The organism is Streptomyces sp. NPDC058239 (genome assembly GCF_042882185.1).
GTDB lineage: Bacteria > Actinomycetota > Actinomycetes > Streptomycetales > Streptomycetaceae > Streptomyces.
This window is the reverse complement of the sequence record NZ_JBHVWS010000002.1, coordinates 236600-293399: the sequence shown is the minus strand read 5'-3', so window position 1 is coordinate 293399 and position 56800 is coordinate 236600. Positions and strand designations below refer to the sequence as shown.

53 protein-coding genes and 3 pseudogenes (1 of these 56 only partly in view) are annotated in these 56800 nt (G+C 70.3%); 35 read left to right on the top strand and 21 right to left on the bottom strand.

Features of this window, described 5'->3' with window-relative positions; translation table 11 throughout:
• The 3 genes from ACFVYE_RS03910 to ACFVYE_RS03900 form a co-directional block, all read right to left on the bottom strand.
• Positions 1–256, bottom strand: the beginning of a protein-coding gene (locus ACFVYE_RS03910; protein ID WP_389603923.1) for a dipeptide/oligopeptide/nickel ABC transporter permease/ATP-binding protein. It extends 1712 nt beyond the left edge of the window; the window shows 256 of its 1968 coding nt (coding positions 1–256); the start codon lies at positions 254–256; its stop codon lies beyond the left edge, outside the window.
• A 1-nt stretch (position 257) separates the two neighbouring features.
• Positions 258–1208 (bottom strand): ABC transporter permease, encoded by a 951-nt coding sequence (locus ACFVYE_RS03905; RefSeq protein WP_383962950.1) that lies wholly within the window; start codon positions 1206–1208, stop codon positions 258–260.
• Between the two features lie 153 nt (positions 1209–1361).
• Entirely contained in the window at positions 1362–2957 is a 1596-nt protein-coding gene (locus ACFVYE_RS03900; protein ID WP_389603921.1) for an ABC transporter substrate-binding protein, read from the bottom strand.
• A 172-nt stretch (positions 2958–3129) separates the two neighbouring features.
• Between ACFVYE_RS03900 and ACFVYE_RS03895 the strand changes: the two genes are divergently transcribed.
• The 4 genes from ACFVYE_RS03895 to ACFVYE_RS03880 all read left to right on the top strand — a co-directional run bounded on the left by ACFVYE_RS03895 (position 3130) and on the right by ACFVYE_RS03880 (position 7833).
• Positions 3130–3861 (top strand): FadR/GntR family transcriptional regulator, encoded by a 732-nt coding sequence (locus tag ACFVYE_RS03895; RefSeq protein ID WP_383962956.1) that lies wholly within the window; start codon positions 3130–3132, stop codon positions 3859–3861.
• Between the two features lie 182 nt (positions 3862–4043).
• A complete protein-coding gene (locus ACFVYE_RS03890) occupies positions 4044–5060 on the top strand; it encodes an acetylxylan esterase (RefSeq protein WP_389603919.1) in 1017 nt (338 codons plus the stop codon).
• Positions 5061–5090: 30 nt separating this feature from the next.
• Positions 5091–6542, top strand: a complete 1452-nt coding sequence (locus ACFVYE_RS03885; RefSeq protein ID WP_383963085.1) for an exo-alpha-sialidase — start codon at positions 5091–5093, stop codon at positions 6540–6542.
• A gap of 106 nt (positions 6543–6648) precedes the next feature.
• Positions 6649–7833, top strand: a complete 1185-nt coding sequence (locus ACFVYE_RS03880; protein WP_389603917.1) for an FAD-dependent monooxygenase — start codon at positions 6649–6651, stop codon at positions 7831–7833.
• Between the two features lie 88 nt (positions 7834–7921).
• Here ACFVYE_RS03880 and ACFVYE_RS03875 read toward each other — a convergent pair whose 3' ends face one another.
• A complete protein-coding gene (locus tag ACFVYE_RS03875; protein WP_383962965.1) occupies positions 7922–8620 on the bottom strand; it encodes a FadR/GntR family transcriptional regulator in 699 nt (232 codons plus the stop codon).
• A gap of 153 nt (positions 8621–8773) precedes the next feature.
• Here ACFVYE_RS03875 and ACFVYE_RS03870 point away from each other — a divergent pair, with 153 nt between their 5' ends.
• The 4 genes from ACFVYE_RS03870 to ACFVYE_RS03855 all read left to right on the top strand — a co-directional run bounded on the left by ACFVYE_RS03870 (position 8774) and on the right by ACFVYE_RS03855 (position 12917).
• Positions 8774–9733, top strand: a complete 960-nt coding sequence (locus ACFVYE_RS03870) for a dihydrodipicolinate synthase family protein (protein WP_383962966.1) — start codon at positions 8774–8776, stop codon at positions 9731–9733.
• The gene (locus ACFVYE_RS03865) at positions 9730–10707 is read left to right on the top strand and encodes an ROK family protein (protein ID WP_389603915.1); all 978 of its coding nucleotides are present in this window, start codon (positions 9730–9732) and stop codon (positions 10705–10707) included. The genes ACFVYE_RS03870 and ACFVYE_RS03865 overlap by 4 nt, the downstream gene beginning before the upstream one ends.
• A complete protein-coding gene (locus ACFVYE_RS03860; RefSeq protein WP_383962972.1) occupies positions 10704–11384 on the top strand; it encodes an N-acetylmannosamine-6-phosphate 2-epimerase in 681 nt (226 codons plus the stop codon). The genes ACFVYE_RS03865 and ACFVYE_RS03860 overlap by 4 nt, the downstream gene beginning before the upstream one ends.
• Positions 11385–11447: 63 nt before the next feature.
• Positions 11448–12917, top strand: a complete 1470-nt coding sequence (locus tag ACFVYE_RS03855) for a sialate:H+ symport family MFS transporter (protein WP_389603913.1) — start codon at positions 11448–11450, stop codon at positions 12915–12917.
• A gap of 157 nt (positions 12918–13074) precedes the next feature.
• Here the strand turns inward: ACFVYE_RS03855 and ACFVYE_RS03850 are convergent, their stop codons facing one another.
• Positions 13075–14304 (bottom strand): acetyl-CoA C-acetyltransferase, encoded by a 1230-nt coding sequence (locus ACFVYE_RS03850; protein WP_389603912.1) that lies wholly within the window; start codon positions 14302–14304, stop codon positions 13075–13077.
• 129 nt (positions 14305–14433) lie between these two features.
• The gene (locus ACFVYE_RS03845) at positions 14434–15363 is read right to left on the bottom strand and encodes a LysR family transcriptional regulator (protein WP_383962978.1); all 930 of its coding nucleotides are present in this window, start codon (positions 15361–15363) and stop codon (positions 14434–14436) included.
• Between the two features lie 218 nt (positions 15364–15581).
• On the opposite strand from ACFVYE_RS03845, the pseudogene ACFVYE_RS03840 reads away from it, so the two are divergent.
• The 3 genes and pseudogenes from ACFVYE_RS03840 to ACFVYE_RS03830 all read left to right on the top strand — a co-directional run.
• Positions 15582–16217 (top strand): annotated as a pseudogene (locus ACFVYE_RS03840) (CoA-transferase subunit beta); the annotation flags it as partial.
• A 40-nt stretch (positions 16218–16257) separates the two neighbouring features.
• Positions 16258–17826 (top strand): 3-hydroxyacyl-CoA dehydrogenase, encoded by a 1569-nt coding sequence (locus ACFVYE_RS03835; RefSeq protein ID WP_383962980.1) that lies wholly within the window; start codon positions 16258–16260, stop codon positions 17824–17826.
• A 141-nt stretch (positions 17827–17967) separates the two neighbouring features.
• Positions 17968–18360, top strand: a complete 393-nt coding sequence (locus ACFVYE_RS03830) for a VOC family protein (RefSeq protein ID WP_383962982.1) — start codon at positions 17968–17970, stop codon at positions 18358–18360.
• On the opposite strand, the pseudogene ACFVYE_RS03825 reads toward ACFVYE_RS03830, so the two are convergent.
• Positions 18300–19082: pseudogene (locus ACFVYE_RS03825) on the bottom strand (DUF6597 domain-containing transcriptional factor). The gene ACFVYE_RS03830 and the pseudogene ACFVYE_RS03825 overlap by 61 nt on opposite strands.
• A gap of 83 nt (positions 19083–19165) precedes the next feature.
• Positions 19166–20332, bottom strand: a complete 1167-nt coding sequence (locus ACFVYE_RS03820) for a YihY/virulence factor BrkB family protein (protein ID WP_389603909.1) — start codon at positions 20330–20332, stop codon at positions 19166–19168.
• 17 nt (positions 20333–20349) lie between these two features.
• Between ACFVYE_RS03820 and ACFVYE_RS03815 the strand changes: the two genes are divergently transcribed.
• The 14 genes from ACFVYE_RS03815 to ACFVYE_RS03750 all read left to right on the top strand — a co-directional run bounded on the left by ACFVYE_RS03815 (position 20350) and on the right by ACFVYE_RS03750 (position 33816).
• Complete coding sequence (locus ACFVYE_RS03815) at positions 20350–21987, top strand: acyl-CoA dehydrogenase family protein (protein WP_383962988.1); 1638 nt, start codon at positions 20350–20352, stop codon at positions 21985–21987.
• A gap of 243 nt (positions 21988–22230) precedes the next feature.
• Entirely contained in the window at positions 22231–23517 is a 1287-nt protein-coding gene (locus tag ACFVYE_RS03810; protein WP_383962991.1) for a GAF domain-containing protein, read from the top strand.
• 90 nt (positions 23518–23607) lie between these two features.
• On the top strand, positions 23608–24201 hold the full coding sequence (locus ACFVYE_RS03805) for a GNAT family N-acetyltransferase (RefSeq protein ID WP_383962995.1): 594 nt from the start codon (positions 23608–23610) through the stop codon (positions 24199–24201).
• Positions 24202–24371: 170 nt separating this feature from the next.
• A complete protein-coding gene (locus ACFVYE_RS03800) occupies positions 24372–24455 on the top strand; it encodes a putative leader peptide (protein ID WP_309500612.1) in 84 nt (27 codons plus the stop codon).
• Between the two features lie 114 nt (positions 24456–24569).
• Positions 24570–26267 carry a nitrite/sulfite reductase gene (locus ACFVYE_RS03795; protein ID WP_389603907.1) on the top strand — a complete coding sequence of 566 codons (1698 nt, stop codon included), beginning with the start codon at positions 24570–24572 and terminating at the stop codon, positions 26265–26267.
• Positions 26264–26443: a hypothetical protein gene (locus ACFVYE_RS03790; RefSeq protein WP_383963001.1), complete on the top strand. Its 180-nt coding sequence runs from the start codon at positions 26264–26266 to the stop codon at positions 26441–26443. The genes ACFVYE_RS03795 and ACFVYE_RS03790 overlap by 4 nt, the downstream gene beginning before the upstream one ends.
• Positions 26440–27141: a phosphoadenylyl-sulfate reductase gene (locus ACFVYE_RS03785; protein WP_383963004.1), complete on the top strand. Its 702-nt coding sequence runs from the start codon at positions 26440–26442 to the stop codon at positions 27139–27141. Before ACFVYE_RS03790 ends, ACFVYE_RS03785 begins: the two co-directional genes overlap by 4 nt.
• Positions 27142–27164: 23 nt before the next feature.
• Entirely contained in the window at positions 27165–27710 is a 546-nt protein-coding gene (cysC, locus tag ACFVYE_RS03780) for an adenylyl-sulfate kinase (protein WP_389603905.1), read from the top strand.
• Entirely contained in the window at positions 27707–28642 is a 936-nt protein-coding gene (gene cysD / locus ACFVYE_RS03775; protein WP_383963007.1) for a sulfate adenylyltransferase subunit CysD, read from the top strand. Before cysC ends, cysD begins: the two co-directional genes overlap by 4 nt.
• Position 28643: 1 nt before the next feature.
• Positions 28644–29987 (top strand): sulfate adenylyltransferase subunit 1, encoded by a 1344-nt coding sequence (locus ACFVYE_RS03770; RefSeq protein ID WP_383963010.1) that lies wholly within the window; start codon positions 28644–28646, stop codon positions 29985–29987.
• A gap of 244 nt (positions 29988–30231) precedes the next feature.
• Positions 30232–31347 carry an aliphatic sulfonate ABC transporter substrate-binding protein gene (locus ACFVYE_RS03765; RefSeq protein ID WP_383963013.1) on the top strand — a complete coding sequence of 372 codons (1116 nt, stop codon included), beginning with the start codon at positions 30232–30234 and terminating at the stop codon, positions 31345–31347.
• 42 nt (positions 31348–31389) lie between these two features.
• Complete coding sequence (locus tag ACFVYE_RS03760; RefSeq protein ID WP_383963017.1) at positions 31390–32178, top strand: ABC transporter ATP-binding protein; 789 nt, start codon at positions 31390–31392, stop codon at positions 32176–32178.
• Positions 32165–33043 (top strand): ABC transporter permease, encoded by an 879-nt coding sequence (locus tag ACFVYE_RS03755; protein ID WP_383963020.1) that lies wholly within the window; start codon positions 32165–32167, stop codon positions 33041–33043. Before ACFVYE_RS03760 ends, ACFVYE_RS03755 begins: the two co-directional genes overlap by 14 nt.
• Positions 33044–33051: 8 nt before the next feature.
• Complete coding sequence (locus ACFVYE_RS03750; RefSeq protein ID WP_389603902.1) at positions 33052–33816, top strand: sirohydrochlorin chelatase; 765 nt, start codon at positions 33052–33054, stop codon at positions 33814–33816.
• A 143-nt stretch (positions 33817–33959) separates the two neighbouring features.
• Here ACFVYE_RS03750 and ACFVYE_RS03745 read toward each other — a convergent pair whose 3' ends face one another.
• The gene (locus tag ACFVYE_RS03745; protein ID WP_383963026.1) at positions 33960–34544 is read right to left on the bottom strand and encodes a TIGR03086 family metal-binding protein; all 585 of its coding nucleotides are present in this window, start codon (positions 34542–34544) and stop codon (positions 33960–33962) included.
• A 68-nt stretch (positions 34545–34612) separates the two neighbouring features.
• Positions 34613–35074, bottom strand: a pseudogene (locus ACFVYE_RS03740) (ketopantoate reductase family protein); the annotation flags it as partial.
• A gap of 38 nt (positions 35075–35112) precedes the next feature.
• On the opposite strand from ACFVYE_RS03740, the gene ACFVYE_RS03735 reads away from it, so the two are divergent.
• Positions 35113–35982 carry an aldo/keto reductase gene (locus tag ACFVYE_RS03735; RefSeq protein WP_389603900.1) on the top strand — a complete coding sequence of 290 codons (870 nt, stop codon included), beginning with the start codon at positions 35113–35115 and terminating at the stop codon, positions 35980–35982.
• An 83-nt stretch (positions 35983–36065) separates the two neighbouring features.
• Complete coding sequence (locus ACFVYE_RS03730) at positions 36066–36851, top strand: ABC transporter ATP-binding protein (RefSeq protein WP_389604137.1); 786 nt, start codon at positions 36066–36068, stop codon at positions 36849–36851.
• 6 nt (positions 36852–36857) lie between these two features.
• Here the strand turns inward: ACFVYE_RS03730 and ACFVYE_RS03725 are convergent, their stop codons facing one another.
• From ACFVYE_RS03725 to ACFVYE_RS03695, 7 genes are all read right to left on the bottom strand, one after another.
• Complete coding sequence (locus ACFVYE_RS03725; protein WP_389603898.1) at positions 36858–37253, bottom strand: DUF4440 domain-containing protein; 396 nt, start codon at positions 37251–37253, stop codon at positions 36858–36860.
• Positions 37250–37825, bottom strand: a complete 576-nt coding sequence (locus tag ACFVYE_RS03720) for a DUF1697 domain-containing protein (protein ID WP_383963034.1) — start codon at positions 37823–37825, stop codon at positions 37250–37252. The genes ACFVYE_RS03725 and ACFVYE_RS03720 overlap by 4 nt, the downstream gene beginning before the upstream one ends.
• A 122-nt stretch (positions 37826–37947) precedes the next feature.
• Positions 37948–39150 (bottom strand): S8 family peptidase, encoded by a 1203-nt coding sequence (locus tag ACFVYE_RS03715; RefSeq protein WP_383963037.1) that lies wholly within the window; start codon positions 39148–39150, stop codon positions 37948–37950.
• A gap of 314 nt (positions 39151–39464) precedes the next feature.
• Positions 39465–40661: a macrolide-inactivating glycosyltransferase gene (gene mgt / locus ACFVYE_RS03710; RefSeq protein ID WP_383963040.1), complete on the bottom strand. Its 1197-nt coding sequence runs from the start codon at positions 40659–40661 to the stop codon at positions 39465–39467.
• Positions 40662–40714: 53 nt separating this feature from the next.
• A complete protein-coding gene (locus ACFVYE_RS03705) occupies positions 40715–42010 on the bottom strand; it encodes an ABC transporter substrate-binding protein (protein WP_383963043.1) in 1296 nt (431 codons plus the stop codon).
• A complete protein-coding gene (locus ACFVYE_RS03700; RefSeq protein WP_389603895.1) occupies positions 42010–42849 on the bottom strand; it encodes a carbohydrate ABC transporter permease in 840 nt (279 codons plus the stop codon). Before ACFVYE_RS03700 ends, ACFVYE_RS03705 begins: the two co-directional genes overlap by 1 nt.
• Positions 42846–43796, bottom strand: a complete 951-nt coding sequence (locus tag ACFVYE_RS03695; RefSeq protein WP_383963048.1) for a carbohydrate ABC transporter permease — start codon at positions 43794–43796, stop codon at positions 42846–42848. The genes ACFVYE_RS03700 and ACFVYE_RS03695 overlap by 4 nt, the downstream gene beginning before the upstream one ends.
• 125 nt (positions 43797–43921) lie before the next feature.
• Here ACFVYE_RS03695 and ACFVYE_RS03690 point away from each other — a divergent pair, with 125 nt between their 5' ends.
• The 5 genes from ACFVYE_RS03690 to ACFVYE_RS03670 all read left to right on the top strand — a co-directional run bounded on the left by ACFVYE_RS03690 (position 43922) and on the right by ACFVYE_RS03670 (position 46530).
• A complete protein-coding gene (locus ACFVYE_RS03690) occupies positions 43922–44788 on the top strand; it encodes a phosphotransferase enzyme family protein (RefSeq protein WP_389603893.1) in 867 nt (288 codons plus the stop codon).
• Between the two features lie 80 nt (positions 44789–44868).
• Complete coding sequence (locus ACFVYE_RS03685; RefSeq protein WP_389603891.1) at positions 44869–45180, top strand: hypothetical protein; 312 nt, start codon at positions 44869–44871, stop codon at positions 45178–45180.
• 58 nt (positions 45181–45238) lie between these two features.
• Positions 45239–45364, top strand: a complete 126-nt coding sequence (locus ACFVYE_RS03680; protein WP_383963057.1) for a hypothetical protein — start codon at positions 45239–45241, stop codon at positions 45362–45364.
• Between the two features lie 164 nt (positions 45365–45528).
• Positions 45529–46041: a hypothetical protein gene (locus ACFVYE_RS03675; RefSeq protein WP_383963060.1), complete on the top strand. Its 513-nt coding sequence runs from the start codon at positions 45529–45531 to the stop codon at positions 46039–46041.
• 135 nt (positions 46042–46176) lie between these two features.
• A complete protein-coding gene (locus tag ACFVYE_RS03670; protein ID WP_383963062.1) occupies positions 46177–46530 on the top strand; it encodes a DUF4333 domain-containing protein in 354 nt (117 codons plus the stop codon).
• Between the two features lie 24 nt (positions 46531–46554).
• Here the strand turns inward: ACFVYE_RS03670 and ACFVYE_RS03665 are convergent, their stop codons facing one another.
• Positions 46555–47283 (bottom strand): 3'-5' exonuclease, encoded by a 729-nt coding sequence (locus ACFVYE_RS03665; protein WP_383963065.1) that lies wholly within the window; start codon positions 47281–47283, stop codon positions 46555–46557.
• Between the two features lie 188 nt (positions 47284–47471).
• Positions 47472–48704, bottom strand: coding sequence for an SAV2148 family HEPN domain-containing protein (locus ACFVYE_RS03660; RefSeq protein ID WP_383963068.1), 1233 nt, complete (start codon positions 48702–48704; stop codon positions 47472–47474).
• A gap of 356 nt (positions 48705–49060) precedes the next feature.
• Between ACFVYE_RS03660 and glgX the strand changes: the two genes are divergently transcribed.
• Positions 49061–51226: a glycogen debranching protein GlgX gene (gene glgX, locus ACFVYE_RS03655; protein ID WP_383963071.1), complete on the top strand. Its 2166-nt coding sequence runs from the start codon at positions 49061–49063 to the stop codon at positions 51224–51226.
• A gap of 102 nt (positions 51227–51328) precedes the next feature.
• Positions 51329–53725, top strand: a complete 2397-nt coding sequence (gene treY / locus ACFVYE_RS03650; RefSeq protein ID WP_389603888.1) for a malto-oligosyltrehalose synthase — start codon at positions 51329–51331, stop codon at positions 53723–53725.
• On the opposite strand, the gene ACFVYE_RS03645 is transcribed toward treY, so the two are convergent.
• Both ACFVYE_RS03645 and ACFVYE_RS03640 read right to left on the bottom strand, forming a co-directional pair.
• Positions 53685–54713, bottom strand: coding sequence for a cytochrome P450 (locus ACFVYE_RS03645; protein WP_389603886.1), 1029 nt, complete (start codon positions 54711–54713; stop codon positions 53685–53687). The two genes, treY and ACFVYE_RS03645, sit on opposite strands and share 41 nt — an antisense overlap.
• Before the next feature lie 357 nt (positions 54714–55070).
• A complete protein-coding gene (locus ACFVYE_RS03640; protein ID WP_383963079.1) occupies positions 55071–55637 on the bottom strand; it encodes an FHA domain-containing protein in 567 nt (188 codons plus the stop codon).
• Between the two features lie 182 nt (positions 55638–55819).
• On the opposite strand from ACFVYE_RS03640, the gene ACFVYE_RS03635 reads away from it, so the two are divergent.
• A complete protein-coding gene (locus ACFVYE_RS03635; protein ID WP_389603884.1) occupies positions 55820–56773 on the top strand; it encodes a GNAT family N-acetyltransferase in 954 nt (317 codons plus the stop codon).
• Positions 56774–56800: the final 27 nt, after the last annotated feature.

The following is a 56800-nucleotide window of genomic DNA, read 5'->3' as shown; positions in this document are numbered from 1 at the left end:
GCGAGTAGCGCGAGCCGTGCACGACCCGGGCGAAGACGTCGCGGCCGGCCCGGTCGGTGCCGAACCAGTGGGTGCCGCCGGGAGCCTGGACCGGGGTGCCGGTGGTCAGCGGGTCCTGGGTGAACAGCGGGGCGAGGACGGCGCCGAGTACGACGACGATCAGTACGCCGAGGGCGATGCGGGAAGTGACCGGGAGGGCGCGGAACGCGATGCCCGGTCGGGACAGTCTGTTGGCCAGACGGCCGGTGGAGAACATGTCACACCGTCCTGATGCGCGGGTTGACCAGCAGGTGGAGCAGGTCGACGATGACGTTGACCACCAGGAACGCGATGGCGATGGTCAGTACGGTGCCCTGGACCAGGGCGACATCGCCGCCGGTGACACCTTCGAGGATGAGCTTGCCCATGCCGGGCAGGTCGAAGATCGCTTCGATGACGACCGCGCCGCTGAGCATGTAGCCGACCTTGATGCCGAGCACGGTCAGCGGTGTGACGAGCGCGTTGCGCAGCACCGAGCCGATCACCAGCAGTGGCGGGAGGCCGTTGCCACGAGCCGTACGTACGTAGTCGCGGTCGAGTTCGGCGACCATCGAGGTGCGTACGAGACGGGCGAGGGAGGCGGAGACCGGGAGCGCGAGCGAGACCGCGGGCAGCACCATGGTGGTGAGCCAGCCGCTGAAGGAGTCGGCCGGGTTGGTGTAACCGCCGGTCGGGAAGATCCGTGTGTTCAGTGCGAACTGCTGGATGAGCAGCACGCCCAGCCAGAAGGACGGGATGGCGACACCGGCCATGGAGACCATCCGGAACAGCTGGTCGGGCCAGCGGTCCCGGTACATCGCACCGACCACACCGAACAGGACGGCCAGGACGACCGCGAGGAGCAGTCCGAGCAGGGCCAGCTGGAGGGTGAGCGGGAAGGCGGCCGTGATCCGGTCGACCACGGGCCGGCTCGGCGGGGCGGTCATCCCGAGGTCGAAGTGGAGCAACTGGCCGAGGAATTGGAAGTACCTGACCGGGAGCGGGTCGTTGAGGCCGTTGGCCTCCGCGAACGCCGCTCGGGCCTCGGGGGTGGCGCTCTCCCCGAGCGCGTTGAAGGCCGGGTCGGCCGGCGAGAACTGGAGCACCACGAAGACGAGCAGCGCGATGCCGAGGATCATCACCGGCATCATCGCGACGCGGCGCAGCGCGAGCCGGAGAAAAGCAACCATCGTCGGGTTCCTTGCGGTTGGGCGGTCTGGTGGCCCGGACACCGGGGGGGCGGGGTGCCGGACCGGACTGTCGGCCACCTGTGACACGTCATCGGCGCACCGTTCGCGGCACGGCGGTCCGGTGACATGTCACAGGTGGCCTGTGCGCTTCGGTCAGGCGCGGCTGACGTCCAGGAAGGAAAGGCCCGTGGTGGGCAGCGGCTTGAAGCCGGGCAGCGCCTTCTCGTTCCAGGCAGTGGGCAGCTTGCGGTGGAGGATCGGGTAGAGCGCGGCCTCGTCGGCGACCAGGTCGGTGACCTCGCCCCACAGCTCCTTGCGCTTCGCCTCGTCGGCGGCCCGGGCCGCCTTGTCCAGGGTCTGCCTGACCTTCTTGTACGCGGCGGACTCGCCCCAGCCGTAGCGGTTCTCGGGCCAGAAGCCGTAATAGAACCAGCGCAGCAGGAGGTCGGCGTCGTTGCCGAAGACGGACGGGTCGCCGGGGGCGACCAGCACGTCGAAGGTGCCCTTGTCGATCTTGGCGTACTGGGCCGGGGACTGGGCGATGTCGAGGGTGACCTCGACGCCGGCCGCCTCCCAGCTCTCCTTCAGCAGCGGGGCGATGTCCTTGACCCAGCCGGTATCGGTGGTGAGGACGGTGAACGAGAGGTTCTCGGCGCCCGCGTCGGCAAGCAGTTGCTTCGCCCTGTCCACGTCGTGCGTGTAGACCGTGGCGGCCTTGCGGTAGTCGGGGTGGGTGGCGGGGACGTACCCGGTGGCGGCTGCGGCGTTGCCCACCATCGCGGTCGAGATGATCTTCTCGGTGTCCAGGGCGTAGTGCAGTGCCTGGCGCACGCGCTTGTCAGCGAACCGCTCGTCGGCGATGTTGAACATCAGGAAGAGCAGGCCGAAGGACTGCACGGACTCGGTCTTCGAGGCGCCCGCGAGCCGCTTGACGTCGATGTAGGGGACGTCCTCGATGGCCTGGACCCGGCCGGACTCCATGGCGCTGACGCGCGCCGACTGATCGGACATCAGGCGCCAGATCATCTTCTTGGCCTTGGCCGGGTGCGCGCCGTTGTACTTGTCGTACGCCTCGAAGACGATCTTGTCCTCGCGGGTCGCCTCGACGAACTTGTACGGTCCGGAGCCGACCGGCTTGGCGTCGAAGGCCTTGGGGTCCGGCTCGACGATCTTCTTCGGGACGATCCGGGCCACGGCGATACGGGACGGAAAGAGCGCGAAGGGGTACTTGAGCTTGAACTCGACCGTGCCGGCGTCGACGGCCTTCACTGTGTCGATGAAGGGCACGAACTGCGCCATGAGCGAGGCGTTCTTCGGGTCCAGGATGCGTTCGAAGCTGAACACCACGTCGTCGGCGGTGACCGGCGACCCGTCGTGGAATGTGGCGCCCTCGCGGAGCGTGGCCCGGTACGTGGTGGCGTTGATCTTGTTCGGCATCTCGGTGGCCAGCGCGGGGCGGGCCACGAGTGTCGCCGGATCGAGATCCACGAGGCCCTCGAAGATGTGCATGTTGGCGGCGTACGGAGTCGCGCCCGAGGTGATCATCGGGTCGAAGCCGGTCGACAGGGGGTACGAGAGACCGGCTTCGATGAGGCCGTTGCCGCTGCTCCCGCCCCCCGTGCCGTCGGCGGTCGAGGAAGGGCCGCCGCAGGCGGACAGGCTCACCGCGATGGCGGCTGCCGCACCGACAGCGCTGGTGCAACGCAGGAAGGTGCGGCGCTCGACACCGGCTGGTCTCAGCTCGGGCACGGGTCCTCCAGGGACGTCGGAAGTGGAACGGTCGGGGCGGGGAAACGGGCGACGGAACGCAGGATCGCGAGGATCAAGGAACCTAAGCATCAGACGTCAGATGTCTGATGCCTTGATAGCGTGGGAACGTAGCTTGACAATTGAGAGGGGTCAAGAGGTGGGGAGTTCACATATGTCCGGTGCGAGGCCCGGCCGGCAGCTGCTCCGACAGGAAGTCGTCGAGGGCATCAAGCGCTACATCCTCGAAAAGCGGCTCCGCCCCGGGGACCCGCTGCCCACCGAGCCCGCCCTGTGCGAGGCGCTCGGCGCCAGCCGGTCCAGCGTCCGCGAGGCGGTCAAGATCCTCAACGCGCTGGACATCGTGGAGGTGCGCCACGGCCACGGCACCTACGTGGGCAGGCTGAGCCTGTCGGCCCTGGTGGAGAGCCTGACCTTCCGCGGACTGCTCTCCCCCGACGACGACTTCCAGGTAATGGCCGACCTCGTCGACGTACGTGAGCTCTTCGAGCGCGGGATGGCCGACCGGATCGTCTCGCTGCTCAGCGAGGACCAGCTCGACGCGCTGGACGGCCTGATCGCCACCATGCGCGAGACCGGCGCCCAGGACGGGCACGGTTTCGTGGAGGCGGACCGGGCGTTCCACGCGCTACTGGTGGCGCCGCTCGGCAACGAACTGATCGGCCAGCTCTCGATGGCCTTCTGGGACGTGTACACGATCGTCGCGCCGCATCTCGACGGATTCACGCACGCCGACGAGATGGAGACGATCGCGGCGCACCAGAACATCGTGGACGCCGCGCGGGCCGGGGACATCGCCGGTTTCACCAAGTCGCTGAGCGAGCACTACGCCCCGGTCAGGCGTCGGATCTCCGAGGCCCGCGCCCGCGACAACGCCCGGAGCTGACCCTCCCGCCCGCCCTTCCAGGAGGACGGAGCCGGGCCCCGCCGGGACAGATCCTGGTCCGGCGGGGCCCTTGACGGCCACCGCGAGCGGTGCCTAGGGTCCGTGTGCCGATAAGACATCTGACGTCTTCTGTCTCGATGCCCGGCGGTCATCGCCCCGGTTCAACCCAGGAGGGCACCTCCATGCCGTTGACGGACCTCTCGCTCGCGGACTGCCGCGATCTCCGGCCCGCACTGCCGGTTCCAGCCGACTTCGACGCCTTCTGGTCGAGCACGCTGAGCGGAGCTCACGCCGCCGACAACCGGGGCTCGGCACAGAGGCCGGTTTTCGCGCCCGTGGACACCGGACTCACCCGGATCCGTACGTACGATGTGACATTGCCAGGCTTTGCCGGACGGCCGGTCCACGCCTGGCTGCACCTTCCGGTCGGGGCCGCCGAACCGCTCGGCTGCGTCGTCGAGTTCCTCGGATACGGACGCGGGCGCGGCCTCGCCCACGAGAATCCGCTCTGGGCGTCAGCCGGTTACGCACACCTGATCATGGACACCCGCGGTCAGGGCTGGTCGGCCGCGGGCGGTTCCACCGCCGATACGGACGCCGGTGCGGCCGGCACCGTACCCGGCTTCGTCACCCGCGGCATCGAGAGTCCCGAAACGTACTACTACCGGCGGGCGTTCACCGACGCGGTGCGCTGCGTCGAGGCGATGCGCGGCCACCCCGAAGTCGATCCGGACCGGATCGTCGTCACCGGGGTCAGTCAGGGCGGCGGCATCGCCCTTGCGGTGTCGGGACTCGTACCGGGGCTGGCCGGAGTGATGCCGGACGTGCCGTTCCTCTGCAACTTCCGGCGGGCCGCGGAGATTTCGGGCCACCCGCCGTACACCGAGATCGCCGATTATCTGAAGCTCCACCGTGACCGCACCGAGACGGTGTTCACCACCCTGTCGTACTTCGATGCCGCGCTGCTCGCCACCCGCGCCACCGCTCCCGCGCTGTTCTCGATCGCGATGATGGACGAGATCTGCCCGCCCTCCACCTGCTTCACGGCCTACAACCACTACGCGGGACCCAAGGACGTACGGGTCTACGAGTTCAACGGGCACGAGGGCGGCGCGGCGTATCAGCAGCGGGAGCAACTGGCCTGGGTGCGTTCCCTGTTCGAGGGCGGTCCGCCGCCGGGGCGGGCCGGCCACTCCTGACCGGAGGCACCTTCCGTGCGCAGACGATCCATGCTTCTTGCCGCCGGCGCGCCGGCCCTGAGCGCCCCGCTCAGCGCCGCCATGCTGGTGGTCACCGCGACCGGAACCGCCCACGGTGCCTCCCCCACCGCCGGTCGACTGACCTCCCAGGACCTGACCGTCGACAATGTGGGCTCGCCCCACTACCGCATCCCGGCGCTCACCACCTCGGTCAAGGGCACGGTGCTCGCGGCCTACGACGCCCGTCCCACCCTGGGGGACCTGCCGAGCAACATCTCCATCGTGCTGCGCCGCAGCACCGACAAGGGTGTGACATGGCAACCGCAGCAGGTGGTCCGCAAGGACGCAGCCCCCAAGGGCTACGGCGACCCGAGCCTGCTCGTCGACCGCACCACCGGCCGGATCTTCCTGTTCTACGCGGCGTCGGTGAACCAGGGCTTCTTCGGCTCGGGCACCGGCAATGACGAGACCGACCCGGACATCATCCAGGCCGACTACAGCTACTCCGACGACGACGGTCTGACCTGGACCCATAGCCGTATCACCGAGCAGATCAAGAACCCCGCCTGGGCAGGCATGTTCGCGGCCTCCGGGGAGGGCATCCAATTGCGCCGGGGCCCGTACAAGGGCCGGCTGATCCAGCAGTACGCCGTCCGCGTCAACGGCGCCAACTACGCCGCCAGTGCCTACAGCGACGACCACGGCGAGACCTGGAAGATGGGCAATCCGGTCGGTCCAGGCGGCGACGAGAACAAGACCGTCGAGCTGTCCGATGGCAGAGTCATGCTCAACAACCGTTCGAAGCCGTACCGGACGGTCGCCTACTCCACCGACGGCGGGGTCAACTACACCCCGTTCACCCAGGACACCCGGCTCACCGACCCGGCGAACAACGCATCGGTGATCCGTTACGACGCCGACGCCCCGCCGGCGGATCCGCAGTCGTCGTGGCTGCTGTTCAGCAATACCGAGGACACCTCGGCACGGCGCAATCTCACGGTGAAGATGTCCTGCGACAACGGAAGGACCTGGCCGATCAGGAAGGTCGTCGACCCGGGCGCCGCGGCCTACTCGACGCTGACCCGGCTGCCCGACGGTCGCCTCGGACTGCTCTACGAGCGGGCCGACTACCAGCACATCACCTACTCGTCCTTCGACCTCCAGTGGCTCGGCGGCACCTGCGCGGACATCACGATCACCCCGCCCGCGACCCTGAAGGCGGGTACGACCGCGGAGGTGACCGTCAGGGTGGTCAACCGGATGGATGTGCGCCGCGATCGGGGGACCGTCGATCTCATGGTGCCCGGCGGGTGGACGATGGGTCAGGTCGCCGTCCCGGCTCTCACCCCGGGCCAGGGCGCCGATGTGAAAGTTCCGGTGACCGTGCCGGCGGGCGCCTCGGGCAGCTTCGGGCTCACCGCCACGTACCGGGCGAGCGGCAAGGAGGCGTCCGGCCGCGCGACGGTGACCGTGACTCCGTAGCGGCCCGGAATCCGGGAGGTGCCGCGCTTCCCCGTCCCGCCCTTGTACGGGTGCGACGATGACGGCGTTCAGCACCTCCCGGAGCGTCAGAACAGGTGGTAGCACGGTGGCAGTGACGGGTTTACGCATCGGGGTGGTCGGCGGCAGCATCGCGGGCTGCGCCATGGCGATCGCAGGAGCACGGGCCGGGGCGGACGTCACCGTCCACGAGCGCAGCAACGGCGCGCTGCAGGACCGGGGGTTCGGCATCGTCATCCCGCCGCCGCTGCATCAGGAGCTGGTCACGGGCGGGTACCTGAGCGCAGACATGCCAACGACACCGGTTGTCACCCGCATCTGGCTCGCGCGGGCGCCGGGGCGGCGCTCGGCGCGTGAGCTGGCGCGGCGGGCGAGCCCGGTGACGCCGTGCAACTGGGGCCTGTTGTGGCGGGCGTTGCGCTCGAACATCGGTGAGGGCGCGTATCACCGCGGGCTGCCCGTCGGCTCCGTCGGCCGTACGCACTCCGGCCGCGCCCTGATCCGCACCGCGGACGGGGAGCAGGAATACGACATCGTCGTCGGGGCCGACGGGCACCGGTCCGTCACCCGCGAGCTGATCGCACCCGAGGTACGTCCTGCTCCCGCCGGATATCTGGTGTGGCGGGGAACGATTGCGCTGAGCGCGCTCCGCGACCATCCCAAGCAACTGGAGCTGCTGAAGACTGCCTGGATCACGCTGGGATTCCGGGGCGGGCACGGTGTGTTCTATCTGATTCCGGGTGCGGATCCGGGATCGCGTCTGCTGGCCTACGCCATCTACGCATCTCCCCCGGTTTCGGCTTCGGAAGTCCCGGTCTCCGCCGCGTATGTGCGGAACATCGCCGATGAGCACTTCCCGGCGGAGTGGGCCGATGTCGTCGCCCGGGGAGAGCACACCTCCCAGGCGCTCCATCCGGTTGCCGACTTCGTCGTGCCCCGGGCGGCCGAAGCGCCGTTCCTGCTGGCGGGCGACGCGGCGAGCGTCACCAGACCGCACACCGCCAGCGGCGCGGTCAAGGCGCTCCAGGACGCGCTGTGTCTGGAGCGGGCACTGCGTGAATCCTCCTCGGCGGCCGGGGCATTGAGCCGGTACGCGGACGAGCGCACTGCCGAGGGGGCCCGCCTGGTCGAGCTGGGACGCAGGCTGGGGCGTGCACTGGTCGAGAACACGCCCGACTGGCCGGCGATGGGGCCCGCCGATGTCGACGCATGGAACCGCGCCGCGCTGAACGGCGTCAGAAGCTATCTGTACGGCAGCGTCCAGCGTCGGTGACCGGCCCCGTCACCCGGCAGGTTCAGCGAGCGGCCGGTGCGGCCGAAGCCGCGGCGGCAGTCATCCCGGCCACGCCCGAGGCGCCCGGCTACGGGGCCGGTACCGGTTCGAGGCGGCCACGGATGCCGTCGAAGTGGGTACGCATGGCACGCACCGCGCGTTCGCCGTCGGCCGCCTCGATCGCCTCGACGATCTCGCGATGCTGGGCACAGGTGGCCGCGGGGTCCTGATGGCCGTCGTCGAGGTCCTCGCGCACCCGGTCCATGGCCGCCCAGAACGCATCGAGGACCTCGCTGAGCAGGTGGTTGTCGAGCGAGGCGTAGAGCGCGAGGTGGAACGCCCGGTCGGTGCCGCGCGCCACCCGGCCGTCGTCGCGGGCCTCGGCCTCCATCTTCGCGACGAGGCCGCGCAGCACTTCGAGGTCCTCGTCGGGGATACCGGCCGTGACGGCGCCGACCAGACCCGCCTCCAGCGCCTCTCGCACCTTCATCAGCTCGAAGAGGCCCGGCTCGCCCTGCCGGTGACGGACGGCGGCACGGAAGGCGAGCCCCTCGGCGAAGGGCGACAGGGAGAGCGACCCGACGAAGGTGCCGAAGCCGCGGCGGATCTCCACGACGTTGACGGCCTGGAGCGCCTTGAGGGCTTCGCGCACCGACACCCGGCCGACCCCGAAGAGCTCCATCAGTTCCGTCTCGGTGGGCAGTGCGTCGCCCGGGGCAAGTCTGCGTTCCAGGATCAGTTCCTTGAGCCGACGCTCTATGTCCTGAGCCATGGTGGGGCGCGCCACAACGTCCTCCTGAGGTGCCATTGCCCCTTGACCGGTCGCAGGAGCATCTGATTAAGGTAAGGCCGGACATAGGACATCTTACGTCTCACGTCTCGATCTGTGCGGCCACCTCCGGCTACGGATCGGCGCATCAACCGAACTGGAGCACTCACCATGTCTCTGACCGCACCGCTGCACGGCGTAGTCCCGCCGGTCTGCACCCCGCTCGACTCCCAGGGGGAGGTCGACACCGCGTCCCTCACCCGCCTCGTCGAGCACCTCATCGGCGGCGGTGTGCACGGACTGTTCGCGCTCGGATCCACCAGCGAGGTCGCCTACCTCACCGATGAACAGCGCGCCACGACGCTGGAGACCGTGGTCGATGTGACCGATGGGAGGGTTCCGGTGCTCGCCGGTGTCATCGACACCACCACCGCCCGAGTCGTCGAGCACGCCAGGTCCGCCGCCGAACTGGGCGCGGACGCCCTGGTCGCGACCGCGCCGTTCTACACCCGCACCCACGACAAGGAGATCGCCCAGCACTTCCGGCGGCTGCGCGCGGCGGTCGACCTGCCGCTGTTCGCGTACGACATTCCGGTCGCCGTGCACAGCAAGCTCTCCGCCGCGCTGGTGCGCGAGCTCGCCGAGGACGGGACGCTGGCCGGCCTCAAGGACAGCAGCGGCGACGAGGGCGGACTGCGTCGGCTGATCGTCGACCTGGGTGGCCGCGACGGCCGAAAGGACGGCCCGGCGCCGCGGTTCAGCGTGCTCACCGGCTCCGAACTCACCGTGGACGCAGCCCTGTTGGCCGGAGCCGACGGTGTCGTGCCGGGCATCGGCAATGTCGACCCGGCCGGTTACGTACGGCTCTACGACGCCGCACGGGCCGGGAATTGGAAGCTGGCCGCGAAGGAGCAGGAGCGACTCGTCGAGCTGTTCGCCATGGTCGACGTCGGTCCGGAGGCGGACATGGGCCGCAGCTCCTCGGCGCTCGGCTCGTTCAAGGCGGCGCTCCGGTTGCTCGGCATCATCCGGTGCGGTGACACTGCCTTCCCCCAGATCCAGCTGAGCGCCGAGTCCGTCGCCCTGGTCGCGAAGCGGCTGCGCGCCGCAGGTCTGCCGCCCGTCCGATGAACGGCCTCTCCCGGTCGGCGGCCGGCGAAGCAGGTACCGGAGCCACAGTGATCGGTCTCGATCTCGGTGGCACGAAGATCGCCGCTGCGCTCTTCGGCGCCGACGGCACGGTCCTGGCACGGCACACCCGGCCCACCCCGGCCCGGGACGGCGCGACCGCCGTACTGGACGCACTCGCCGAAGCGGCCGCCGCCGTCGATCCGGAGCGGCTGGCCACAGCGCTCGGCATCGCGGCAGCCGGGGTCGTCGACCCCCGTACCGGCATGGTCACCAGCGCCACCGACTCCATACGCGGCTGGGCCGGCACCGCGCTGGGCGCCGGCCTCGCGGACCGCACCGGATACCCGGTCGCCTGCGACAACGACGTACGCGCCACGGCAGGACCGGAACTCGCGGCGCAGACGGCGGACGGCTCGGGTCACGGGTCGCTGCTGTTCGTGGCGGTCGGTACGGGCGTGGGCGGTGCGATCGCCGTAGACGGACGGATGCTGCACGGCGCCGCCGGCATCGCCGGGCATGTCGGCCATCTGCCCAGTCCCGAGGCGGCCGGAGTGCCCTGTACCTGCGGTGCCACCGGGCATCTGGAGGTCATCGCCTCCGGGCCCGGCATCGCCGCCCATTACGAGCGGCTGACCGGTGTCCCCGTGGACCGGCTCGAAACCGTCGCCGCGCGGGCCGCGCGGGGCGAAGCGGCCGCCGTCCGTGCCATCACCACCGGCGCGGCCGCCACCGGCCATGTACTCGGCGGACTCGCCAACGCACTGGGGCCCGACCGGGTCGTCGTAGGCGGCGGAGTGCCGCGGATCGGCCCGTTGTACGGGGAGGCCCTGACCGCCGCCTTCACCGCGGAACTGATGCCGCCGCTGCGCGGACTGGTACCCGAGGCGCCGCGGTTCGGCGCCGACGCGGCCGTGCTCGGCGCCGCCGCCCTGACCACCACTCTTCCCCTCCACCACCCGGGAGCCCTTCGATGACCGCGCAGGAACTGGCCACCTCCCTCCGGGGCAAGCTGATCGTCTCCTGTCAGGTACCCCCCGGCGACCCGATGCGGGAGACCGGCACCCTCGTCCGGCTCGCCCGTTCGGCCGCCGCCGGCGGCGGCGCCGCGATCCGTGCCAACGAGCCGGAGGTCGTCGCCGCGATCGTCGAGGCCGTGGATCTTCCGGTCATCGGTCTGTGGAAGGACGGCGACACCGGCGTCTACATCACCCCGACGGTCCGGCACGCCCTGGCGATCGTCGAGGCCGGTGCCGATGTCGTCGCGGCGGACGCCACCGACCGGCCGCGCCCCGACGGCTCCACCTTCGCCGAGCTGGTCCAGGCGGTCCACACGGCCGGCGCCCTGGTGATGGCCGACGTCTCCACGCTCGCCGAAGGCATCGCGGCAGCCGGGCAGGGCGCGGACCTCGTCTCCACCACCCTCTCCGGCTATGTTCCCGGCACGCCGAAGCAAACCGGCCCCGATCTCGGCCTGGTCGCCTCGCTGTCCGCCGCGATCGACGTCCCGGTGGTCGCGGAGGGCCGTATCAACACCCCCGACGATGCCGCCGAAGCCCTGGCGCGCGGCGCACACAGCGTTGTCGTCGGCACCGCCATCACCGCACCCACCGCCCTGACCGCCCGCTTCGTCGCAGGCATCGCCCGGCCCTGACCTGCCCCCACTACGCGGACCGGCAGCTTGAGGGCGAGTGCCGTCCCGCATCCTGGAGTCACCGTGCAGACCACATCACCCCCTGCGCTTCCCTGGTACCGCGAGGTGAGCGGTACGCAGTGGAAGTCGTTCCTCGCCGCCTGGATCGGCTACGTCCTCGACGGCTTCGACTTCGTGCTGATCACACTCGTGCTCACCGAGATCAGCGACGACTTCGGTCTGAGCACGGTGCAGGCCGCCAGCCTGATCTCCGGTGCGTTCATCACCCGCTGGCTGGGCGGCGCGGTGCTCGGTGCCGTCGGCGACCGGTACGGCCGCAAGCTCTCCATGGTCCTGAGCATCCTGCTGTACTCGCTCGGCACCTTCGCCTGCGGTTTCGCCTGGAACTACCAGAGTCTGTTCGCCGCCCGGCTGGCCATCGGCATGGGCATGGCCGGTGAGTACAGCGCCAGCGCCACGTATGTCATGGAGAGCTGGCCCGCGAGGCTCCGCAGCCGGGCCAGCGGCTTCCTGATCTCCGGCTTCTCGGTCGGCTCGGTGCTCGCCGCGCAGGTCTACAACTGGGTGGTGCCGTCGCTCGACTGGCGATGGATGTTCTACCTCGGCCTGATACCGATCGCCGTCGCTCTGTGGATGCGTCGTGCCCTGCCGGAGGCGGAGGAGTGGACGGAGAGCGTCGGGGACAAGGGCACCAGGCCCAACCCGTTCCGGCCCCTGTTCATGACCGGGGGCCGGGCCGCCGTCAATACGGTCCTGGTCGCCGTCGCCACCGTCTCGCTGTTCCTGGTCTTCACCCCGGGCGGCGCCGGAATGGTGCCGGTGCTCTCGGTGGCCGCCGGACTGGCACTCGTCGCGTTCGCGGTACAGCTCGGCGGGAAGCGCGGCTGGGTGCTGTATCTGTCGATGATCGTGACGCTGTTCTTCGCGTTCCTGTACTCGTGGCCGATCCAGGCGCTGCTGCCCACGTATCTGAAGACGGAACTCGGCTACACCACCGACCAGGTCACCGACGTCCTGTACTTCGCGGGCTTCGGCACCATGGTCGGCTGCTGGACCGCGGGCTTCCTCGGTGACCGGATCGGCGCGAAGAAGGCGTACGCGCTGACGCTGCTCGCCTCGCTCGCCTTCGTCTACCCGGTCTTCGCCGTGCACGACAACCTGCTGCTGCTCGGCGGTCTGCTCTTCCTGCTGCAGGCGACCAGTTTCGGCATCTCCGGGCTGCTCCCCCGCTACATCGGCGGGCACTTCCCGACCGGGAGCCGGGGCGCGGCGCTCGGCTTCACGTACAACGTGGGGGCGCTCGGCGGTGCCGTGGCTCCGGTGCTGGGTGCGCATCTGGCGTCCGGGATGGATCTGGGGCAGGCGCTGGCCGTGCTGACCTTCGCGGGCACGGTGATCGTGGTGCTGCTGGTCGGGTTCGATGTACCGGCCAGGCTGAACCGGCTGACCGATCCGGATGCGGAGCGGGACCATCTCGCGGTGCCGCTGGAGACGGAGCGGGACACGGCCTCGCGCATGACGGCATCCGGCTGACACAACGGGAATTTCGGGGACGTGGGGCGGGGTAACGGACCCGGTCGACCCAGAAGGTCGCGAAGGCGACCAAGGTGCCTATGGGCCCGTCCGGTTCAGGGAAGAACACCTTGTCGAAGCAGTGAGACGCTGTGCGTCTCACTGCACGTGGTGTTCCTCAGGACGCGATGCGCTCGAAGATCGCGGCGAGGCCCTGTCCGCCGCCGATGCACATGGTCTCCAGGCCGTATCGGGCCTCGCGGCGGTGCAGCTCGCGGGTCAGTGTGGCGAGGATCCGGGCGCCGGTGGCACCGACCGGGTGGCCGAGGGAGACGCCGGATCCGTTGACGTTGATGCGCTGCTCGTGGTCGGTTTCACCGAGGCCCAACTCGCGGGTACAGGCGAGCACTTGGGCGGCGAAGGCCTCGTTGAGCTCGATCAGGTCGAGGTCGGTGAGGCCGAGTCCGGCGCGGTCGAGGGCGGCCCGGGTTGCCGGGACGGGGCCGATGCCCATGGTCGCTGCGGGCACCCCGGCGCGGGCGAAGGAGACCAGCCGGGCCAGCGGGGTGAGGCCGAGCCGTGCGGCGGTGGCCGCACTGGTCACCAGGCAGGCTGCGGCCGCGTCGTTCTGACCGCTGGCGTTGCCCGCGGTGACGGTCGCCCCGGGGTCGGACTTCGCCATGATCGGGCGCAGCGCGGCGAGCTGTTCGGCAGTCGTGTCGGGGCGGGGGTGTTCGTCGGCGGTGACAAGCGTCTCGCCCTTGCGGGTCCGTACGGTGACGGGGACGGTCTCCGCGTCGTACCGCCCCTCGGCCGCGGCCCGGCCGGCGCGCTGCTGCGAGCGCAGGGCGAGGGCGTCCTGGTCGGCACGGCTGATGCCGTACGCACGGCGCAGGTTCTCGGCGGTCTCGATCATGCCGCCCGGTACGGGGTGGTTGACGCCGCCGGCGGTGACCCTGCCGCGGACCAGCGCGTCGTGGAGCTGCAGGCCCGGGCCCTTGATGCCCCAACGGCCGTCGTGCGTGTAGTACGGGGCGGTGCTCATCACGTCGACGCCGCCCGCGATGACGACCTCGCTGAAGCCGGCCCGGATCTGCATCGCCGCGTCGAGGACGGCCTGGAGGCCGGAGCCGCAGCGTCGGTCGATCTGGGATCCGGTGACGGTCTCGGGCAGTCCGGCGTCGAGGGCTGCGACCCGACCGATGGCGGGTGCCTCTGCGGACGGGTAGGCGTGTCCGAGGATCACCTCGTCGACCGCGGCGGGGTCGATTCCGGTGCGGGCCACGACCTCGGCGATTACACGTGCGGCGAGTGCGGCCGGCGTCTGCTGTGCGAACACTCCGCCGAAACGGCCGATGGGGGTGCGCAGCGGTTCACAGATGACGACATCGAGCTGCTGGTCGGGCACGGCGTGACCTTTCGGTGGCGAGGGGCGTATGCCGCCCTTTCGGTGACGAGGGGTATGCCGCCGACCCTTGCACCCGGCGACTGAGTCGGTCCAATATCCAGTTCGCCCTGGTTCAAGACGTGGCGCGTCTCAATGGCGGCTTGCGGTCGTTCGGTCCCCGGCCGGACCCGTCGGCGTGGGCAGGGCTTCCTCCGCCACCGCGAGCACCGCCCGCAGAGCGGCGGAGGGGTTGTCGGCCCGCCAGGCCAGCGCCGCCCGGAGACGGATGGGCGGTCCGGACAGGGGCCGGTAGACGAGGCCGTTCTGCTGGATGTGCTGTACGGAGGTGACGGTGAGCGTCACACCGACGCCGGCGGCGACCAGCGCCAGGATCGTGTACGAGTCGGGCGCCTCCTGCACCACACGCGGGTTGAACCCGGCGGCCTCGCAGGCCCCGACCATCGCGTCGCGCACCGTGGAGCCGGTGTTGGCGGGGAAGGAGACGAAGGGCTCCTCGGCGAGGACGTCGATGGGGACGCTCTCCAGCCGGGCGAGCCGGTGGTCCGAGGGCAGCGCGCACACCAGCTCCTCCTCGTCGATCACCCGGTACGCCACCCCCGGCCGGGTCACCGGCAGCCGGACGAACCCCAGGTCGAGCGAGCCGTCTGCGACCCGGTCGAGGGCGACATTGGCGTACGTCTGCCCCTTCATGACCAGTTCGAGGGCCGGGTGGGCGGCGCGCACTGCCCTGGTGAGGAGCGGCAGTGTCTCGTGGCTGGAGGCGCCCGCGAAGCCGATGGTGACCCGCCCGTACTCGCCGCGGCCGGCCGCCTTCGCGGCCTGCACCGCTGTGTCGAGGTCGTCGAGCACGGTCCGTACCGGCTGGAGGAAGGACTCCCCCGCGCTGGTGAGCCGTACCGACCGGGTGTTGCGTTCGAAGAGCTGGACGCCCAGCTCCTTCTCCAGTTGCCGGACCTGCTGGCTCAGCGGCGGCTGGGCCATCTGCAGCCGCTTCGCGGCCCGCCCGAAGTGCAGTTCCTCGGCCACGGCGACGAACGCGGACAGATGACGCAGCTCCATGCCCGCTCCTCCGGTCACCGGCCGGTCCCCACCGCCCGGATCCATCGATCCGATTCATTAGTCAGACGTCTTGATGCGACCTTAATTTGGTATTGGACAGCAATCAATAGCCGCTGACACGGTGGGGGTCACGCGCATAGACAGGGGCGCACGCAGAGCCGGAGGAGCACCGTGGCCACGACGGACCGGAAAGACAAGACGATGTCGATGAAGGCTGCGCCCCGGAGATCGAGGTCGTGTACGAGTCGGGGGTCTGCGGCGCCCATCCCTCACATCTGCCGGAGACCATCGCCGACGCCGTCCTGATCACCGGTGCCGAGGCGGTGCTCTCGATGCCCGCGCTCTTCGGCTGCGTCCTCCAGGGCGGCCATATCGACGTGGGGTTCCTCGGCGCCGCGCAGATCGACCGGTGGGGCAACCTCAACACGTCCGTGATCGGCGACTGGGACAGCCCCTCGGTCCGGCTGCCCGGTTCCGGCGGCGGCATCGAGGTGATGGCCAACTCCCGAGAGGTCTTCGTCGTGATGCGCCGCCACAATCCGCGTTCCTTCACCGGGATCCTCGACTTCTGCACCACCCCCGGCCCCGACCGGGCACTGGCCGAAGGCATCCGGCCGCTGGGCTCCGGTGTCACCCGGGTCATCACCGAACTGGGCATCCTGGCCCGCGCGGGCATCGGCGAGGAGCTGCGGCTGGTCGCCGTCCACCCGGGCGTCACCGTCGAACAGGTACGGGCGGCCACCGGCTGGGACCTGCTGGTCACCGACAAGGTGGGGACCGTACCGCCGCCGACCGCGGCCGAACTGCGGCTGCTGCGTGAGGACGTGGACCCGGACCGCGTCTATCTTCGCTGAGACGAATCACATGTCACACCCCGAGAGGACCGCAACCGCCATGCGTATCAGGATCGTCGGCGCCGGGGCCATGGGCCGCGGCATCGCCCAGTGGGCGGCGACCGCCGGACACACCGTCGAGCTGTGCGACGTACGTACGGAGGCGGTGACGACCGCCGTGGACTTCGTACGGTCCATGCTCGAACGGGCCGTGCAGAAGGGCCGGATGTCCGCCGAGGACTCCGCCGCCGCCCTGGAGCGGCTGATCCCGCTGGACGACCCCTGGGTTCAGGGCCCGGATGTCGAGCTGGTCATCGAGGCCGTGCGGGAGGACCTCGACACCAAGACGGAGGTCTTCGGCCGGCTGGAGCAGGCGCTGCCCGCGACGGCCGTCTTCGCGACCAACACCTCGTCCCTGTCGGTCACCCGGATCGCCGCGGCGCTGAAGGACCCGACGCGCCTGGCAGGGCTGCACTTCTTCAACCCCGTGCCGCTGATGAGGATCGTCGAGATCGTGCCGGGTGCGGCCACCCGTGCGGAGATCGTGCCGTCCCTCACCGCGCTCGTCGAGAGCTGCGGGCACCGTGCGGTCACGGTCGCCGACACCCCCGGATTCCTGGTCAATCACGCCGGCCGCGGTCTGGTGACCGAGGCTCTCGCGCTGCTGGAGGAGACGGTCGGCGACCCGGCGGACATCGACCGGATCGCCCGTGATGTGCTCGGCCTGCGGATGGGCCCGTTCGAGCTGATGGACCTCACGGGTCTGGATGTGACGGCCGCGGTGATCGACTCGATCTGGCAGGGATTCCGGTACGCGGACCGGCTCCGCCCCTCCTATCTCACCCCGAACCGGGTGGCCGCCGGGCTGCACGGCCGCAAGACCGGGCGCGGCTGGTTCGACCACGGCTCCGAGGCGCCCGCCCCGGCCCCGGAACCACCGGTCACGGGCGACGCGGACCGTCCGGTGTTCGTCCACGGCGCCGCACCGCAGGACCGGGACGCGGCCGCGCTGCGAGCGGCGCTGGCCGCCGCGGGCGCCGTCGTCGAGACAGGCACGGAGCCGTCCGCCGACGCCCTCGTACTGGTCCCGGTCTGGGGCACCACGGCGGCCTCCGCGATCGCCGCACACCGGCTGCCTGTGGGGCGCACCTTCGGCGTGGACCCGTTGCCTCCGGCCGGCCGGCGCCGGGTGCTGGCCGTGACCCCGGCGGCGGACCCGGCCGCCGCGCGCGACGCCCGCGCGGTGCTGGCCCGAGCGGCGGACGACGACGAGCCCTACGCGGTCTCGGTGGTACGGGACACGGCGGGCTCGGTCGCTCAGCGGCTGCTCGCCTCGATCGTCTCGGTCGCGGCATCGATCGCGGAGCGCTCCATCGCCACCCCCGCCGATATCGACCTGGCCGTCACGGCCGGACTCGGCTACCCCGTCGGCCCGCTGGCCTGGGGCGACCGGATCGGCGCCGAACGGATGCTGGAGCTGCACCGGGCGCTGCACCGCACGACGGGCGACCCGCGTCACCGCCCGAGCCGCTGGGTCACCGAACGCGCCCAGCTCGGCCTGGCGCTGACGGACCCGGGGACGTCACCCGCCGACTGCACCGACTGCACGGCCGGCACCGCGTCGTCGTGACGGAGCGGCGGGACCTGCCGGGGGCTTGCAGTCCCGGCGGGTTCCGCCGTACGCGCCCCGCGGCCCCGGAGATGTCCGAGGATCACAGCCCGCGTCCGTTTCGTACAAGACCCGTGGTGGGGCCCGACCTACGGTCGGAACATGACTCCACGAATGGACGCGATCGGCATCATCACCGCGGATCTGGCCGCATCGCTCGCCTTCTACCGCCGGCTCGGTCTCGACATCCCCGCCGATGCGGAATCCGCACCTCATGTCGAAGTGACGCTCCCGGGCGGGCAGCGAATGCTGTGGGACACCGAGGACGTCATCGGCTCGTTCGACCCCGACTGGACCGCGCCGCGCGGCGGGGAACGCCTCGGACTCGCCTTCCTCTGCGACAGCCCGGCGGAGGTGGACGCGGTGTACAACGACCTGACCGGCGCCGGATACCGGGGACATCTGAAGCCGTGGGACGCGATGTGGGGGCAGCGTTACGCGACGGTTCTCGACCCGGACGGCTGCGCGGTGTCGTTGTTCGCCGCCAGCGGCTGAGGCCGAGTGCCTGCCCGGCCCCGTTACGTGGGCGTGAGGTAGGCGGTCAGGGTGGTCCCGGCCAGGTCGCGCATCTCCCGCGCCAGATGGGCCTGGTCGGTGCAGCCCGCCTCGACCGCCGCCTCGGCGTACGGCGTTCCGGACCGGGCGAGGGTGAGCGCACGCTGCAGCCGCAGGACCCGGGCGAGCATCTTGGGCCCGTAGCCGAAGGCCGCGAGTGAGCGGCGGTGCAGCTGGCGGGCGCCGAGGCCGGCCGTCCGTGCGGTGTCCGCGACGGACCGCCCGGCGCCGAGCTGCGCGGCGACGGACCGCATCACGGGGTCCGGCGGTGCCGTGTCGGCCGCCCGCCGCAGGGCGATGGTCTCCAGTGCGGCGGCGGGGTCGGGTGCTTCGGCGAGGCGCTCGTTGAGTACGCGCACCAGCGCGCCCGGCCACAGGTCCGCGAGGTCGACCCGGCAATCGCGCAGTTCGTGCGCCGGTACGCCGAGGAGCGCGGGGGCCGTGCCGGGCGCGAAGCGGATGCCGGTGTACTGCCCGCCGGTCCCGACGGCCGACGTCCCGGCATGGGTGTCGGGGCCCGCGACGAGCAGCCGTCCGCCGATCCAGAGCAGGTCCATGCAGCCGTCGGGCAGCACCGGATGGACCGATCCTCCCGGCACACTCAGTGTCCACACGGTCGCACCGTCGAACCGCGACGCCCACTCCTCGTACCTGTCGCCCATACCCCCCACGCTATTTCCTTCGGCGAACGGAATCGGTCTGCCGGGGCGCCGCACCGGCCGTACCCGCCGGACAGCGGGCGTCCTCAGTCGTCGGACGGGTTCTTCGGCTTGTCCGACTCCTTGTCGCGGCTCGGCTGCAGCCTGGACTTCACATCGTCCGGCGGCAGGAACCTCGACCAGCGCTCCGGGAACTCGGACGGCATATGGGGACTGTCACCGTCGTCGTCATCGTCGTCGTCCCAGTCCCCGTCCTGGCTCTCCGCCTGCGTCCGCGCGACGAACTCCGCGGCCTGGGCCGCCCGTACCCGGTCATTGGCCGCACGTGCCGCGGCCGTCGCCAGCGAGGGCCACACCCGGTCGATCGCGGCATTGACCGCCGCTCCGACCAGCACCGCGAACGCGGAGATACCGATCCACAGCAGGACGGCGATCGGGGCCGCCAACGAGCCGTAGATCGTGGGCCCCTCGACCGTACTGGTGAGGTAGATCCGCAGCAGGAAGCTGCCGAGCACCCACATCGCGAGCGCCACCAGCGCACCCGGCACGTCCTCGATCCACGGTGAACGGACCGGTACGGACACGTGATAGAGCGTCGTCAGGAACGCGATCGACAGCAGGATCACCAGCGGCCAGTACAGAACGCTTATGACCTCGGTGCCCCACGGGATGAACTCCACGACCCGGTCGGGGCCGACCACGAGCAGCGGCAGCACGACGGCACCGAGCAGCAGCGCGACGACGTACAGCAGGAAGGAGAGCAGCCGCGTCTTGACGATGCCGCGCTGGCCGTCGAGGCCGTACATCACCGTGATCGTGTCGATGAAGACATTGACCGCTCGGGAGCCGGACCAGAGCGCGATGGCGAAACCGATGGAGATGACATCGGGCCGGGCGCCGGTGGTGACGTCCGCCAGCAGCGGTTTGGCGAAGTCGTTCACACCCCGCTGGCTGAGCACCGTCTGCGCGGCGTTGAGGATGTTGCGCTCGATGGAGGCGACCGTGGTGGTGTTGGTCCACTCGTCGACGTAACCGAGCAGACCGATCAGACCGAGGAGCAGCGGAGGCAGCGACAGCAGGGTGAAGAACGCCGCCTCGGCGGCGAGTCCCAGAATGCGGTACTCCATGCACGAGTTGACGGTGTCCTTGAGCAACTGCCAGACCATCTGCCGCTTGGAAACGTTGCGGTAGAGGACTCGGGCCCGGTGGAGCCGACCCGGTGGCCGCTCGGGTGTTTCATTTGCTGCCTGCACGTCCTTACCGTATCGGCATGGCAGCCACCACCCACACAGTGTCCAACCAGGTACCGCCGCTGGTCGGCTATGACGTCTTCGCCGCCGACCGCGCGCTCACGGAGGCGGTGCAACGTCACATGCCGCCCGAGCTCCTCGCCGAGGCCCGGGGCGAGCTCGGCGAGCTGGGCAGATCCGCGGGCTCCGCGCAGGCGCAGGCATGGGGAGTGCAGGCGAACGAGAATCCGCCGGTGCTGCGCTCCCACGACCGGTACGGGAATCGGATCGACGAGGTGGAGTTCCATCCGGCCTGGCACCGGCTGCTGGGTCATGCGGTCGCCGCGGGTCTGACCGACGCCTGGGGCCGGCCGGGCGGCCATGTGCGGCGGGCGGCCGGGTTCCTGGTGTGGACGCAGGCCGAGGCGGGGCACGGCTGCCCGCTGTCGATGACGCATGCGGCGGTGCCCGCGCTGCGGACCGATCCGGCGCTGGCCGCCGACTGGGAGCCGCTGCTGACCTCGAAGGTGTACGAGCAGGGGCTGCGGCCCGCGGCGCAGAAGGCCGGTGTGCTCTTCGGGATGGGCATGACGGAGAAGCAGGGCGGCACGGACGTACGGTCCAATACGACGCGGGCCGAGCCGCTGGCAGCGGAGGGCGAATATCTGCTCACCGGGCACAAGTGGTTCTGTTCGGCGCCGATGTCCGACGGCTTCCTGGTGCTGGCGCAGGCGCCCGCCGGCCTGACGTGTTTTCTGCTGCCCCGGGTGCTGCCCGACGGCACGCGGAACACGTTCGCGATCCAGCGGCTGAAGGACAAACTGGGCAACCGGTCCAATGCGTCGAGCGAGGTCGAGTTCGACGGGACGTGGGCGCGCCGGGTCGGCGACGAGGGGCGCGGGGTGCGCACCATCATCGAGATGGTGGCGGCGACCCGGCTGGACTGTGTGGTCGGTTCGGCGGCACTGATGCGGCAGGCGGTGGCACAGGCGATCCACCACTGCACATACCGCAGCGCGTTCGGCGGGGTGCTGATCGAGAAGCCGCTGATGCGCAATGTGCTGGCCGATCTGGCGCTGGAGTCGGAGGCCGCGACGGTGCTGGCGCTTCGGCTGGCGGCGGCGTACGACGCCGATACGGAGAGCGAACGGGCCTTCCTGCGGATCGCGGTGCCGACGGCGAAGTACTGGGTGACAAAGCGGTGCACGCCGATGGTGGGTGAGGCGCTGGAGTGTCTCGGCGGCAACGGCTATGTCGAGGAGTCCGGGATGCCGCGGCTGCTGCGCGAGGCGCCGCTCAACTCGATCTGGGAGGGCTCCGGGAATGTGCAGGCGCTGGATGTGCTGCGGGCGCTGCAGCGCGAGCCGCTGGCACTGAACGCGTTCCTCCAGGAGGTCGGCAGGGCGCGCGGCGCCGATCACCGGCTGGACGGGGCCATCAAGGACATGCTGACGGAGCTCGCCGATCTGAACGGGATCGAGGCGCGGGCCCGCAGGCTGGTCGAGCGGATGGCTCTGGTGCTGCAGGGTTCGCTGCTGGTGCGCTGGGCGCCGCCGGAAGTCGCCGACGCGTTCTGTGCGTCACGGCTGGGCAGGGACTGGGGCACGGCATTGGGGACGCTGCCGCACAGCCTCGATCTGGCATCCGTCGTGGAACGGGCGCGGCCCGTCGAGCATTAGCCGCAGAGGTACAGCAACGGAGGGTGGTGCTGCGCCGACACGGCACCACCCTCCATGCTGTGCACACCGAACAGCAAGGCACAGGCGCCGCCGTGCGGTGTTCCGTCACTCTCGTACGGACCGGCACTCCCTCGCCAGAGTTGCAAAGGGTTGCAACCATTGTGTGGAGTGCGCACTGCCGGGACCCTCGCGGCGGGCAGGATGGGCCGGGGGCCGTTTGTCCGGTCCTGGCATCTGGGGGGAATGAGAGTGGAGACAAGCGCCGGCGAGGTGACGCGATCGGCTGTGCCGCAGTCCGGCCAGGCCCTACGCATGATCCACCGGGCCAGGGAGGCGAGGCTCGTGGGCGAGCGTTCACCGGTTGCCCCGCGCGCGGAGATCGGCGCCTCGTGGGACCGGGTGCTGCGCAGCGGTGTCGACCCGGATCAGTCCACCGAGAGTGTGCTGCTGGAGATGGACGAGATCGAGCACCGGCGCCGGAGTTCGACGCTGGGCGAGGTGATGCCGCTGCTGAGCGAAGGCCTGGTCTCCCTGGCGGATGCCGCCCAGCAGATCGTGGTGGTCACCGATGTGGAGGGCCGGGTGCTGTGGCGCCAGGGCAATACGGGGGTGCTGCGCCGGGCTGACGACATCTGTCTGGCGGAGGGCGCGGCCTGGGCGGAGGCGAGCACGGGGACGAACGCGATCGGTACGGCGCTCGTCTCGCGCACACCGGTCCAGGTTCATTCGTCGGAGCATTTCGTGCGCAGTCTGCACAGCTGGACCTGCGCGGCGGCCCCGGTGCGTGATCCGCGGGACAGCCGGCTGATCGGCATCGTCGACATCAGCGGTCCGGCGTCCACGTTCCATCCGAGCTCGCTCGCCCTGGTCGGTTCGGTCGCCAGGCTGGCCGGGAGCGAGATCAGGAACCGCCATCTCCAGGCGATCGACCGGCTGCGTTCGGTGGCGGCGCCGCTGCTGTGCCGGCTGGGCGGACGGGCCCTGGCGGTGGACACCCACGGCTGGCTCGCCGCGGTGACCGGGATGCCGCCGGTCGACCGGCTGCCGCTGCCGAAGTCGTTGCAGCCGGGCAGGGTGTGGCTCCCGTCGCTCGGTATGTGCCAGGTCGAGCCGCTGCCCGGCGGCTGGCTGGTGCAGGTCACGGACGGGCCTTCGGACGGGCCGCCGCGACGGGTGGTCCTGGACCTGAGCCTGCCGCGCGGGCTCACGGTCAATGTGGTGAGTGCGGTGGGCACCTGGACGCAGCGGCTCTCGCCGCGCCATGCGGAGCTGCTGTACGCCCTGGCGCTGCACCGCGAGGGGCGTACGGCATCCGAGCTGGCGCAGGACATCTTCGGCGACGCGACCCGGACGGTGACGGTGCGGGCGGAGATCTCGCGGATGCGCCGCCATCTCGCGGAGGTGCTCGCGCACCGCCCGTACCGCTTCGGCGAGGGGGTCGAGGTGGAGGTGATCCAACCGGATCATCCGGCCGATCTGCTGCCGCGCTCAACCGCTCCGGTGGTGGTCAGGGCACGTAAGGGCTCCTAGTACCTCTCTCCCGCCGCTTGCCGGCGGCCCCGCGGTCCGAGCCGCGGACCGGCTTGGGCCCTGGCAGCGCGGCGTGGTTCCCTGGCAGCCATGAGCAACCCCGCGCACACCGCTGCGACCACCGCCGAGGTGACCATCTGGTCCCTGGAACAGACCTCCCCCGACGATCTGCGCCCCGCCGCGGTCCCGGAGGGCGACGTGCGGATCGTACGGTCCGAGATCCCGCTGCCCGAGTTCAGCCGGTTCCTTTACACGGCGGTCGGCGGCGACATCCAGTGGACGGACCGGCTCACGATGACGTACGCGCAGTGGCAGGAGGCCCTGGACCGGCCCGGGGCGGAGACCTGGGTGGCGTACGAGAACGGCACCCCGGCGGGATACATCGAACTGGACCCGCAGGACGACGGCGTGGTCGAGATCATGTACTTCGGGCTGATACCGGCCTTCCGGGGGCGCCGGATAGGCGGCCATCTGCTCTCGCACGGCGTCGCCCGCGCCTGGGACCTGGCGGAACGCTGGCCCGAGCGGACACCGACGAAGCGGGTGTGGCTGCACACCTGCTCCAAGGACGGCCCGCACGCCATGGACAACTATCTGCGGCGCGGCTTCAAGCTGTTCGACACGAAGGTGGAGCTGGAGCCCGAGGCGGCGACGCCGGGGCCGTGGCCGGGGGCGGCGCGGTAGCACGCGGACAGCGACTCCCGGCGACAGGTAGGGAGATTGCGGCCATTGAGGACGGCCAGGCCCGGGCGGGTCGAGTGATGGGCACCACACCGTCTCGTATCACGGGACACTCCCGTCCACATCATGGATAGTGGTGGACTGGCCCGAGATTCGCGTGACAGGCTTCCGTCATGTCTGGAACTGGAATTGCCTTGGTGAGTCGACGCCACGTCGACCTCGGCCGCATGTCCAGCGCCATCTGTCCGGCGGGCTGAGAGTCCCAGCACCGCCGCGATCCCCTTTTCTCTGCAAACCCTGCGCACCGCCGCGCCTCAGCGCGAGTGTGCAGTTCAGAGCCGCCCTCCTGCAGTCCCGAAGGACGTACCGTCATGGCCGCTACCCCGGAACAGCCTGCGACCACCACGCCCCGCCGCAAGGCCGGACGCCACCGTGGCGAAGGCCAGTGGGCCGTGGGGCACCACACTCCGCTCAACGGCAATGAGCAGTTCAAGAAGGACGACGACGGTCTCAATGTGCGGACACGCATTGAGACGATCTACTCCAAGCGCGGTTTCGACTCGATCGACCCCAATGACCTCCGTGGACGCATGCGTTGGTGGGGCCTCTACACCCAGCGCAAGCCCGGGATCGACGGCGGCAAGACCGCGATCCTGGAGCCGGAGGAGCTGGACGACAAGTACTTCATGCTGCGGGTGCGGATCGACGGCGGCCGGCTGACCACCGCGCAGCTGCGGGTCATCGGCGAGATCTCGCAGGAGTACGCGCGCGGCACCGCGGACATCACCGACCGGCAGAACATCCAGCTGCACTGGATCCGCATCGAGGACGTCCCGGCGATCTGGGAGAAGCTGGAGGCCGTCGGGCTCTCCACCACCGAGGCATGCGGCGACTGCCCCCGCGTGATCATCGGCTCCCCGGTGGCCGGGATCGCCGCCGACGAGATCATCGACGGGACGCCGGCGGTCGACGAGATCCACGAGCGCTACATCGGCAACAAGGAATTCTCGAACCTGCCGCGCAAGTTCAAGACCGCGATCTCCGGCTCTCCGGTGCAGGACGTGGTGCACGAGATCAACGACATCGCGTTCGTCGGCGTCGTCCACCCCGAGCACGGCCCGGGCTTCGACGTCTGGGTCGGTGGCGGGCTCTCCACCAACCCGCGTCTCGCCGAGCGGCTGGGCGCCTGGGTGCCTCTCGACGAGGTGCCGGACGTCTGGGCCGGGGTCATCGGCATCTTCCGTGACTACGGGTACCGCCGGCTGCGCACCCGCGCCCGCCTGAAGTTCCTGATGGCCGACTGGGGCCCGGCGAAGTTCCGCCAGGTACTGGAGGACGAGTACCTGAAGCGTCCGCTCGTCGACGGGCCCGCGCCCGCGGAGCCCAGCAGCCGCTGGCGCGACCACATCGGCGTCCACCAGCAGAAGGACGGCCGGTTCTACCTCGGATTCGCACCCCGGGTCGGCCGTGTGGACGGCTCCACCCTGGCCAAGATCGCCGACCTGGCTGCCGCCCACGGCTCGGACCGGCTGCGCACCACCGTCGAGCAGAAGATGCTCATCCTCGATGTGGAACGGGACCAGGTGGACTCCCTGGTCGCCGGCCTCGAAGCGCTCGACTTCCAGGTGAAGCCCTCTCCGTTCCGGCGGGGCACGATGGCCTGCACCGGCATCGAGTTCTGCAAGCTGGCGATCGTCGAGACGAAGGCGCGCGGCGCCTCGCTGATCGACGAACTGGAGCGCCGCCTGCCGGAGTTCGACGAGCCGCTCACCATCAACATCAACGGCTGCCCCAACGCCTGCGCCCGCATCCAGACCGCGGACATCGGCCTCAAGGGCCAGCTCGTCCTGGACGCCGACGGCAACCAGGTCGAGGGCTACCAGGTGCACCTGGGCGGCGCCCTGGGCCTGGAGGCCGGGTTCGGCCGGAAGGTCCGCGGTCTGAAGGTCACTTCGGCCGAACTGCCCGACTATGTCGAGCGGGTCCTGGGCCGCTTCCAGGAGGAGCGCGAGGACGGCGAGCGGTTCGCGGCCTGGGCGGCGCGCGCCAGTGCGGAGTCGCTGTCATGAGCGAACGCGCCGCCCCGTTCTACTGCCCCTACTGCGGCGACGAGGACCTGCGCCCGCACGAGACCGGCCACGGCGCCTGGGAATGTGCCTCCTGCAACCGCGCGTTCCAGCTGAAGTTCCTGGGTCTGCTGACCCGGGGGCTCACGCGCAATGACGCTGAAGGGGACGGGATATGACGGACACTCTGCAGACCGGTGATCTCAGGAGCCTGGCCGAGCACGCGGGCCGGGAGCTGGAGGACGCCTCCCCGCTGGAGATCCTGAAGTGGGCCGCAGACACCTTCGGCAAGCGGTTCTGCGTCACGTCCTCCATGGAGGACGCCGTCGTCGCCCACCTCGCATCGCGCGCCTTTCCGGGTGTGGACGTCGTCTTCCTCGACACCGGCTACCACTTCCCCGAGACGATCGGCACCCGCGACGCGGTCGAGGCCGTGATGGACGTCGACGTCATCACGCTGACTCCGCGTCAGTCCGTGGCCGAGCAGGACGCCGAGTACGGACCGAAGCTGCACGACCGCGACCCGGACCTGTGCTGCAAGCTGCGGAAGGTCAAGCCCCTTGAAGAGGGCCTGACTTCGTACGCGGCCTGGGCGACCGGGCTGCGCCGCGACGAGTCCCCCACCCGGGCGAACACCCCGGTCGTCGGCTGGGACGAGAAGCGGCAGAAGGTGAAGATCTCGCCGATCGCCCGCTGGACGCAGGACGACGTCGACGCGTACGTGGCGGAGCACGGCGTTCTCACCAACCCGCTGCTGATGGACGGTTACGCCTCCGTGGGCTGCGCGCCCTGCACCCGCCGGGTGCTGGAGGGCGAGGACGCACGCGCCGGACGCTGGGCCGGCCGGGGCAAGACCGAGTGCGGGCTGCACGACTGATGACGACTGATCAGGAGACTTCGATGAGCGTGACGGAGACGGGAGCCACCATCTGGCTGACCGGTCTGCCGAGCGCGGGCAAGACCACCATCGCGTACGAACTCGCCGGGCGGCTGCGCGGCGAGGGCCACCGCGTGGAAGTGCTCGACGGCGACGAGATCCGGGAGTTCCTCTCCGCGGGTCTCGGCTTCTCCCGCGAGGACCGCCACACCAACGTCCAGCGGATCGGCTTCGTCGCCGAGCTGCTGGCGGCCAACGGCGTGAAGGTGCTGGTCCCGGTCATCGCCCCGTACGCGGACAGCCGGGACGCGGTACGCAAGCGGCACCAGGCCGAGGGCACCGCGTACCTGGAGGTGCATGTCGCGACTCCGGTCGAGGTGTGCTCCGTACGCGATGTGAAGGGCCTCTACGCCAAGCAGGCGGCCGGCGAGATCAGCGGGCTCACCGGGGTCGACGACCCGTACGAGGCGCCCGAGTCGCCGGATCTGCGGATCGAGTCGCACCGGCAGACCGTGCAGGAGTCCGCGGCGGAGCTGTATACGCTGCTGAGCGAGAGGGGTGCAGCGTGACGACCGTCGCGACTGTGTCGGAAGGCACCGACAATCCGTACGCACTCAGCCACCTCGACTCCCTGGAGTCCGAGGCCGTACACATCTTCCGCGAGGTGGCGGGCGAGTTCGAGCGGCCGGTGATCCTGTTCTCCGGCGGCAAGGACTCCATCGTGATGCTGCATCTGGCGCTCAAGGCGTTCGCGCCCGCGCCGGTGCCGTTCACGCTGCTGCACGTCGACACCGGGCACAACTTCCCCGAGGTGCTGGAGTACCGCGACCGGACGGTGGCCCGGCACGGGCTGCGGCTCCATGTCGCCTCCGTGCAGGAGTACATCGACGCCGGGAAGCTCCGCGAACGCCCGGACGGCACCCGTAACCCGCTGCAGACCGTGCCGCTGACCGAGGCGATCCAGCAGCACCGCTTCGACGCCGTGTTCGGCGGCGGGCGCCGTGACGAGGAGAAGGCGCGCGCCAAGGAGCGGGTCTTCTCGCTGCGCGACGAGTTCTCCCAGTGGGATCCGCGCCGCCAGCGCCCCGAGCTGTGGCAGCTGTACAACGGCCGGCACGCCCCCGGTGAGCACGTCCGGGTCTTCCCGATCTCCAACTGGACCGAGCTGGACGTCTGGCAGTACATCGCCCGTGAGGGCATCGAGCTTCCGCAGATCTACTTCGCCCATGAGCGCGAGGTCTTCAACCGCTCCGGCATGTGGCTGACCGCGGGCGGCTGGGGCGGCCCCAAGGAGGGCGAGCAGGTCGAGACCCGGCAGGTGCGCTACCGCACGGTCGGTGACATGTCGTGCACCGGCGCCGTCGACTCGGATGCGACGACGCTGGACGCCGTGATCACCGAGATCGCCGCCTCCCGGCTCACCGAGCGGGGCGCGACGCGTGCCGACGACAAGATGTCCGAGGCCGCGATGGAAGACCGTAAGCGCGAGGGGTACTTCTAGGATGACCGCACTCACCCAGCACACAGAGCAGTTGTCGACCACGACCCTGCTGCGGTTCGCCACCGCGGGGTCCGTCGACGACGGCAAGTCCACCCTCGTGGGACGTCTTCTGCACGACTCCAAGTCGGTCCTCACCGACCAGCTGGAGGCCGTCGAGCACGCCTCGCGCAGCCGGGGCCAGGAGGCGCCCGACCTGGCGCTGCTGACCGACGGGCTGCGGGCCGAGCGCGAACAGGGCATCACCATCGATGTCGCCTACCGCTACTTCGCGACGCCCCGCCGCCGGTTCATCCTGGCCGACACCCCGGGGCATGTGCAGTACACCCGGAACATGGTGACGGGCGCCTCGACGGCCGAGCTCGCCGTCGTCCTGGTCGACGCCCGCAACGGTGTCGTCGAGCAGACCCGCCGCCACGCCGCGGTCGCCGCGCTGCTGCGGGTGCCGCATGTGGTCCTCGCCGTCAACAAGATGGACCTGGTCGACTACGCGGAGCCCGTATTCGCCGCCATCGCCGAGGAGTTCACCGCGTACGCCGCATCCCTCGGCGTCCCGGAGATCACAGCGATCCCGATCTCCGCGCTGGCCGGTGACAACGTCGTGGAACCGTCCTCGCACATGGACTGGTACGGCGGCCCGACGGTCCTTGAACACCTGGAGACGGTGCCGGTCAGCCATGACCTCACCGCCTGCCACGCCCGCTTCCCCGTCCAGTACGTCATCCGGCCGCAGACGGCCGAGCACCCGGACTACCGGGGCTACGCGGGCCAGATAGCGGCCGGTGCCTTCCGCGTCGGCGAGGCCGTCACCGTCCTGCCCTCGGGCCGTACGTCGACGGTCACCGCCATCGACGCGCTCGGCGAGAGCGTGGACATCGCCTGGGCGCCCCAGTCGGTGACGATCCGGCTGGCCGACGACATCGACATCTCGCGCGGTGATCTGATCGCCCCGGCCGGCGACGCGCCGGCGGTCACGAGGGACGTCGAGGCGACCGTCTGCCATGTCGCGGACCAGCCGCTCACCGTGGGCCAGCGGGTGCTGCTCAAGCACACCACCCGCACGGTCAAGGCGATCGTGAAGGACATCCCCTCGCGCCTCACGCTGGACGACCTCTCCCAGCACCCGGCGCCCGGCCGGCTCGTCGCCAACGACATCGGCCGGGTCGTCGTCCGCACCGCGGAGCCGCTGGCGCTCGACGCGTACGCGGACTCCCGGCGCACCGGCTCCTTCCTTCTGATCGACCCGGCGGACGGCACCACGCTGACGGCCGGCATGGCCGGTGCCTCGTTCGCCGCCGTGGCCGGGCCCGAGGACGCGGCCACCGACGACGCCGAATGGAACTTCTGATGAGTATCGACATCTACTCCACTTTCGCGAAGGAGGGCGGCCGCGTCGGCAGCGGCGCCCTCGGCAGCGGCCAGGGCGGCGTCGCGCGATGTGCGCGATGACGTACGCGCACTGCCTGCGCGCCCGCCTGCACCAACCGCACCGCCTGCACAGCCAGTTCAGACGAAGACCTGCCGACTTCCCGGCCGCGTCCCCGTAGTTTCCCAGGGGCGCGATCACCGGGCCAACGAGAGGAAAACCTCCCGTGCCTGCCCCCCGTACCACGCTCCGCCGCAGCCTCGCCGCTGCCGCCGCCCTGCCGCTGCTCGCCGTGGCGCTCACCGCCTGCGGCTACGGCTCCGAGGCGAAGGACGACGACTCCACGAAGCCGGACGTCGCCGCCGACGCGAAGAAGCTCTCCACCGACACCGTGCGGATCGGCTACTTCCCCAACCTCACGCACGCCACCGCGCTGGTCGGCGACCAGGAGGGGCTCTTCCAGAAGGAACTCGGCGGCACCCGGCTCAAGACCTCGCAGTTCAATGCGGGCCCTTCCGAGATCGAGGCGCTCAACGCCGACTCGATCGACATCGGCTTCATCGGCCCGTCGCCCTCCATCAACGGTTTCACCAAGTCCAAGGGCAAGAACCTGCGGATCATCGGCGGCTCCGCCTCCGGCGGGGTGAAGCTGGTCGTGAACCCGAAGAAGATCAAGTCCCTGGACGACCTCAAGGGCAAGAAGATCGCCACCCCGCAGCTCGGCAACACGCAGGACGTGGCCTTCCTCAACTGGATCTCCGAGAAGGGCTGGAAGGTCGACGCCCAGAGCGGCAAGGGCGACGTCTCCGTGGTCCGTACGGACAACAAGGTGACCCCGGACGCCTACAAGTCCGGTTCCATCGACGGCGCCTGGGTCCCCGAGCCCACCGCGTCCAAGCTGGTCGCCGAGGGGGCCGAGGAACTGCTCGACGAGTCGACGCTGTGGCCGGAGAACAAGTTCGTGATCACGAACATCATCGTGTCGCAGAAGTTCCTCGGCGAGCACCCCGACGTCGTCGAGGCGGTGCTGCGCGGCTCGGTGAAGACCAACGCGTGGATCAACGCCAACCCGGACAAGGCGAAGGCCTCCGCCAACGCGGCGCTCGCCAAGCTGACCGGCAAGGCGCTGCCCGCCGAGGTCCTCGACCCGGCGTGGAAGTCGATCCAGATCACCGATGACCCGCTGGCCGCCACGCTCGACGCGCAGGCCGAGCACGCGGTGAAGGCCGGCCTGCTGGAGAAGCCGGACCTGACCGGCATCTACGACCTGAAGCCGCTGAACAAGGTCCTGAAGGCCGCGGGCAGGCCCGAGGTCGCCGACGCCGGTCTCGGCGTCAAGTAAGCCACCCGAACCCGAACCCAGGTTTCCCAGGAGGTGACGACCATGGCGACCACCCTCACCAAGGCCGAGGACCGTACAGCGGTCGGGCACGCCGCCCGTATCGCACATGTCTCCAAGTCCTTCGGCGGACCGGAGGGGCAGCAGCTCGTCCTGGACGACATCACGCTCGATGTCGCACCGGGCGAGTTCGTCACCCTCCTGGGAGCCTCCGGGTGCGGAAAGTCGACGCTGCTCAATCTGGTGGCCGGACTCGACCGCCCGACCGCGGGGTCCATCGAGACCCCCGGCGGGCGGCCGGCCCTGATGTTCCAGGAGCACGCCCTGTTCCCGTGGCTGACCGCGGGCAAGAACATCGAACTCGCGCTGCGGCTGCGCGGCGTACCCAAGTCGCAGCGCCGCACGGAGGCGGAGCGGCTGCTGGAACTCGTACGGCTGGGCGGGGCGTACGGGAAGCGTGTGCATGAACTCTCGGGCGGTATGCGGCAGCGGGTGGCAATGGCCCGGGCCCTCGCCCAGGACAGTCAACTGCTGCTGATGGACGAGCCGTTCGCCGCACTCGACGCCATCACCCGGGATGTGCTGCACGACGAGCTGACCCGGATCTGGCGCGAGACGAACGTCTCGGTCCTCTTCGTCACACACAATGTGCGCGAGGCGGTGCGGCTCGCCGAGCGGGTCGTCCTGCTGTCGTCCCGCCCCGGCAGGATCGCCCGCGAGTGGACGGTCGACATCGAGCAGCCGCGCCGTATCGAGGACAACGCGGTCGCGGAGCTGTCCGTCGAGATCACCGAACAACTGCGTGGGGAGATCCGCCGTCATGGCCAGCACTGACACGAAGCCCGACGATCTGGCCGGTCTGGAGGCCGGGCTCGACGCGCTGGACGCCGTGCAGGTGCGCCGCACCCCGGTGCGCGAGGTGCTGCTGCGCAAGGTGCTGCCGCCCGTGCTCGCGGTGGCGCTGGTGATCATCGTCTGGCAGCTGCTCGTCGAGGCCCAGGTCACCGACGACTACAAGCTGCCGTCACCGGCCGCGGTGTGGAACAGCGCGTCCGACATGTGGCTGCAGGGGACGCTGCTGGAGGTCGTCTGGACCAGCATCTCGCGCGGTCTGCTCGGCTTCCTGATGGCCGTGGCCATCGGTACGCCGCTGGGTCTGCTGGTCGCCCGGGTGAAGTTCGTACGGGCCGCGATCGGCCCGATCCTGTCCGGGCTGCAGTCCCTGCCGTCGGTCGCCTGGGTGGCACCGGCCGTGATCTGGCTCGGGCTGAACGACAAGATGATGTACGCCGTGATCCTGCTGGGCGCCGTCCCCTCGGTCGCCAACGGGCTGGTCTCCGGCGTCGACCAGGTGCCGCCGCTGTTCCTGAGGGCGGGCCGTACGCTCGGCGCGACCGGGCTGCGCGGGACCTGGCACATCGTGCTGCCGGCCGCGTTGCCCGGCTATCTGGCCGGTCTCAAGCAGGGCTGGGCGTTCTCCTGGCGCTCGCTGATGGCCGCCGAGATCATCGCATCCTCCCCCGATCTCGGCCTGGGGCTCGGCCAGTTGCTGGAGAACGGCCGCAACAACGCGGACATGCCCGGCATCTTCCTCGCCATCATCCTGATTCTGTTCGTCGGCATCGCGATCGACCTGCTGATCTTCAGTCCGCTGGAGCGGTGGGTGCTGCGCAGCCGCGGTCTCCTCGTCAAGAACTGAGTCACGCCATGTCCGCCCCGGTCCTCCTCGTCATCGCCCACGGCAGCCGCGACCCGCGGCACGCGGCGACGGTGCACGCGCTCACCGCGCGGGTACGGTCGCTGCGGCCGGGGCTGCGCGTGGAGACCGGTTTCCTGGATTTCAACGCGCCGTCGATACCAAGGGTGCTGGAGCGGCTGGCCGCAGAAGGCGCGGGGGACGTCATCGCGCTCCCCCTGCTGCTCACCCGGGCCTTCCACGCCAAGTCCGACATCCCCACGGTGCTGCACGAGGCCCGGACCGGACTGCCTCGGCTGCGCATCCGGCAGGCCGAGGTGCTCGGCCCGTCACCCCTGCTGAATTCGGCACTGGAACGGCGGCTGTACGAAGCCGGGATCCGTCCCGGTGACCGAAGCTCGACCGGGCTCGTCCTGGCCTCGGCGGGCTCCACAGACCCGGAGGCGATCGCAGTGATCGCTGAAATCGCGCGGGAGCTGCGGCACACCGGTTGGTGCGCCGTGCGGCCTGCGTTCGCCTCCGCTGCATCTCCCGCGGGGTTCCCCCGCACCGAGGACGCGGTACGGGCCCTGCGGACCGAAGGTGTGCGGCGGGTGGCGGTGGCCCCTTACGTCATCGCACCCGGCCGGCTCCCGGACCGTATCGCCGCGGGCGCGGCCGGGGCGGATGTACTGGCCGATGTCCTGGGTCCGTCAGCGGAGTTGGCGCGACTGCTGCTGACCCGGTACGACGAGGCCCGTGTCCCGCTCGCACGGCCGGCGCCGCTCAGCGCGTAGAGCTCGGCACGTGGAGGCCGGCATTCATCAGCCCACATCCAGGCTGCCCGCGTCCGGCGTGCGGTGAGTGGTCATGCGTCGGGCTCAGCCAGGTATTGGCCCACTGATCCGGGTCATTCATCGTCCGGTCGGCTGGGCCACTTTCAGGCCCCGGTCCAGTGCGGGTCGCGGCCGCTGTGGGCCAGTGCCCGTTCGAACACCGACGCCGATGCGGGCACCGTCACCTCGTCGGCGAAGCCGTCGTACTGCCGGTAGAGCGCGGCGGTACCGTCGACGACATCGAGGACATGGGCGGCCGCCGCGTCGGAGAGCCGGACCTCCTCTCCGACGGCGCGGGCCACGTCCCAGGTGTGCAGGGCCGTCTCCTCGATGAGCATCGCGGCGATCTCTGAGGCCGGGGAGGTCGAACCCCCGAGGTCGATCTCGCCCTCCCAGGCCGCCGGATCCGACCAGGCGGCGACGGCGCGGTCCAGTTGCGCCGCGTACTTCTGCGCCCAGTCGGCATCGGCGGTGAAGTCACGGGTGGTGAGCTCGTCCGGGAGGTCCTTGCGCAGGGCGCGGTGCTCCAGGCCGTAGGAGGTGTACAGCACCCAGTGGTTGATGAGCCGGCGCAGGTCCCAGTCGCCGCAGGGTGTGGTGGGTACGTCGAGCTGTTCGGCGCTGATGGAGCGGGCGATACGGGCCGCCTCGGCAGCGCATTCGGTCATATGAGCGTGCTCGTTCTTCATACGCCCCACCCTAGGACGGGTCCCTGCCTCCGTATTGAAGAAAGGCGACAGCGGCCCGGACCTGCGCTTCAGGAGGCGGCGTCGACGTGTGCGACAAGTTCGGCCACGGACATCGAGCCGGGATCCCGGCGCTCGAGCGCGAACGTGTTCGCGGTGCGCCGCAGGACGTCATTGACCGGAGTGGGTACGCCATGGAGCCGGCCGAGCAGCACGATCTCGCCGTTGAGGTGGTCGGCCTCGATCGTGCCCGTGCCCCGGCTGAGACTCTGCCAGGACGAACCGGCGCCGCGCGGGGACCCGTCGAACGGCTCGAAGCGGATTCTGCCGGACCGGGCCTCGGCCTGTTCCTCCTGGCCGACCGCATCGATCCCGGCGGCCGCGAGCACGGCCCGGCCCTCGGCGAGTGCCCGCTCGAACAGGGCGAACGCGTCCTGTTCGGCGAGCGGGCCGGTGACGGCCTCGATCGCGTTGGCGAGGTTGGAGAGCAGCTTGCCGTACTTCCAGCGCATCACGTCCGGCACGACCGGCGCGAGCGGTTGTGGCGCCGATTGCCACTAGTGTTCCCGTTATGTCTTTCACGTCACCCCCTCTCGATGATGTGTTCCTGCTCGGCGGCGAGCTGCCCGTACGCCGTCTCGGATACGGCACCGCCCAGCTGACCGGCCCTGGATACTGGGGGCCGCGCGGGGAGCGGCAGGACGCCGTGGCCGTCCTGCGGGCAGCCGTCGAGCGGGGTGTCACGCTCATCGACACCGCCGACAACTACGGCCCCGGGCTGGCCGAGGAGCTGGTGGCCGAGGCCCTTCACCCGTATCGCGAGCATCTGGTGATCGCGACCAAGGGCGGTGTGGTGCGCACAAGCGACAGTGCCTGGCACATCGCGGGCCGTCCCGAGCAGTTGCGGGCGATGTGCGAAGCCAGTCTGCGGCGGCTGCGGACCGACCGGATCGACCTCTACCAGTTGCACCGGCTGGACCCGGACGTACCCATGGCCGACCAGCTGGGCACCCTGGATGCGCTGAGGCAGGAGGGTAAGATCCGGTACATCGGTCTGGACACCCTCACCGCCGACCAGCTGGAGCAGGCTCTCTCCCTGACCGGGATCGCCTCGGTGCAGAACCGCTTCAATCTCCTCGACCGTTCGTCGGACGCGGTACTGAAGCTGTGCGAGACCCACCACCTGGCTTTTCTGCCCTGGTTCCCACTGGCCAACGGTGCTCTGACCGGCGAGGCAGCTGCGGCGCTCGCCGGTGTCGCCGATCGGCACGGTGCCACCCGCGGGCAGATCGCCCTCGCCTGGCTGCTGCACCGCTCCCCTGTGCTGTGCCCTACTCCGGGCACCGGTTCGCCCGTCCATCTGGCGGAGAACCTGGGGGCGCGGGAGATCCGGCTGTCCGCCGAGGACATGAGCTTCCTGGAGGCGCTCGCACCCGCATGAAGGAGTACCCGCACGTGACCACACGTACCACCGCCGCTGTTCCCGCCCCGGCCGGCGCTTCCGGTTCCCCCGCCGCCGTCCCGGTGATCCGGGCCGAGGATGTCTCGCTCGTCCGGGAGGGCAATGTCCTGCTCGATTCGGTCTCCCTGACCGTACGCAGCGGTGAGCACTGGGCCCTGCTCGGTGCGAACGGGGCCGGAAAGAGCACGCTGCTGGGGCTGCTCGGCGCGGTCAACCACCCCACCAGGGGCTCGGTCGAGGTGCTGGGGCGGACCCTCGGGAGGGTCGATCTGCGGGAGCTGCGGTCGCTGCTCGGTCATGTCGATCCGCGCCATCCGCTGCGTTCGCCGCTGTCGGTTCACGAGGTGGTGCTGACCGGTCTGAGCAACTCGGTCGAGCCGGTGCCGCGCCGGTCCGCGAGCCAGGAACAGCGGGCGCAGGCGGATCAGCTCCTGAAGATGCTCGGCATGGGCGGCAGGACCCGGTCTCGCTGGCCCGCGCTCTCGCAGGGTGAGCGCGGCCGTACGCTCATCGCGCGCGCTCTGATGCCGCAACCGAGGCTGCTGCTGCTCGACGAGCCGGCCACTGGTCTTGATCTTGCCGCCCGTGAGCAGTTGCTCGACAGTCTGGACACGCTGCGCGAGGAACATCCGGAGCTGGCGACGGTCCTGGTCACACACCATCTGGAGGAGCTGCCCGCCTCGACGACGCATGCAATGCTGCTGCGGGGCGGCCGGTGCGTTGCATCGGGCCCGGCCGACGAGGTACTGACCACCGATCAGGTCAGCGACTGCTTCGGACATCCGGTGCGGATCTCCCGTACGGACGGCCGGTGGACGGCGCGGGCGCAGCGCGTCACCCGTCGCTGAACGGGTTCATCCGTCGGCGTCGGGACCGGTGTTCGCGGCGTCACCGAACGGCGTGGCCTGGTGGAAGTAGAGCACCCAGCCCGCGCCGGTCAGTCGCCACAGCGAACTGCGGTGGGCGAGGTGCCCCTTCGTCTCGGTGTCGTAGGTGAGGTGGACGCATTCGTCGTCCAGCTGGACTCCGCCCATCCAGGACGCGGTGAGCGGGCCGGGGCGCGGGGCGTTCTCGGCGGTGAGCGAGGCGATCATCGTGTCACGGTCCCAGACCCGGCCTGCGGAGTCGATCTCGCGGTACTCGGGGTGCAGCACCTGGGAGAGGAGTTCGACGGAGGCGCGTACCACCGGGTCGAGGAGGCGGAGTTCGCCCTCCACCGCTGCGGCCACGCCGGGGGACGGTTCGCTCACGTGCGGGCTCCGTCGTTCGCGGTACCCGTCGGCGCGGTCATCTCCACCAGCTTGACCACGGTGTTCCAGTTGCGCGAGGTGGCGATGACGCCTTTGGTGAGGGACGGCCGGGACAGGGCGCCGGCGAGTCTGGAACGGCCCAGTCCGTCGGGGGCGTAGAGGTAGAGCGCGCGGTCGCCGAGCCGGAACTCCTCGGGGAGGAAGGCCGCCGGGTCGATCCCGGCGAAGCGGTCGGCGTCGACCGGCTGCCCGTAGTAGGTGATGTGCAGTTGCTTGCCTTCGAGTTCGGCGGCCGGGAACGGGCAGGCCGCGGCAACTGCCGCAAGGTAGGCACCGTCCCGGACCAGGCAGGGGACGGGGAAGCCGAACCGCTTCTCGATGGCCCGCTCCAACTCGGCGGCGAGTGCGTTCTCGTCGTCCGACACGCTGCTGAAGAATGCGTTGCCGCTCTGCAGGTGGGTACGGACCTCCCCGTGGCCGAGTTCGGTGAGCAGCGTGCGGAGTTCGGCCATCGGAACCTTCTTGTGGCCGCTCACATTGATCCCGCGCAACAGCGCCGCGTACATCGTCATGGGCACACCATAGGACGATCCGTCCACGCAGTGCGGCCGCCGCGCCCCGTGGGGGAGGGCGCGGCGGCCGCCGATTGCGTTGCGCCGGGCGTCTGCTGCCCGGTCACGGCTGCGGGGGTCGGTTACTCAACGACCTTCAGCAGCTTGTTCGGCGTGCCCTCGGTCGCGTTCGAGATCGCGTCGGGGGTGGCCCCTTCGGTCAGCGCCGTGGCGACCTCGGCCGGGGTGGCGTCCGGGTGTCCGGCGAGGTAGACGGCGGCGGCACCGACGACGTGCGGGGTCGCCATGGACGTGCCGGAGATGGTGTTGGAGCCGTCGTCGCTGTCGTTCCAGGACGAGGTGATGTCGGATCCGGGGGCGTAGATGTCCACGATCGAGCCGTAGTTGGAGAACGACGACTGCTCGTCGTCCACCGTGGACGAGGCGACCGTGATGGCCTCCGGGACGCGGGCCGGGGAGCTCTCGCTCGCGTCGGCCGAGTCGTTTCCGGCGGCCACGGCGAAGGTGACTCCGGAGGCGATGGCCTTCTGGACCGCGGTGTCGAGTGCCTCGTCCGCGCCGCCGCCGAGGCTCATGTTGGCGACCGAGGGCCCCTCGTGGTTGGCGGTGACCCAGTCGATGCCCGCGACGACCTGCTCGGTGGTGCCCGAGCCGGAGTCGTCGAGAACCCGGACGGCGACGATCTTCGCCTTCTTGGCGACCCCGTAGGTCGCACCGGCGATGGTGCCCGCGACGTGGGTGCCGTGGCCGTTGCCGTCGTCGGCGCTGTCGTCGTTGTCGACGGCGTCGAAGCCCGAGCTGGCCCGGCCCTCGAACTCGTTGTGGGTGGTACGGACACCGGTGTCGATGACGTACGCGGTGACGCCCTCGCCGGCGCTGTCCGGGTAGGTGTACGCGTTGTCGCCGGCCGTCTCGGTCTGGTCGATCCGGTCCAGCCCCCAGGACGGCGGGTTGTCCTGGGTGGCGTCGATGTGGAACTTCTTGTTCTGGACGACCTTGGAGACGGCCGGGTCGGCCGCCAGACGCTTGGCCTCGGTCAGTGAAAGGCCGCTGGCGGAGAAGCCGTTGATGGCGGAGTTGTAGTTCCGCTTGAGCTTGCCGCCGTACTCCTTGGCGAGCTTCGCCTTGTCGGCCTTCTGGTCCAGCATCACGATGTAGCTGCCCGAGACGGCGGTCGCCGCGTCAGCACCGTAGACAGTGCCCGTCGCGGGAGCCGGCGCGGCTCCGGCGAGGGAGGTGCCAAGCAGGGTGACTCCGGCCGCTGCGGCCACTGCGGTTATCGCCGCGGTCAGCTTGATCCGACGTGCGCGCTTGTGAATTGCCATGAAGAGGGGTCTCCTCGTCATTCTTTGTGGGGGGATTGACCCCCGGCCGGAAGATCTCCGGGGGTTGGCTCGAAACCCTCGCTGATTGACGCGCTCAGATCAAGACCTTCATGCGGCTGTGACTTACTCAACAAGGTTTCGTAATAAGAAACCGGCCACCTTTACCCAAGTCGGGCGCGGTCGTGACAACACCCGTCACACGTACGGGGCTTGCCGCTGCCGCAGCGGCGACCCGCACACTTCGCAAGCGGGAAGCCGGACGCCGCCGGTGCACCCGGGCGGACGAGGAGACGGCTTGATTCCACCCCCGCCCGTCAGGCGGACAGTTCGGCCTCGATGAGGTCGGCCGCCTGCTTTGTGCCGCCCTCCCCCGCCATCCGCTCCCGCACGGCCGCGGCCCTCTTCGCGACCTCGGGGTCATCCACCAGTCCGAGCACGGCAGCCCGCAGCGACTCGGGGGTCACCTCCGCCATCGGGAGATGACGGGCGACGCCGAGTGCCTGCAGCATGTCGGCGTTGCCGAACTGGTCGACGACCTGCGGCACGGCGACCATCGGGGTGGCGGTGGCGAGCCCCTCCTGGCTGCCCCCGGCGCCCGCGTGGGTGATGAAGGCGTCCGCCTGCTTCAGCACCGAGAGCTGCGGCACCCAGGAATGCACCTCCACATTGGCCGGTACGTCGCCGAGTTCGGCGGCGTCGACCCAGGCGCCGATCTGGAGCACGACGTGCCAGCCGGGCAGACCGCCGAAGGCCGTGACGCAGTCGCGGTAGAAGCCGGGCTGGTTGGTGAAGGTCGAGCCGAGCGAGACCAGCAGCACCTTGCCGGCGCCCTCGGGGCGCTGCCACTCCCCCTGGTCCGCGCGGTCGCCCTGGCAGGCGCCCACGAAGGTGTGGACCGCCCTGTCGACGCGGTCGGCGTTCGGCTGGAGCACCTCGGGGATCAGGACGACCGACCGCGGTGGCCGGCCGACGAACGGGTCCGGGTGCCGGTCGATCCCGTTCTCGGTGAGCCAGTCCTGGAAGCGCCGGTAGTACGCCCGGCCGCGCTCGGACCGTTTCAGCCCGGCGGTCATCGGCTCGCCGACCTCCTCCTCGTAACCGTCCCAGGCGACCAGGTTGGGCGAGAGGGAGACGGCGGACACACCCCAGCGGTGGGCAAGGACCCGCGCCGGGTAGGAGGTGATGTCGTGCAGGACGAGGTCGGGCTCGTCCCCGTCGAAGGCCTTGATGAGCTGGGGCAGGGCCTGGACGGCGTCGTCGAGGAAGGGTTCGAGGTTGTCGATGAGTTCGGCGCCCCAGGCGTCCGGGGCCTCTTCGGTCGGCAGCACCGAGGTGTAGAGCACCGGTTCGGCGCCGGTGGCGGCGACCTTCTCGGCGAAGGACGCCGGGATGGCGTAACTGACGCGGTGCCCACGGGCGACGAGCTCCCGGATGACTTCCAGGCTCGGGTTCACGTGCCCGTGGGCGGCGATGGAGAACATGGCGATATGGGCACGCTCGGTATTCGTCACGCCCTCACCTTAGGCGAGACGAAACGTCTCGTGCATTTTGTTTTCGTGGTGCCTCAGCGCTGATAGCGGGCCAGCACCCGGTTCCCGTCGTCGACCAGACGTTTCCTCAGCTCTTCCGCGCCGATCGCCCCGCTGTAGTACTCCTGGAGGGCCGGTGTGGCGACCTTGTCCTTCCATTCCGGGTAGCCGCGGACCGACTGTGCGGGCGCCGGGCGCAGCGCCTTCGCCACGGCGACGCCGGTCGACCAGCCGTCCTTGTCGGTGTGCAGGGCCGGGTCCGCGAGGGCCGCCGTGCCGGTCGGGAGCATCCAGTCCCCCTTGGCCAGGCGCACCATGTTCTGCGGCCGGAGCAGGAAGTCGATGAACTGCGCGGCCTCCTTCTTGTGCGGGCTTGCCTCCGAGACGGAGAGGGTCTGCGGACTCACCCCCTGGGCGAGGCCCCCGCTGCCGGCCGGGGCGGGCAGGACGGTCCACTCGAAGCCCTCGGGGGCCTGCTCGACGACTTGTTGGCGGTACGAGAAGCCGAGCGGAACCATCGCGTACTTGCCGCCGAAGAATCCGGGAAGGGTGTCGGAGCCGCCCATGCCGAGCGCGGTGCGAGCGGCGCTGTGATCGATGTCGACCTGGTCGTGAATGGTGCCGGGGACGATCTGGTCGCCCTCGCCCGCGCGGATGGTCACCTTGCCGTCGGCGCCCGGGTGGAAGAGCCGGCCGCCGGTGGAGAGGCCGAGGTTGAGGGTGACGGAGACGGGCTCCTTGAGCGGCCAGGCGACGCCGTATCTCCCCTTGCCCGTCAGCTCTTTGGTGATCTGCCGGAACTCGGTCCAGCTCCAGGGGCTGCCGGGGGTCGGGATACGGACACCCGACTCCTTGAGAATCTTGGTGTTGGCGATCAGGACACGGGGCTCCTGGAGGAACGGCACTCCGTAGATGCCGTCGCCGAAGGTGGTCGTCCGCCAGCTCTGTTGCGGGATGTCGGCGGTCAGCCGGTCCGGCAGGAGCGTCCGCAGATCGGCGAGGTAGCCGCCGTACGCGAAGTCGGCGAGGTCGTCGGAGGCGTCATGGATGACATCCGGCGCCTCGTCACCCTCGAAGGAGGTGAGCAGCTGGTCGTGGACGGTGTCCCAGCTGCCCTGGACGTAGTTGACATGGATGTCGGGGTGGGCTTCGTTCCACTCCTTCACCAGCTGCTTGTTGGCGTCGACGGACTCCTTCTGCCAGGCCAGCGACTGGAAGCTGAGCTCGGTCCGCCCGTTGCCGTCCCTGCCGCCGCCCGTCCCCGCGCAGCCGGTGAGCAGCAGGGCCAGCACGGTGGCCACGGCGGCCGCCGCCGTCCGCAGTGCACGCATCAGCTCTTCACCGCCCCGGCCAGCACGGAACCCGTGATCCGCCGCTGGATGATCGCGAAGATGACCAGCGAGGGAAGGGTCGCGAGGAAGGCGGCGGCGGCGAGCGGCCCGAGATCGGCCGCGCCCTCCGCCCCGATGAAATGGGTCAGTACGACCGGCAAGGTCTGCTTCTCCGGTGTCTTGAGCAGGACGAGTGCGAAGAAGAACTCGTTCCATGCGGTGATGAACGCGAAGAGTGCGGTGGCGACGATGCCGGGGGCCAGCAGCGGGGCGGTGACCGAGACGAGCGTCCGCAGCCGGCCCGCGCCGTCGACCGCGGCGGCCTCTTCGACCTCGGCGGGCACGGCCCGTACGTATCCCACCAGCATCCACAGCGCGAAGGGCAGCGCCCAGACGACGTACACCATGATCAGCCCCCACAGGGTGTTGATCAGATGGAGATTCTTCAGGACCAGGAAGAGCGGAATGATCAGCAGGACGAACGGGAACGCCTGACTGACCACTACCCATCCGCTGGTGGCCGTCGAGAGCCTGGAGCGGTGGCGGGCCATGACATAGGCCATGGGCGTGGCGATGAGCACCGCGACGATGGCGGCGCAGAGCGCGGCGATCAGCGAATTGGCGGCGGCCTGGAGCAGCGGCTGTTCGTCGAATGCCTTGCGGAAGTTGTCCAGCGTCGGATGCTCGGGGATCCAGGTCGGGTGCAGGGAACCCAGTTCGCGCGCCGGTTTGAAGGCGGTGGAGATCAGCCACAGGAACGGGAACGCCAGAAAGACGAGATAGCCGAGCAGTGCGACGTACTGTCCGGCGCGTGCGGGTCTGCTGGTACGCATGCTCACCGGTCCTCGCCTCCCCTGAGCCGGCCGACGAGATACACCGCGAGGATCACGGAGATCACCGCGACCATCACACAGCCCATCGCCGCGGCGTAGCCGAACTGTCCGTAGCGGAAGGCCTCTTCGTACGCGAAGAGCATCGGCAGCCGGGTGCGGCCGCCGGGTCCTCCGTTGGTCAGCACGTAGACCAGGGCGAAGGAGTTGAAGTTCCAGATGAAGTTGAGCGCGGTGATGGAGAGCGCGACCGGTCTGAGCACGGGCCAGGTGACAGTACGGAAGCGGCGCCAGGCACCTGCGCCGTCCAGGGCGGCCGCCTCGTGGAGTTCGTGCGGGGTGTTCTGCAGTCCGGCCAGGAGGGCGACGGTGGTCTGGGGCATGCCGGCCCAGACGCCCACGACGACCACGGCGGGCAGGGCGGTGGCGAGCCCGGTGAGCCAGTCCCGGCCGTCGCCGAGGCCGAGATCGCGGATCGTCTCGTTGAGGATGCCCGCGTCAGGGTTGTAGACGAGCCGCCACATGATGCCGACGACCACCTCGGGCATCGCCCACGGAATGATCGCCAGCGCCCGTGCCAGCCAGCGCATGCGCAGATTCTGGTTGAGCAGCAGGGCGAGGCCGAGCGCCAGTACGAACTGCGGGACGGTGACGCCGACCGCCCACAGCAGACCGATCCGGAACGACTCCCAGAACAGGGCGTCGTGGAGCAGGTCCTGGAAATTCAGCCCGCCGACCCACTGGGTGGAGCGGGTGCGGCCGGACTGGGCATCGGTGAAGGCCAGCGCGATGCCGTAGAGGAGCGGGCCGACACTGAGGATCAGGATCGGGATCAGCGCGGGCAGTACCAGGAACCAGGTGCCGGCATTCCGGTTGACCGGCCGGGTCTGCTTGTCGTGCGGGCTGCCGGGCGGACCGTGCCTTCCGGATCGTACGGTTGCACTCGCCAATGTCATAAATCCGCCCCCTTGCGTCATTCGATCGGTTTCATACCGTTCTGGCCGCTCAGGTGGCCCTCGTCATCGTGCTGACGGGCCGTCGGTTCGTCAAGCGGGCCTGCACAGATGCGAAAATCGGAGCCATGAACGAGATGCGTGCGCGCGAGGTGCTGACCGCTGCCGGACTGTCCGGCCGTGCGGAGTTGCTCGCGCTGGGTGAGAACGCGGTGTTCGCCGTGGACGACCTGGTGGTCAAGGTCGGCCGGGACGCCGCGCAGAACCCGGAACTGCGGGACCGGGCAGAGCGCGAGGTCGCCGTCGCCCAGTGGCTGGCCGCCTGCGGTGTCCCCGCCGTACGGGCCGCCGAGCCCGGGGCGCGGCTGGTGGAGGGCCACCCGGTGACGCTCTGGCACCGGCTGCCCGAGGCCGTGCGCCCGGCCGAGCCGCGCGATCTCGCCCCGCTGCTCACCCAGGTGCACGCGCTGCCCGCCCCGGAGGGCTTCACGCTGCCGCGCCGTGAGCTGCTCGGCGGCGTCGAGCGCTGGCTGCGGCTCGCGGGCGACGCGATCGATCCGGCCGACGCCGACTATCTGCGCGGCCGGCGCGACGGCTTCGCGAAGGCCGCGGCGGCCCTTGCCCCGCATCTGCCGCCGGGGCCCATCCACGGCGACGCGCTCCCCCGCAACGTCCACGTCGGCCCGGACGGGCCGGTGCTGGTCGATCTCGAGACCTTCTCCGCCGATCTGCGCGAGCACGATCTGGTGGTCCTCGCACTCTCCCGCGACCGCTACGGCCTGCCCGCCCATGCCTACGACGCGTTCACCGAAGCGTACGGCTGGGACGTACGCACCTGGGAAGGATGCACGGTTCTGCGCGGCGCCCGCGAGACGGCGAGCTGCGCCTGGGTCGCCCAGCACGCCCCGTCGAACCCCAAGGCGCTGACGGAATTCCGGCGCAGGGTGGCGTCATTGCGCGAGGACGCCCCCGAGGTGCGCTGGTACCCCTTCTGAACGGCGCTTCCCGTCGCGCGGAAGTGCTGGATGCACGCGGGCGGGCCGCCCCGCCCGCACCGCCGTGCCCCGGGACACCCATGGGCGCCGAGGCCTTCGCCGGCGCGAAGGGCGGCGTCGGCGCGGGCGCGGACGTCGGGGGGATCGGCGTGGGTGTCACGGCCGAGGGCTGGGCCGGTCCCGACGCGGAGGCAAGTCTGAACGCCGGCAAGGACGCCAACGGCGTATGGCACTTCGGCCCCGAGGTGGGCATCTCCCCTGCCCTCGGTGGGGCCGTGGGCTTCGAGTTCACCGTCGACCCGGGGAAGGTCGTCGATACGGTGGGCGATGCGGCCGGGGCCGTGGGCGATGCAGCGAGCTGGGTGGGCGGCGGGATCGGCAGCCTGTTCTGACACACGCCACCGCGGACCCGCTGCCGTAAGCACACCGTTGCCGTAAGGAGAGGCCGGGATGACCACCACCCTGCCCGTACCGATCGCATTCGAACTGCCGGATGGCTGGCGCGCCACACCGCCGGACGGAGTGGGCGCGACAAGCGCGGCATTCACGTCACCGATCCGAGCAGGCGGGCGGTGATCCGTCTGATCCTGACGGTGACCGCGTCCCAGCACCTCGCCGTCCTGGAGGACTTCCGGGACTTCGTGCGCACGGTCCGCCCGGACACCGGCGCGGCTTCGTAGGACGTCCCGCCGGAACGGCCCTTCTTGCACCGCCAATCCGACCCTTCATAGGTTGAGCTCATGGGATTCTTCGACATGCTGACCGGAACCAAGCGCCCCGAGGACGGGGTCGTGCCACGCTCAGCCGAGGAGTTGCGGGCAGCCCTGCTCGGCCTCAACCGGCCGGATGTCCCGTACATCATCAGCGACGGCGCAGCGCATGACGCCGATCTGGTGGCGGAGTGGCGGATCGCCGAGCCCGCCTGGCAGACCTTCTTCATCGGGTCCCAGCTGACGCACGCCCTCCGGATCCGGATGCGCCTGGTCGAGGAGGTCCCTGAGGTGCGTGCCGTCGAGGAGCAGTGGGAGGTCACCCGCGTCGGGAATCCTCCGCGGCTCCAGACTTCGGCGGAGTACGCGCGCGGCGCGGGCAGGACCGTCTCCCGCCGCTGGACGCTCCAACGCGGGGAGAACGGCCGCCTCGAAGCGACGGAGACATTCAGCTTCGACAGCGCGCAGTTGACCAACCCCCTGCGGAACGCCGCCCTCGAGTCGGGCTGGACCTGGCGCGGAGTGATCTTCGGTAAGCTGTGAGGTCTGCGGGACCACGACTCGACGCCCCGCCCCGCCTCCCCGCCTCCCCCGCCTTCTGCGGGGACGCCCGTCCCTCCGGCGGCATCCGCGGAACACGGTCCCACATATGCCTTGATCATTCGGGATGGAGCACCCATGACCATAGCCCGCTCGACCGCAGCGAAGTGGAGCCTCTCGGCCGTGGCCGCCGGCGCGCTGCTCGTCGGCTGCTCGGCGTCGGTCAGCGCCGGAAAGTCCGAGCCGAAGCTGTCCTCGGACAAGCTGGCCACCTCGCTCGCCGACAAGCTCGCCTCCACGACGGGCCAGCCGAAGCCGGACATCACGTGCCCGGAGGACCTCGCCGGGAAGGTCGGCACCGAAACCCGGTGCACGCTCACCGCGAACGACGGCAGCACCCTGGGCGTGACGGTCACCGTCACCTCCGTGGACGGAAAGCAGATCCACTACGGCTTCAAGGCCGACGAGACGGCTTCGCCGGCTCCGAACTGACACCCCTCGCCCGTCGGATCACCCTCAACCGCCTGCGGGCTCCCGCCTCCGGGGGATGAGCGGCCAGGCCGGTTCGACGACCGCAGCCGGATCCGCGGTGCGCCGGAGGTAGGCCTGCAGGGAGAGCGACTGCTCGGCCGCCGCGCGCACCTGAAGACCGTGCAGGTCCTCCAACGGCATCACTCCGACGGGCTGGTGCTTCTCCCCCATACGTCGCACCACGCGGGCAGCGGCCACGGCGTCCGCCCTCGCGTCGTGCGCGTCGTCGAGCGACACCCCGTAGTGGGCACACAGCGCGTGGAGGGCTCGCTTCCCCTTCCGGTACTTGTCGACATGCTTGTCGATCACCAACGGATCGATGACGGGCGAAGGTGCGTTGCCCAGCCGCTCGCTGAGCGACTCGACCGCGTACCGCCGGCACTCCCGGTCGAGCAGGGACAGGTCATAGCGGGCGTTCATCACCACCAGCGGCGTCCCTGAGCGCAGCCCGTCGACGACGGCCCGTGTGATCTCGTCGATCGCGGACGCGGCCGGCGCCCCGTGCTCGCGGGCACGTTCCGTCGAGATCCCGTGGATCGCCGATGCCTGCTCGGGTATGGCCACACCGGGATCCAGCAGCCAGGTCCGCTCCTGCGACACGGATCCGTCCGCCTCCAGCCGGACGACCGCCGCCGTCACGATTCGGTCGGTCTCGACATCCGTCCCCGTGGTCTCCAGGTCGAACGCCATCAACGGCCCGCTGATCCAGCTCATCGGACTGCCCCCGCCCCGACGACCGCGGCGGTGGCGGTCCGGGCCCCCAGCGGGTCCGTGCCGGTCTTCTCCAGGCCGAAGCCGACCGGGCGCTCCTGGTGCCAGCTCATCCCGTAACTCCTTCTGTGGTGCGTTCCCCCAAGTGATGACCACCTTCGCACGCACCACTGACAACGCTGGAAGGGGCGTCAGGAGACGGGCCTGGAGTCCGTCCAGACCGACTCGAACTCCTCGCGGTACGTCTCGAACAGGCCGTGCTCACTGTCCTGCCCCGCCCTGACCACCGCACGCCCCCCGCCGCGCAGCACCAGCACGGGCGCCTCCATGCCGCGTGCGCGCCGCAGATACGGCTGGACGACCCCGACCGCGTCCGACCCGTCGCCGTCCACCAGATAGGCCGTGAAGCGCGGCGTCTCGTCGAAGACATGGATCTCGAAGGCGCCCGGATCGCGGAGCTTGGAGCGGACCCGGCGCATATGGAGGATGTTCATCTCCACCGACCGGCTCAGCTCGCCCTTCTTGAGACCCAGCTCCCGCTCCCGGCGTTTGACCGCGCTGCTCGCCGGGTTGATGAAGAGCAGCCGGACCCGGCAGCCCGACTCGGCGAGCCGGACCAGCCTGCGTCCGGAGAAGTTCTGCACGAGCAGGTTGAGTCCTATGCCGATCGCGTCGAGTCGGCGCGAACCCCCGAAGAGATCCTCGGCGGGCAGCTGGCGCTGGAGCCGCACCCGGTCGGAGTGGACGGAGACCACGTCCGCGTACCGGTCGCCGACCAGCTCCTCGACGGCGTCGACCGGGAGCCGGTCGGCCGACGGGACTGCGGCGCCGCTGCCCAGGATCTCCAGGAGCCGGGCCGAGGCGCGCTCGGCCTGGGCGAGGACCGCCTCGTTCAGGGCGCGGTTGCGGGAGACCACGTTGCGGGCGACCTCCAGCTCGTCGAGCGCCAGCTCCACCTCGCGCCGGTCGTCGAAGTACGGCTCGAAGCACGGCCAGTGCTGGACCATCAGCTCACGCAGCTGCGGCAGCGTGAGGAAGCTGAGAACGTTGTCGTCGGCCGGGTCCAGCAGATAGCCCTTGCGGCGGGAGACCTCACGTACGGCGACGGCGCGCTGCACCCACTCCTGCCCGGCGGGTCCGGCGGCGGCCACCACCCAGTCCTCGCCGTGGACCGGCTCGTAGATGGGCCGGAGCACCGCGGCGACCACGGCGCGCAGCCGCTGCTCCACCAGATTCAGCCAGATATAGGCACGCCCGGCCCGCTGGGCGCGCGTGCGCACCTCGCTCCAGGCGTCCGCTCCCCAGTCCAGTTCCGCGCCGATCTCCATGGGCTGCGCAAGTGAGACCGCCCCGGGCGGGGCATCGGTTGAGTCCCCCTCGTGACCTGTGTCACCTGGGGGCAGCTCGAACCCTCCCGAGCTCACCCGCGCACCGCCTTCCACTCCCCCACCAACGATCAAGGAAGGGTACTCCGCGAGCGGGAGCCGGTGCAGCCGGATGCACAGGCTGCTTCGCCAACTCCCCTATGGCGCAGGCACGTTCCCCACGGCAAGATCTGCCGTAGTGAGCGGATTCATAGTGATTGAGCACCCCGTCCGGGGCCCTGTACCGGGCCTGCGACCGGCTCAGGTCCCCGGATTCCGGATCCGGGCGACACGGAGAGGCCCGATGTTGACCGGACCGCGCGACGTCCTAGGTAGCCGCACCTCTTTCGGGGAAGATCTGGCTCAAGCAGCCCGCAAGCCCCAGGCACCCGGATCAGAAGTGGAAGAGTCAACCTATGCAGGTCTGGCCGGGACAGGCGTATCCCCTCGGTGCCACGTACGACGGCGCCGGGACCAACTTCGCGGTCTTCTCGGAGGCCGCAAACCGAATCGAGTTGTGCCTGCTGCACGACGACGGTTCCGAGACGGCGGTGGAACTCAGGGAGACCGATGCCTTTGTCCGCCATGCCTATCTGCCTGGGGTGATGCCCGGTCAGCGGTACGGATTCAGGGTCCACGGGCCGTACGAACCGGAGCGCGGCATCCGCTGCAATTCGGCCAAACTGCTGCTCGACCCGTACGCCAGGGCCGTCGCCGGGCAGATCCAGTGGGGCGAGGCGGTGTACGGCTATCCGTTCGGCCGACCCGACGCGCGCAACGATCTCGACTCTGCGCCGCACACCATGACCTCGGTCGTGGTCAACCCGTACTTCGACTGGGGCGACGACCGGCGGCCCCGTACGGACTACCACCGCACGGTGATCTACGAGGCCCATGTGAAGGGTCTGACGATGCTCCATCCGGGGCTGCCGAAGGAGCTGCGCGGCACCTACGCGGGGCTGGCCCATCCGGAGGTGATCGCCCATCTGACGGAACTGGGCGTCACGGCGATCGAATTGATGCCGGTTCACCAGTTCGTCCAGGACCACCGCCTGGTGGACGCGGGGCTGGCCAACTACTGGGGTTACAACACCATCGGTTTCTTCGCCCCGCACAACTCGTACGCCTCCTGGGGGGACCGCGGTGAGCAGGTGCTGGAGTTCAAGCAGGCCGTTCGGGCGCTGCATCAGGCCGGTATCGAGGTGATCCTCGATGTGGTCTACAACCACACCGCGGAGGGCAATCACCTGGGTCCGACGCTCTCCTTCCGGGGCCTGGACAATGCTTCGTACTACCGGCTCGCGGACGATCAGCGGTACTACATGGACACCACGGGAACCGGGAACTCCCTGCTGATGCGCTCGCCGCATGTGCTGCAGCTGATCATGGACTCCTTGCGGTACTGGGTCACGGAGATGCATGTGGACGGCTTCCGGTTCGATCTGGCGGCCACTCTGGCCCGGCAGTTCCACGAGGTCGACCGGCTGTCGTCGTTCTTCGATCTGGTGCAGCAGGACCCGGTGGTCAGCCAGGTGAAGCTGATCGCCGAACCCTGGGACGTGGGTGAGGGCGGCTACCAGGTGGGGAACTTCCCGCCGCTGTGGACCGAGTGGAACGGCAAGTACCGGGACACCGTGCGGGACCTGTGGCGGGGCGAGCCGCGGACCCTCGCCGAGTTCGCCGGGCGGCTGACGGGGTCGTCGGACCTGTACCAGGACGACGGCCGGCGGCCGCTCGCCTCGATCAACTTCACCACCTGTCACGACGGATTCACGCTGCACGACCTGGTCTCGTACAACGACAAGCACAACGAGGCGAACGGCGAGGGCAACCGGGACGGCGAGAGCCACAACCGGTCCTGGAACTGCGGCGCGGAGGGCGAGACGGACCAGCCGGAGATTCTGGAGCTGCGCGAACGGCAGATGCGGAATTTCATCGCCACGCTGATGGTGTCGCAGGGCGTGCCGATGCTGAGCCACGGCGACGAGTTCGCGCGTACCCAGCGGGGCAACAACAACGCGTACTGCCAGGACAACGAGTTGTCGTGGGTGCACTGGCCCGACCCGGCCGAGGCCGCGACGGACGATGCGGACGAGGCCGATCCGGCCGAGGGGGACGGTCTCGGAAGCAGTCTGCTGGAGTTCACCCGGGCAATGGTCTGGCTCCGCCGCGACCATCCGGTCTTCCGGCGCCGCCGGTTCTTCCACGGCCGTCCGGTCGAGGGCACGCACGACGAGCTCTCGGACATCGCATGGTTCACACCGGAGGGCGGCGAGATGAAGCAACGGGACTGGCAGGCCGCACATGCCAAGGCGCTGACGGTCTTCCTCAACGGCCATGCGATCTCGGAGCCGGGGCCGCGCGGCGAACGGATCTCCGACGACTCGTTCCTGCTGATGTTCAACGCGAGCGCCGACACTCTGGAGTTCTCCGTTCCGGTGAATCACGGCCGGCAGTGGCTGGTGGTGGTCGACACGGCCCGCCCCACCGGGGTTCTTCCCGGCTCGGGGCCGAAGGTGTCGGCGGGCGAACGGGTGACGCTGGTCGGGCGGAGCATGGCGGTGCTGCAGCGGCCCGCATAGGCCCGGGCTTCCGGCCCGGCCGTCGGCTCGACGACACCGCCGGTCGAGCCCTTTGCGGCGTTCGGTGACACAGGAGCCCGCAGGCTGGGTACGTAACGGCGCATGACGCCCACCGCCACCTACCGGCTGCAGCTCCAGCCGGACTTCCCGTTCGCGGCCGCCGGACACGCCGTGCCGTATCTCGCCACGCTCGGCGTCTCCCATCTGCATCTGTCCCCGGTCCTGGAAGCCGTGCCCGGCTCCAGACACGGGTACGACGTCGTCGATCACAGCCGGGTACGCGCCGAGCTCGGCGGTGAGGAGGGGCTGCGGGAGCTGGCCCGCACGGCGCGTGAACACGGTCTCGGACTGGTCGTGGACATCGTGCCGAACCACATGGCCGCGGTCCCCCGCCACAACCACGCGCTGCGGGAGGTGCTGCGCGAGGGCTCCGAGTCCCCGTACTCCCGCTGGTTCGACATCGACTGGGCGGCGGGCGGCGGCAAGGTGCTGCTGCCGGTGCTGGCCGGACGGATCGGTGACGAGATCGGCAGGCTCCGGGTCGACGGGGAGGTGCTGCGCTACGGCGAGCAGGAGTTCCCGCTCCGGACCGGCACCGCCCGTCTGCCGCTGCCCGAGCTGCTGGATGCCCAGCACTACCGGCTCGGCTGGTGGCGGCTGGCCCGCACCGAGCTGAACTACCGGCGGTTCTTCACCATCTCCGACCTCATCGGGGTGCGGGTGGAGGACCCCGAGGTCTTCGCCGCCACCCACGGCAAGATCCTCGAACTGGTCCGGGACGGGGTCGTCGACGGGCTGCGCATCGACCACCCCGACGGACTCGCCGATCCCGCGGCCTATCTGGAGCGGCTCTCGGCGGCGACCGACGGGCGGTGGACGGTGGTGGAGAAGATCCTCGGCCGTACCGAGCCGCTGCCCGCGGGCTGGGCCGTCGCGGGGACGACCGGGTACGACGCACTGCACCGGATCGACGGCCTCTTCATCGATCCGATGGGCGCCGCGGAGCTGATCGGCCGCTACCGGGAGTACGCGGGGCCCGCCGGGGACCGCGGCGGTGACTGGACGTCGACCGTCCGCCGGGCCGCGTACCGGGTGGTGACGCATGAGCTGGCCGCGGAGACCGGGCTGCTGACCCGGCTCGCCGTACGTATCTGTGCCGAGGACCCCGCGCTGCGCGACCACGCACCGTGGACGCTGCACACCGCCGTGTGTGAACTGCTTGTACGCGTACCTGTCTACCGCCCGTACGTGACACCCGGCGGGCCCCGCACAAGGACGGCTGAGGCGGCGCTCTCGGATGCGGCCGTACGGGACGCGAAGGCGGTGTTCTCCGTTCCGGAGGAGGCTTCGGCCGTCGAGGTCGTGCGGGATCTGGCAATGGGGCGGCTGGGCGAGGGGCCCGACCGGGCGGCGTTCTGCGCCCGGTTCGCCCAGACCGCGTCGGCGTTGCACGCCAAGTCGGTCGAGGACACGGCGTTCTACCGGTACGTACCGCTGATCTCGGCGAACGAGGTGGGCGGCGATCCCGGGCAGCCTGCGGTGACGCCGGAGGAGTTCCATGCGTTCTGTGCCCGGCTGGCGCGCGACTGGCCGGCCACCGGCACGGCGCTGACCACGCACGACACCAAGCGGAGCGCCGATGTACGGGCCCGGGTCGCGGTGCTGACCCAGTGCCCGGAGCAGTGGTCCTGGCTGCTGGTGGAGCTGGGGCGGGTGACTCCCGCGACCGCTCCCGATGCGCAGCTCGCATGGCAGGCCTGGCAGACGGCCTTCGGCTGCGTGAAGCTGCCGGTCCGGGAGATGGCGGGCCGGCTGGAGCCCGCACTGCTGAAGGCGGTCCGCGAGTCGGGTCTTTTCACCAGCTGGACCGAGCCCGATCCGGCGTACGAGCGGGCGATGACGGACTTCGTCGCGGCGGGACCGGCCGCCGGCAACGGCCCGGTGCGCGAAGCACTGGAGCGCTTCGCAGGCACGCTCGAGCCGTACGTACGGGCCAATGTGCTCGGCGCGGCGCTGGTGCAGCTGACGATGCCGGGTGTGCCTGATCTGTATCAGGGCACGGAACGGGAGTACCTGGCGCTGGTCGACCCGGACAACCGGCGGCCGTTCTGCCGCCCGTCCGGGGACGGGGCCTTCGGTGAGAAGGGGGAGCTCACCGCGGCGGCGCTGCGGCTGCGGCGCGAACGGCCGGAGGTCTTCGGCGAGTCGGGTACGTACGCCCCGCTGAGCGCCCATGGCCCGGCGGCCGCGCACTGTCTGGCCTTCTGCCGCTCGGGCGAGGTGGTCACTGCGGTGACCAGGCTGTCGTTGCGGCTGGCGGAGTCGGGCGGCTGGCGCGGGACGGAGCTGACGCTGCCGGACGACGGACCGTGGACCGATCTGCTGGCGCCCGGCCGGAAGTTCACCGGGGCCACGGTCGCGCTCGTCGAGCTCTTCGCGGAACGTCCGGTGGCGCTGCTCAGCCGGGTCGGACGAGAAGGGCCCGCGGACCGCGCGTGAGCACCCCCGTGCCGGCCGGGCGGAATCCGTCCGCCCAGCGGAGCCGGGGCATCGCGTCGAGCAGGGCCCGCAGACCCTGCTGGGCCTCCAGCCGGCCGAGCACGACGGCCGGGCAGCCCGCCGGTCCGGTGAGGGACCGGCCCTGGTCGTGGCGGAAGGGATCGAAGAGGTCGGGTGCGCAGAACCGTTCCGGATCGCGGCCCGCCGAGCCGATCAGACAGGCGACGGGTGCCCCGGAAGGCAGCGTGCCGCCGCTGAGGGTGACATCGGTGACGGTGCGGCGCAGCACGACCTGGACGGGCGGGTCACGGCGCAGCGACTCCGTCCAGGCCCGGACCGCCAGGGCGGGTTCGATGCGCAGCGCGGCCAGGAGGTCGGGGACGTCAAGCAGGTTGGCCAGGAAGGAGGCGAGCGCGGTCTCGCGGAGGCCGGTGTGCCGGGTGCAGGGTGCGGTGCCTCCCGGTCCGGTGCGGGGCAGCCGTGTCGCGTACGGGCGGGCGGGCGTGTCGGCTGCGGAACCGGCGGGCAGCCATCGGCAGAACTCCTTGACGAGGTCGGCCTGTTGACGGCCTGCGATGCGGTGCGCCAGCACGTAGGCGGTGCGCTCGATCCGCTCGGCCATGTGACGTGGTACTGAACCGGTCGCGGCCCTGCGCTGCTTGCGGGGCGTGCACAGGGTGCTGCCGTGGCAGAGTCCGAGGGGTGCGGGGCCGCCGCGGGGCGCACTGTCGTGCGGGAACCCGGTGAACCGGGGGTCGCTGAGGGCCGTGGTCACATCCGCGTACCGGCTGACCAGCCAGGCGCCCAGGGGGGCGTCGTAGCTGAGCGGGTATTCCTCGCGCAGGATGCGGTAGAGCCGGTACGGGTCGTGTGCGGCGCCGGGTGCGAGCAGGCTGGGGCCGGTGCCGGGACGGGATCCGCGCGCCGTCCGGCCGGGCCGGCGGCCGGGGTCCGGTACGGGTATGCCCTCGGGCGCGTCGGCCTGCATCGGTACCCCCGGGGCGTAAGGGCGCCGGTGTGCGGCGCGGTTCCCCACCAGCCGATCACCGACGGGGGCGTTGCGCAGTCGGTGTACGGCTGTCCGGGTGACGACGGTGTACCCGGTCGGGCCGGCGGGTCTCAGTCCATGGGCGACCGGGGTGCAGCGGCCAGGGGACTCCGAGCAGATCCGTGAACGCGGTGGCGGCCCCGGTCAGCTCGGCACGGGAGGTACGGCCGTACTGGACGGCCACGACCGTCCGACGTTCTCCGAGGCGGTCGGCGAAGCCATTTTCGCCCTGGCCGGCCGCGGTCTCCATCAGGTCCTGCTGCCGCCTCGCCGGGCCGGCGTCCGACTCGGGCAGGGTCAGGCAGGGGGCCCGAGGACGGGCGCGGAGAGCCGGAAGCTCATCCGTCCGAAGCTCACCTGGTCCCCGTCGCGGACCGGGACCGTACCCGTGACCCGCTGTCCGTTGACACAGGTGCCGTTGGTCGAGCCGAGATCGCGCAGCAGCCAGCGGCCGCCCTGCACGGTGAGTTCCGCATGGAGCCGGGAGACGGTCTCGTGGTTGAGCCGCAGCCCGTTGCCCGGATCGCGGCCGATCAGAAGGGGGTACGGGCTGGGAGCGGGAAGCAGGAGTTTCGGGAGGCGTTCGGTCTGCCAGACCCTGCGCACCCGGCCGGGAAAGCCGGACACTCCGCTCACGACCCGGAGTATCCGCCGTGACCAGCGGTCTTCGCTCTCCAGGTCGGCGGTGAGCGCCTCCAGTTCCTCCGAGCGCCGGGCGGTGAGGGCCAGTTCCATGCGCCGCATGAAGGTGTCGTGGGACAGCTTGCCCTGTGCCGCGCCGTCTCTGAGCACGCCGAGAACACGGTCGCGCTGGGCGTCGGACAGCCGCGCGGGATACGTGTGGAACTCGAAGGGGGACGTCACGGAGCCAATTGTCGGGCCGACCGCCCCGGAGTGTCCAGAACAACCCCGTATTCCGCGCTCCTGACCTGCACGGAACACCTGCTCCGGAATTTCCGGACCATGCCGGGAAGACGTTGCTACCCTCTCCCGCCGCAGGCCACCGGTCGATCACCGAAGCCCTCTGCGCGCCTCAAGGAGACTTTGTGACCCATGCACCACACGAGTTGACCATCCGTCCGCTCGCCGGTCCGCAGGAGCTCGCGCTCTTCCACCGGCTGTCGTACGTACTCGATCACGAGCTCGCCGAGGACCTGGAGAGCGGGCGTCGCCGTCCCGAGTGGATGTGGGTGGCGCTGCGCGGCGAACGCGTGGTCGCGCGGATCGCCTGGTGGAGCCGGGACGGTGACGTACCCCTGTTCCTCGACTTCTTCGACCTCGACGACACCCTGCCCGAGCCCGAACGCGGCGACGCGGGCCTGCGACTGCTGGAGGCGGCGACGGCGGCGGTCGTGCCCGCCGGTGCCCCACGGCCCGAGTACGGACGCTTTGTACCGGCCGACTGGCGCGAGGACCCTGCGACCCGTGATGTCGTCGAGGCCCGGATACGGGTCATGGAGCGCTCCGGTGCGCGGATGCTGGTCGAGCGGCTGCGCCTGGAATGGCGCGCCGGTACTCCGGTCCCCGCCGACAGCGGCCGGCTGCGGTTCCGCCCGGTCGACGGGCCGGAGGATCTCCTCGCGCTGATGACACCGGTGATGGAGGGCACTCTCGACGCCCACGGCCGGGCCGACCTGGCATCCGGGCTCGGCGCCCGCGAGGCGGCCGAGAAGCACTACGCCGAGGAGCTGGCGACGTACACGACACCGCGCGAATGGTGGCGCATCGCCGAACTCCCGGGCGGTGAACCCGTCGGGTTCGTGATCCCGGCGCGCAACAACTACAACCCGGTCATCGCCTACATCGGCGTGCTGCCCGCCCTGCGCGGCCACGGCTACATCGACGACATCCTCGCCGAGGGGACCAGGGTGCTGGCCGCACAGGACGACGTGGAACGGATCCGGGCCTCGACCGACCTCGGCAACGTCCCGATGGCCAAGTCCTTCGAGCGCCTCGGATATGTGAACTTCGAGCGCTCCTTCGACATGGTCTGGGATTGAGACCGGCCGGCGGATGGGGGCGGGGGA

Coding starts and splice junctions, on each gene's coding strand:
- treY (WP_389603888.1), top strand. CDS start 51,329: ATGACGCCCACCGCCACCTACCGGCTGCAGCTCCAGCCGGACTTCCCG.
- ACFVYE_RS03645 (WP_389603886.1), bottom strand. CDS start 54,713: ATGCAGGCCGACGCGCCCGAGGGCATACCCGTACCGGACCCCGGCCGC.
- ACFVYE_RS03885 (WP_383963085.1), top strand. CDS start 5,091: ATGCTTCTTGCCGCCGGCGCGCCGGCCCTGAGCGCCCCGCTCAGCGCC.
- ACFVYE_RS03735 (WP_389603900.1), top strand. CDS start 35,113: ATGTCTTTCACGTCACCCCCTCTCGATGATGTGTTCCTGCTCGGCGGC.
- ACFVYE_RS03790 (WP_383963001.1), top strand. CDS start 26,264: ATGAGCGAACGCGCCGCCCCGTTCTACTGCCCCTACTGCGGCGACGAG.
- ACFVYE_RS03905 (WP_383962950.1), bottom strand. CDS start 1,208: ATGGTTGCTTTTCTCCGGCTCGCGCTGCGCCGCGTCGCGATGATGCCG.
- ACFVYE_RS03745 (WP_383963026.1), bottom strand. CDS start 34,544: ATGAAGAACGAGCACGCTCATATGACCGAATGCGCTGCCGAGGCGGCC.
- cysC (WP_389603905.1), top strand. CDS start 27,165: ATGAGCGTGACGGAGACGGGAGCCACCATCTGGCTGACCGGTCTGCCG.
- ACFVYE_RS03705 (WP_383963043.1), bottom strand. CDS start 42,010: ATGCGTGCACTGCGGACGGCGGCGGCCGCCGTGGCCACCGTGCTGGCC.
- ACFVYE_RS03720 (WP_383963034.1), bottom strand. CDS start 37,825: ATGACGATGTACGCGGCGCTGTTGCGCGGGATCAATGTGAGCGGCCAC.
- ACFVYE_RS03800 (WP_309500612.1), top strand. CDS start 24,372: ATGTCTGGAACTGGAATTGCCTTGGTGAGTCGACGCCACGTCGACCTC.
- ACFVYE_RS03760 (WP_383963017.1), top strand. CDS start 31,390: ATGGCGACCACCCTCACCAAGGCCGAGGACCGTACAGCGGTCGGGCAC.
- ACFVYE_RS03795 (WP_389603907.1), top strand. CDS start 24,570: ATGGCCGCTACCCCGGAACAGCCTGCGACCACCACGCCCCGCCGCAAG.
- ACFVYE_RS03810 (WP_383962991.1), top strand. CDS start 22,231: ATGAGAGTGGAGACAAGCGCCGGCGAGGTGACGCGATCGGCTGTGCCG.
- ACFVYE_RS03715 (WP_383963037.1), bottom strand. CDS start 39,150: ATGGCAATTCACAAGCGCGCACGTCGGATCAAGCTGACCGCGGCGATA.
- ACFVYE_RS03750 (WP_389603902.1), top strand. CDS start 33,052: ATGTCCGCCCCGGTCCTCCTCGTCATCGCCCACGGCAGCCGCGACCCG.
- ACFVYE_RS03865 (WP_389603915.1), top strand. CDS start 9,730: ATGAACGGCCTCTCCCGGTCGGCGGCCGGCGAAGCAGGTACCGGAGCC.
- ACFVYE_RS03785 (WP_383963004.1), top strand. CDS start 26,440: ATGACGGACACTCTGCAGACCGGTGATCTCAGGAGCCTGGCCGAGCAC.
- ACFVYE_RS03830 (WP_383962982.1), top strand. CDS start 17,968: ATGACTCCACGAATGGACGCGATCGGCATCATCACCGCGGATCTGGCC.
- ACFVYE_RS03815 (WP_383962988.1), top strand. CDS start 20,350: ATGGCAGCCACCACCCACACAGTGTCCAACCAGGTACCGCCGCTGGTC.
- ACFVYE_RS03895 (WP_383962956.1), top strand. CDS start 3,130: ATGTCCGGTGCGAGGCCCGGCCGGCAGCTGCTCCGACAGGAAGTCGTC.
- ACFVYE_RS03890 (WP_389603919.1), top strand. CDS start 4,044: ATGCCGTTGACGGACCTCTCGCTCGCGGACTGCCGCGATCTCCGGCCC.
- ACFVYE_RS03845 (WP_383962978.1), bottom strand. CDS start 15,363: ATGGAGCTGCGTCATCTGTCCGCGTTCGTCGCCGTGGCCGAGGAACTG.
- glgX (WP_383963071.1), top strand. CDS start 49,061: ATGCAGGTCTGGCCGGGACAGGCGTATCCCCTCGGTGCCACGTACGAC.
- ACFVYE_RS03680 (WP_383963057.1), top strand. CDS start 45,239: ATGACCACCACCCTGCCCGTACCGATCGCATTCGAACTGCCGGATGGC.
- ACFVYE_RS03665 (WP_383963065.1), bottom strand. CDS start 47,283: ATGAGCTGGATCAGCGGGCCGTTGATGGCGTTCGACCTGGAGACCACG.
- ACFVYE_RS03870 (WP_383962966.1), top strand. CDS start 8,774: ATGTCTCTGACCGCACCGCTGCACGGCGTAGTCCCGCCGGTCTGCACC.
- ACFVYE_RS03695 (WP_383963048.1), bottom strand. CDS start 43,796: ATGACATTGGCGAGTGCAACCGTACGATCCGGAAGGCACGGTCCGCCC.
- ACFVYE_RS03670 (WP_383963062.1), top strand. CDS start 46,177: ATGACCATAGCCCGCTCGACCGCAGCGAAGTGGAGCCTCTCGGCCGTG.
- ACFVYE_RS03770 (WP_383963010.1), top strand. CDS start 28,644: ATGACCGCACTCACCCAGCACACAGAGCAGTTGTCGACCACGACCCTG.
- ACFVYE_RS03675 (WP_383963060.1), top strand. CDS start 45,529: ATGGGATTCTTCGACATGCTGACCGGAACCAAGCGCCCCGAGGACGGG.
- ACFVYE_RS03685 (WP_389603891.1), top strand. CDS start 44,869: ATGGGCGCCGAGGCCTTCGCCGGCGCGAAGGGCGGCGTCGGCGCGGGC.
- ACFVYE_RS03690 (WP_389603893.1), top strand. CDS start 43,922: ATGAACGAGATGCGTGCGCGCGAGGTGCTGACCGCTGCCGGACTGTCC.
- ACFVYE_RS03835 (WP_383962980.1), top strand. CDS start 16,258: ATGCGTATCAGGATCGTCGGCGCCGGGGCCATGGGCCGCGGCATCGCC.
- ACFVYE_RS03805 (WP_383962995.1), top strand. CDS start 23,608: ATGAGCAACCCCGCGCACACCGCTGCGACCACCGCCGAGGTGACCATC.
- ACFVYE_RS03755 (WP_383963020.1), top strand. CDS start 32,165: ATGGCCAGCACTGACACGAAGCCCGACGATCTGGCCGGTCTGGAGGCC.
- ACFVYE_RS03860 (WP_383962972.1), top strand. CDS start 10,704: ATGACCGCGCAGGAACTGGCCACCTCCCTCCGGGGCAAGCTGATCGTC.